A 57,671-nucleotide genomic window follows, 5' to 3' on the forward strand; every position below is an offset into this window, starting at 1 on the left:
CCGTGAAGTGGGAATTATTAACATAGGCGGACATGGGACTGTGTCAGCTGATGGTGTGAGATACGAGGTAGGAGCAAAAGAATGCTTATATATCGGCTTAGGTGTCAAAGAGGTTGTTTTCCACGCAGGAGCGGAAGAAACACCACAGTTTTATTTTGTATCTACACCGGCTCATCATGCTTATCCTACGGTAAAGGCCACACAAGAAGATGCAACGCCAAGTCATCTTGGGAGCATTGAATCCTCAAATGAAAGAACGATTTACAAATACATTCATGAAGGCGGTATCAAAAGCTGTCAGTTAGTACTTGGGATCACTGAACTAGCTCCAGGGAATATGTGGAACACGATGCCTGCACATACTCACAATCGTCGTTCTGAAGTTTACTTATACTTTAATCTGCCAGAGCAAGGGGCCGTTTTCCATATGATGGGCGAGCCAGATGAAACAAGACATCTCGTTGTTCGACAAGGTGAGGCGATCATTTCACCTAGTTGGTCCATCCATAGCGGTGTAGGAACAAGCAACTACACTTTCTGTTGGGCAATGGCCGGTGAGAACCAAACGTTCGATGATATGGACGGCGTTGCAATGACCGAGCTAAAATAGACGTAAGACAGAAATACAGATAGGAAGTTGAACCAATTATGAACTCAATGAAACGGCACGAAAAGATTATGGAAACGCTGCTTGCACAGAAAGAAGTTACGGTAAGTGAACTCAGCGAGAAACTGGATGTAACAGGGAAGACAATTCGTGAGGATCTGGATAAGCTGGAGTCAATGGGACTCTTGATGAGAGTACATGGCGGTGCGATGCTGGCTCAGAATGACCAGTACGGTATTCTCACTAGCAGAGGGGCGCTGGAGAAGCATAACCCGGAGAAAATAGAGATTGCGGAGCGGGCAATCACTTATATTAAACCGGGAGACATTATCGCTCTAGACGGCGGGAGTACTACGCTTGAGATTGCTAGACTGCTGCCTAACGAACCCCTTACCGTAGTTACGAACGATCTATTTATCATTGCCGAGCTCACCAAAAAAGACCAAATCCGCCTTGTTGTACCTGGAGGATCGCGGGTAAGAAATATGTTGGTTAGTGAAGATACAGAGCATTTTATTAGGAATCTGAACATCCACAAGGCCTTTATTTCTACAACGGCTCTTCATCCAGATTTCGGTTTTTCAATCTATACCGGTGATCTTGTTCCATTAAAAAGAGCACTCATTCAAACGGCACAGCATGTCTATGCTGTTGTTGATCATTATAAATTCGGGAATTTTGCCCTTCGTACATTTGCGCAGTTGTCGGAGGTTCATAAGGTAATCAGTGATCGTGCTCTCGATGAGAGCATACTGGCTCCTTATAAAGATGCAGGGATAACAATCGATTATTAACTTGCAGGAGGCGGAAAAGATGAGTATTTTTGACTTGAGCGGAAAAGTAGCATTGGTTACCGGAACAACCGGCGGCTTGGGACAAGGTATGGCACTGGGGCTTGCTGAGGCAGGAGCAGATATTGTTGCCGTTTCGAACACTTTGCCTACGGAGACTGTACAGGCCATTGAAGCCCTTGGGCGGAAGGCAATTTCTATTCAAGCAGATTTAAGCATCGAGGAAGAGCTGGCTGGTGTTTTCGAACAGGCTCTTGGGTTCCAAGGGAAAATTGATATCCTTGTTAACAACGCAGGAATAATTCGGCGTACACCGGCTGCGAATCACGCAGCCTCGGATTGGCACGATGTGATCGATTTGAATCTAAACACGGTTTTTTTCCTTAGTCAACTCGCTGGCCGGCATATGATTGAGCGGGGAAGCGGTAAGATTATCAGCATCGCTTCTATGCTTTCCTATCAAGGCGGAATCAACGTTCCTGGATATACGGCGAGTAAACATGCAGTAGCGGGACTGACAAAGGCTTTGGCAAATGAATGGGCCGGAAAAGGGATACAAGTCAACGCGATTGCTCCGGGCTATATGGTTACAAGCAATACGGAGCAGATCCGGGAAGATGAAAATCGGTATAAAGATATCACAGCACGGATTCCGGCTGGTCGCTGGGGAACCCCAGATGATCTAAAAGGACCTGTTGTATTTCTCGCATCGGATGCATCTGATTATTTGAATGGTCATGTACTGAATGTAGATGGTGGCTGGCTTGCTCGCTAGCATTTCTCGCCTAAAGGAGGATTACGAGAATGAAACTTGGAGTACTGGCGCATACGTTCGGTAAACAGAAAACAGCAGATCTAGCCCGCCGTATTGCGGGCAGCGGATTTACTTCTGTTCAGCTCGCACTTTCTAAAGCGCTTTCTGATATTGATTCATCGAATGGAAAGCTAAGCCCTGGGCTTGCTCATTGGGTGGGTGAACAGTTTGATAAAGAAGGAATTCGCATTGCCGTACTTGGGTGCTATATTGATCCGGTTAATCCTGATGCGGAAGCAAGAAAGCTTGAGCTCGTTAGGTTTAAGGAGCATTTGCGGTATGCCCGTGATTACGGTTGCAGCATTGTAGCAACGGAAACAGGAAGTCTCACGACTTACCAGAAATCGCATCCGGAATCTTATGAAGAGCAAGGTTACCTTGTACTGCGTGATTCAGTGATGGAGCTGGCAGAAGAAGCAGACAAATGGGGCGTAAATATAGCCATTGAACCTGTTTCCGTGCATACGATGCACGCAATAGAGCATATGCAGCGTCTTTTTGAGGAGATTCCAAACTCCAGCGTTGGCCTGCTATTCGATCCATGTAATCTAATGAAGTTAGAGCATGTGGTGAATCAAGCTGATTTCCTGAGGGAAGTCTTCGATAAGTTCTATGATCGGATGATTGCAATCCATGCCAAAGATGTAGCCTTTGATGTAGGCGGTAAAAAATATAATCCGCTACCTGGTGAAGGTATCCTTGATTATCCTTTATTTTTTGAACTGCTCAAAACCTATAAACCTCACATTGATATCTCCCTCGAGGGAGTAACGGCAGAGCAAGCGGATGATGCAGCCGCCTATCTGCGCCGGTTGTGGCATGCTGGGCAATAACATTTCGTAAAAATATAAAAACTCCTTTCATTCGTAACGTAATGAAAGGAGTTTTTTCTATAACTTATACATATCCTAACAATAAAATTTATAGGAAAACTCGGAATTAGTTCTTTTCAAAAGCTTCTAGTTGTGAGAGAATATGGAAAATGCGAGATTGCCATCTTGTTAAGGAGGAATAAGTAATATGTCAAATGACAAAAAGGACTTTGCTTTTGAAACGCTTGCTGTACACGCAGGTCAAGAAATTGATCCTACGACCTTATCTAGAGCAGTTCCTTTGTATCAGACGACTTCTTATGGATTCCGTGATAGTGAACATGCAGCTAATTTATTTTCCCTCCAAGAATTCGGAAATATTTATACAAGAATCACCAATCCTACAACGGATGTGTTCGAGAAGCGAATTGCCGCTCTTGAAGGCGGAGCAGGAGCACTTGCCACAGCTTCAGGTCAAGCTGCAATCACCTTTTCTATCCTGAATATTGCAGGCAGTGGGGATGAGATCGTATCTTCCTCCAGTCTATATGGCGGAACGTACAACTTATTTTCTAATACACTAAAGAAGCTTGGGATTACCGTTCATTTTGTAGATTCTACAGATCCTGAAAACTTCCGAGCCGTGATTACTGATAAAACAAAAGCCATCTATGCAGAGACCATTGGAAACCCGCAAGGGAATGTACTTGATATTGAAGCGGTCGCTGAGATTGCACATAACAGTGGAATACCTCTGATCGTAGATAATACGTTTCCAAGTCCATACCTGTTAAGACCTATTGAGCATGGAGCTGATATCGTGGTTCATTCGGCAACCAAATTTATAGGCGGGCACGGCACTTCCATTGGTGGAGTCATTGTCGATAGCGGGAAGTTTGACTGGAGTGCCAGCGATAAATTCCCTGGTCTGACAGAACCGGATCCAAGTTATCATGGCTTAAAATATACAGAGGCGGTAGGAGAGCTAGCCTACATTATAAAAGCCAGAGTTCAGCTGCTTCGTGATTTGGGGTCAAGTATTGCACCATTTAATTCATGGTTATTGCTTCAGGGCCTGGAGACCCTACATCTTCGTCTCGAACGTCACAGTTCCAATGCACTGCAAGTTGCCGAATATCTAGAAAGCCATCCAGATGTAGAGTGGGTAAGCTATGCAGGATTACCAAGCCATCCCTCCTATTCACTTGCACAGAAATATCTACCTAGAGGGCAGGGGGCCATTCTTACCTTTGGTATCAAAGGCGGAGCAGATGCAGGGGCAAAATTAATTGAAAATGTAAAATTGTTCTCCCACTTAGCGAATGTAGGAGATTCAAAATCACTTATTATTCATCCAGCAAGTACAACACATCAGCAGTTAAGTGAGGATGAGCAGAAGGCAGCCGGGGTACATCCAGAGTTGCTTCGGCTATCGGTTGGTACAGAAAATATCCAAGATATATTGCAAGATCTTGAACAGGCAATTGCCGCGAGTCAGCATTCAGCAGTATCTCGCATTTAATCAAGATTTATATGTTTATTGAATAGAGGAGTGAGCACCCTAATGGGGTGCTCAGACTGTAGACAAACTAGCTTAAAATAGTTTGCCTGCAGTCTTTTTTATTTTACAATAGTAGTAACTACTTTATTTGAGGTGACAATCATGCTAACGAAACAATCATCCACTCAGCGTGACCAACTTGAAATGGTTGCCCTGGATCAACTCGTGCCAGAAGATCATTTGGTTCGCAAAATCGAATCAGCGATCGACTTTTCTTTCATCTACGATTTGGTTCAGGATCATTATTCGGAAATTGGACGACCTAGCATCGATCCGGTCATCTTAATTAAACTACCTCTTATTCAATATACCTTTGGTATTCGTTCCATGCGAAAAACGATCGAAGAAGTACAGACCAATATGGCGTATCGTTGGTTTTTGGGCTATGGATTTTATGATAAAGTTCCGCATTTCTCTACTTTCGGAAAGAACTACGAACGTCGTTTTAAAGATACAGATCTATTCGAACAGATTTTCTACCGTATTTTGCGGACTGCGGCAGAGAGAAACATTTACTCAGTGCGGAGCATGTTTTCATCGATTCTACACACGTAAAAGCGAGCGCGAACAAACGAAAATTCGAAAAGAAGGTTGTACGCAAAGAAACAAGAGCGTACCAACGCAAACTGGAAGAGGAAATTAACCAAGACCGGGACGACCACGATAAAAAGCCGTTTCCGCCGGACTCTTTCAAAAAAGAAGAAGAAAAGGAAATCAAACAAAGCACAACGGACCCTGACAGCGGCTACTATGTCAAAGATGAACGGACCAAACAATTTGCTTATTCGTTTCACGCAAAGACAGTAGACCGAAACGGATTTGTACTCGGTAACATCGTCACTCCCGGAAATGAACATGACAGTCACTTGCTTGTGCCCCTCGTAGAATTGGTAAAAGAAAAGATTGGAAAACCTGTAGCAGTGGCGACCGATGCGCTACAAAACACCTTGGATTAGCAAGTATTTATTAGAGCAAGGGGTTACTCCTGCGGCGCCTTATACGCGTCCACGTTCTCAAAAAGAAGGTTTTCAAAAAAAGACTACATGTATGATGAATATTTTGACGTCTATTTATGTCCTGCTAACGTGGTATTACCTTACTCGACTACCAATAAAGAAGGGTACCGAGAATACAAATCTCCAAAAAATTTGTAAATCGTGTCGTTATTTGTCCATGTGTACAGAGAGCAAAAACCACCAAAAAGTAGTGACGCGACATGTATGGCAAAACCACTTAGAAGAAGTAGAGCATCTAAGACAGCACCAGCATGTAAAACAAATCTATGCGAAACGAAAAGAAACGGTGGAACGGGTATTTGCAGATGCAAAAGAAAAGCATGGCATGCGATGGACAACCCTACGAGGGCTGAAAAAATTGTCCATGCAGGCGATGCTTACGTTTGTCTTGCCATGAATCTGAAGAAGATCGCGAGATGGTCGTGGAACAGACCAATCCCGGCGTAAATCAGGTAGAAACCCGTCTGATTTATTCTTGAAAAGTAGAAATGACAAAAGGCATTCCGAATGTATAGCATTCCGAATGCCTTTTGTCTACAATCTGAGCACCCTAATGGGGTGCTTTTTTTGTGTTCGTAAATGAATTCTAATTTAACTTATTTACTTGTTAAAACTCTGTTTACAAGTGCAGAGATCTGGAATATAATAATAAAAAAAGTTGCATTAGATAAAAATAATTGTACTGATGCAATATTGATTATCATTCTCAGCAAAAGTAGAAGAAGAATTCAACTAAATAGTCGATAAATCCATGCTGCTTCGGGCCTCCCGAAGCAGCATGTGCCATTTTAAGGGCACTAACAATGGATCTCATTCTCAATTAGCCGACCTGAATGACAATAAAAAAGAGAGGGAAGTGATCATTATGGATGCAATAAATAAGAGATTAAATACGGTTACACAAGTGAAGGGAAATTCCGCTGCTCCCCAGCCAGGGCGCAAACGCGGTCCGAATTTTAAAATGATGTTTCAAAACAAAGAGATGCAGGCAGCACTTGGCAGCGGGGTGATGATGCTCGTTGCATGGGGAGTTTCCGGCAGTCATGAATTTTTGTCTATTCTGCTGTATATTGCAGCCTACACGATCGGTGGATGGTCCAAAGCAAAAGAAGGAGTAGCAACGCTGGTTAAGGAGCGGGATTTAGATGTAAACCTGCTCATGATTGCAGCGGCTGTTGGTGCAGCAACCATCGGTTACTGGAATGAGGGAGCGATGCTTATTTTCATTTTTGCGCTGAGTGGAGCTCTTGAGAGTTATACAACAGAACGCAGTCATAAAGATATTTCATCCCTTATTTCACTGAAGCCGGAAACAGCGCTACGAATCGATAAGGGAAGTATGGAGCTTGTTGCTGCGGAAGAACTTGTACCCGGAGATTTGATATTAGTAAAACCAGGAGAACTAATGCCTTCCGATGGTCGAATATACAAAGGATATTCTGCTGTAAATCAATCCTCTATTACTGGAGAGTCTACACCGGTAGAGAAAACAACCGGCGATGAAGTTTTTGCAGGAACAATGAATGGTGAAGGGGCGTTGTACATTGAGGTAACACAGCGGGCCGAAAATTCACTTTTTTCGAAGATCATCAAGTTAGTAGAAGAAGCACAAAGCGAAGTTCCCGCATCACAGCGATTTATTGAGAAATTTGAAGGAATATATGCCAAACTTATTGTAGCGATTACGCTTGTTATCATCGGGATACTTCCTCTCCTATTTGGTTGGACTTGGGGGGATTCTTTCTACAAAGCATGCGTATTCCTTGTTGTAGCTTCCCCATGTGCGCTAGTAGCTTCAATCATGCCAGTGATGCTCTCTTCCATCTCAAGCAGCGCTAGGCGGGGACTCCTCTTTAAAGGCGGAGCACATGTAGAAAATATGGCTAAAACGGCCGTTGTTGCTTTTGACAAGACAGGTACGCTTACGCGGGGAGTTCCCGAAGTAACCGACTTGTATGCAGCAGAAGGTTTTGATGAAATGCAGTTGCTCGCTGTCTCTGCTGCAATTGAGAGTCAGTCTATGCATCCTCTCGCAGAAGCGGTTGTAAATAAAGCACGCCTATCAGGAGCTGAAATTTTGGAGGCTGATGAAGTCCAGTCCATCACAGGATGGGGGCTTGAAGGAATCGTAAACGGTGTGAAATGGAGTATTGGTAAGACGGATCGGCTTGATCAGGAAGAGGTTGATTCGTTCTGGGTTCATACGAGAGCATCTCTAGAGCAAGAAGGAAAAACAGTATCCGTCATTATGCGAGGTGACGACATAGCCGGGATTATTGCGATGCGTGATACGGTACGTCCACAGGCAGCGGATGCAGTGAAACGATTGCAACAATTGGGAGTCAAAGTCGCTATGCTGACCGGGGACCGCCGAGGCACCGCAGACGTTATAGCAGAAGAGACGGGTGTGGATTTTGTCTATGCGGAACTCTTGCCACAGCAAAAAGTGGAGCAGGTACGTAAACTCCGCGAAACCTACGGTCATGTAGTTATGGTGGGGGATGGAGTGAATGATGCACCAGCTCTAGCTGCAGCTACAGTAGGGATGGGAATGGGCATGTCTGGAAGCGGAACGGCCATTGAAGTAGCTGATGTGGTTCTGATGAACGACAATATTGAAGAGATCGCTTGGAGTATTAAACAGTCTAGAAGAGCAGCAAGAGTAGTGAAGCAAAATATTATTTTTGCTATTTCCGTAATTACGCTGCTTATTGCAGGTAACTTCCTGACCGAGGTCGCTTTACCCTTTGGAGTTATTGGGCATGAAGGCAGTACAATTTTAGTTATTCTCAATGGTTTGCGATTGTTAAAATAATGCTGTAGATCAGTGAAAAGTAGATAGAAAAACAAAAAGCGTCGTGAGAACGACGCTTCAGACTGTAGACAAACTAGCTTAAACTAGTTTGCCTGCAGTCTTTTTTATTTTACAATAGTAGTAACTACTTTATTTGAGGTGACAATCATGCTAACGAAACAATCATCCACTCAGCGTGACCAACTTGAAATGGTTGCCCTGGATCAACTCGTGCCAGAAGATCATTTGGTTCGCAAAATCGAATCAGCGATCGACTTTTCTTTCATCTACGATTTGGTTCAGGATCATTATTCGGAAATTGGACGACCTAGCATCGATCCGGTCATCTTAATTAAACTACCTCTTATTCAATATACCTTTGGTATTCGTTCCATGCGAAAAACGATCGAAGAAGTACAGACCAATATGGCGTATCGTTGGTTTTTGGGCTATGGATTTTATGATAAAGTTCCGCATTTCTCTACTTTCGGAAAGAACTACGAACGTCGTTTTAAAGATACAGATCTATTCGAACAGATTTTCTACCGTATTTTGCGGACTGCGGCAGAGAAACATTTACTCAGTGCGGAGCATGTTTTCATCGATTCTACACACGTAAAAGCGAGCGCGAACAAACGAAAATTCGAAAAGAAGGTTGTACGCAAAGAAACAAGAGCGTACCAACGCAAACTGGAAGAGGAAATTAACCAAGACCGGGACGACCACGATAAAAAGCCATTTCCGCCGGACTCTTTCAAAAAAGAAGAAAAGGAAATCAAACAAAGCACAACGGACCCTGACAGCGGCTACTATGTCAAAGATGAACGGACCAAACAATTTGCTTATTCGTTTCACGCACAGTAGACCGAAACGGATTTGTACTCGGTAACATTGTCACTCCCGGAAATGAACATGACAGTCACTTGCTTGTGCCCCTCGTAGAATTGGTAAAAGAAAAGATTGGAAAACCTGTAGCAGTGGCGACCGATGCGGCCTACAAAACACCTTGGATTAGCAAGTATTTATTAGAGCAAGGGGTTACTCCTGCGCGCCTTATACGCGTCCACGTTCTCAAAAAGAAGGTTTTCAAAAAAATGACTACATGTATGATGAATATTTTGACGTCTATTTATGTCCTGCTAACGTGGTATACCTTACTCGACTACCAATAAAGAAGGGTACCGAGAATACAAATCTCCAAAAGAAATTTGTAAATCGTGTCGTTATTTGTCCATGTGTACAGAGAGCAAAAACCACCAAAAAGTAGTGACGCGACATGTATGGCAAAACCACTTAGAAGAAGTAGAGCATCTAAGACAGCACCAGCATGTAAAACAAATCTATGCGAAACGAAAAGAAACGGTGGAACGGGTATTTGCAGATGCAAAAGAAAAGCATGGCATGCGATGGACAACCCTACGAGGGCTGAAAAAATTGTCCATGCAGGCGATGCTTACGTTTTGCCATGAATCTGAAGAAGATCGCGAGATGGTCGTGGAACAGACCAATCCCGGCGTAAATCAGGTAGAAACCCGTCTGATTTATTCTTGAAAAGAAGTAGAAATGACAAAAGGCATTCCGAATGTATACATTCCGAATGCCTTTTGTCTACAATCTGAAGCGTCGTGAGAACGACGCTTTTGCTGTATAGAAGTTTTTTTTATTACACCAAATTAGAAAAGTTCAGTAAGGGTAATCATCGTGATGAGACCTAGAAGAAAGGAGATCGTAGCTACACGCTGGTTGCCGTCTCCATGACTTTCGGGAATCAGTTCTTTGTACACAATAAACATCATTGCTCCTGCGGCAAAGGCGAGACCGTAAGGAACAAGACCATCCACTACACTGCTGAGCGTGTAACCAATAAACGCTGTAATAATCTCGACTGCCCCCGTTAACGTAGCGATACCGAGCGCTTTAAATCGGCCAATGTTTTGATTCACTAGAAAAAGGGCAACGAGAAATCCTTCAGGCGCATTCTGTAGACCGATCGACAATGCGATCAGATTACCTAGACTTTCGTCTGAACTCGCGTAACTTACCCCAACAGAAAGCCCCTCTGGAAGATTGTGCATCGTGATTGCGGCAATGATAAGGAAAGCCTTCCCTTCAATATTAAATGGCCGTGATTCCGGATTCTCTAGATCAATGTGCGGGATGTACCTCTCTAAGATGAGCAAGACACAACTTCCTGCCATGATTCCAATGGAAAGGACAATAAGATTGGATTGGCTGAGAGCCTCTGGGATGAGACTGTACATAGATGCCGATGTCATGATGCCGGCAAGATAAGCGAGCAAAATATCACGCGCCGGTGAGTAACCTTGGTCATAAACAGAATCGGGATTGCCCCAAGTCCGGTAGACAAGGCAGAGATAATACTTCCAATCATTGCTTCTGTCATAAACTTTCGAATACCTCCTCTTGTTGTCTTTCTATTTAGATCAGGATTAAGGCGAGCAAAGAGCATTGACAGCGACTTTGAAAATGATCATAATTATATCTAGATTAGAATTATTATAAATTATTTATTCCTTTTCCGTAAAGTTTACTTATAACATGAACGGGTAAAGCAATTCATTATATTATTTCCCATTCGTATATGGATGACAAGAGTAGATAGGTTATGAAATTGTCTTCCAGGCGAATAAGGTAATAACCTATTGTATGCTTGTTCGCCCCTGGTTCATTCGAAGTTCATATACTCTAGTGTTTGCGGAAGAAATCAGGAGGTAAAGTGAATGTATAAATCAGTTATTATCGGAACAGGTCCAGCCGGCCTGACTGCAGCAATTTATTTGGCACGTGCCAATTTGAAACCACTCGTAATTGAAGGTCCAGAACCGGGAGGACAACTCACAACAACGACAGAAGTGGAAAATTTCCCTGGTTTCCCTGATGGTATTATGGGACCTGAACTTATGGATAATATGCGCAAACAGGCGGAGCGCTTTGGTGCAGAATTCCGTACTGGATGGGTTAATAGTATTGATATGGCAGAGCGTCCTTTTAAAATTCAAGTCGAAGGACAAGACGAAATTGTTTCCGAGACGGTTATTATTTCCACAGGAGCTTCTGCAAAATACCTCGGTATTCCTGGAGAACAAGAAAACGTAGGTTATGGTGTAAGTACTTGTGCAACATGTGATGGATTCTTTTTCCGCGGTAAAGAAATCATCGTAATCGGCGGCGGCGATTCTGCTTTGGAAGAAGCAACCTTCCTGACTCGTTTCGCATCTAAAGTTACACTGGTGCATCGTCGTGAAGAACTTCGTGCTTCAAAAATTATGCAGGATCGTGCTCGTGATAATGAAAAAATTGAATGGGCACTGAATCGCACACCTGTCGAGATCCTTGCAGGCGAAAATGGAAGCGGAGTAAAAGGCTTAAAAGTGCTTAACAATGCTACCGGCGAAGAAGAAATCATTGAAGCAAGTGGTGTTTTCGTTGCCATTGGTCATAATCCAAACACAGCTTTCTTGGGTGGTCAACTGACTACGGATGCAAACGGATATATTGTTGTTAACCCGGGTACAAGTGAAACGAATGTACCTGGCGTATTCGCTTGCGGAGATGTTCAGGATACTCGTTACAGACAAGCGATTACAGCTGCAGGCAGTGGATGTAAAGCAGCAATGGACACGGAAAGATTCATCGAAAGTCTGGAGCACAGTGCAGTAACGAATTAATACTTAGTTTATATATTCAGACTGCTGTAGATTAGTGAACAGAAATGTTTGGAATTTTATTCAATCGAGGTAATGCAATTGAAAGCCCTAAAGCCGCATCCTTTACGGATGCGGTTTTTTACCTATATAAAGGGAATCATACTAGTAGAATGTATTGCAGGAGAGATAAAACATGAGGAATAGTTATTATATATGGGTGCTACTACTGTTAGTCGTGGTAATCGGTTGTTCTAGGGAGGTAGCTATCCCTGAAAAATTAACGGATTCCCCCACGGAATTGGACAGTAACCATGGGGAAACGAATAAAGTAGAAGAAGATACGGAACAGGACCAGGGTAATACGGAGTCGCCTGAACCTGACCGTGTTCCTTCAGTAGATGAGACCGACAAATATAAGTCGGAGCTAATGTCGATGAACTTGGAACAGAAAATAGGTCAGCTGATAATCTCAGGTTTTTCGGGCACCGATCTTTCTCCAGAAGAGACACAGTTAATTGCTTCAGGCCGAATCGGCGGTGTCATACTATTTAAGCAAAATATGGAGAGCAAAAAACAACTGCTAGAACTTATTAATGATATAAAATCGAATAACCCGGCGGAAAATAGACCACTTTTCATCTCTTTAGATGAAGAAGGTGGGCGGGTGTCTCGTTTACCAGAGGGCAAGACGGAGTTTCCACCGAGCCTTAGGATCGGGGAGAAGGGAGATGCCGCTTTATCTGAAGAAGTAGGCAGGGTTATTGGAGAAGAGGCAGGTGCTTTCGGATTTAATGTAGACTATGCTCCTGTACTTGATATCTTTAGTAATCCGGCGAATAAGGTAATTGGGGATCGTGCTTACGGCACCACAGCTGCAGAAGTATCTGATCATGGAATTGCTGTAATGAAAGGACTGCAGAAAGCAGGTATGATCTCAGCCATAAAACACTTTCCCGGACACGGGGATACCTCGGTTGATTCACATGAAAGTCTGCCGGTTGTTAACAAGACGAAAGCTCAGCTAGAAAAAAGAGAACTGATTCCTTTTCGTGAAGTAATAGAAGAAGGAGCTGACATGATCATGGTAGCTCATATCAAGTATCCTAAGATCGATTCCTCAGGAAAACCGGCATCTCTGTCTTCCGTCATGGTTCAAGACATCTTGCGGGAGGATCTTGGGTACGATGGGGTTGTGATTACGGATGACCTGGAGATGGGAGCAATCGAGCAAAATTATGGCTCAGGGGAGGCCGCTGTTATGGCACTTGAGGCCGGAGTTGATATCCTTTTGTTCGGTCATACTCCAGACAAAGCAGCTGAAGCATACGAGGCCATACTAACCGCAGTAGAAACGGGAAGGTTAACCGAGGCCGAAATAGATGAACACGTGCTCCGAATATTAAAGTTGAAGGAAAAATATATACAATCTGATGAAAAGTTAACGGAAGACGCACTTACCAAATTCGGCTCTGATGAGCATCAGCAAGTAGCGAACCAGATTAAACAGAATTGATGAACACCGCACAGAGAAAAAGCGGGGCGGGTTCTTTGAGATAAAATAAAGAGAGAGAGACGAATTACGTCTCTCTCTCTTTTTGATAAAAATAGGCTGTGAAACGTTAGCTAAAAAACAAACCACATAAACCACTGGAATATAAAATAGACGGCTACACCCGATAGAACATACCATAATGCCTGTTTTTTCTTTCCCTGAAATAACTTAAGAATTCCTAGGCTTACCAAGGGAGCAATAACAATAAGGAAAAGCAGGACCGTGATGAACATCGCGGCTGAAATATCGGAAGTATCCACATAAGTCACGAGAGTTCTCTCCATTCCGTGCGTGAAATATAGCTGCAAAAGAGAGCTTTGCAGTAATAAATGACACATAATTAGACTTATTATACCTTGGATACTGAAGTTAACGGTCCAGAAAATAGGGCAAATTTTTGTCTATTTCAGTTAATTTTTTACATTTATGATCGAACTCGAATTTGCCCGAGAAACTGGGATATGGCTCCATAGGCAGAACCGATTAAGGTAGAGTTGGCTCCAAGTTCAGCGAATTCAATATGGAGACTACGCCGATGGTAGGGAAGCGTTCGTTCTGCGACAACTCTTTGCAGTGAGCTCTCTATAAATTTTTGCGCTTTAGATAAGGGCCCGCCTATAATGATACGTTCTGGATTAAAACTATTTACGATGTTTGTTATCCCGATACCCAGCCGGTGTCCCATGCTTTCGTAGAGTTCAAGAATGATGGGGTCTCCTTTGGCAGCAAGGATCGTAAGATCAGAAGTGGAACGCGAAGGAAGCAACAAGCTGGCTTCATCATACGCTTTTTCAGAAGCATAAAGCTCCCAGCACCCCCGATTTCCGCAGGAGCACTGTTTTCCTTCTGCATCAATGGACATGTGTCCCGTTTCTCCTGCATAACCCCATGCCCCTTTGTACAGTTCACCATCAATCACAATGCCAGATCCGATCCCAATACCCGCACTGATGTATATCAGATGACGTGTTCCTCTAGCTGCTCCAAAGTGAAGTTCACCGAGTGCTCCTGCATTAGCTTCATTATCAATCGTGACGGGAAGCTCCAGTTCTTTTTCTAACATACTTTGGAGAGGAACCATATTCCACGCAAGGTTCGGGGCAAATAGTACCGTTCCTTCTTCATCTACCATGCCTGGTACTCCAATCCCTACACCAATGACACCGTGTGGTGAAGGGGGCGCTTTTTGCTGCAACCCGGTTGTCATGCAGACAATAGAGCTACATACGTATGACACGTCATGACTTGTAAGAGGCTGGACATCTTCAGCAATAATGCTTCCGGCAAGATCGGTTAGAACACCTCGTAAACGTTTCACACTGACTTCAAGACCTACGGCATAACCAGCATGTTTATTGAATAAAAGCATAAGCGGTTTACGCCCTCCACTGGATTCACCTGGACCAAGTTCTGTGACCAAATGTCCATCCATAAGTTCCGCTACAAGATTAGATACCGTTGCTTTATTTAATCCGGACAGCGTCGACACATTCGCTCTAGATAAAGGTGCATGTTCCCGGATCGTATTTAAAATAATCGTTTTATTAATCTTTTTGACCAGAGCCTGATCTCCGGTTATTGCCATGGATCAGCACTTCCCTTCAGGATTTTACATTGATTTATTTACAAAACTTATTCTAATCAGAATAGAAGTAAAGTCTATTGTAACAGAAAAAAACAAGAACAAACAAACTTAGTTTAACCAATAGACAAAGTCACAGTGGGTGTGTTAGTATATCGGTGTAAACGATTTCGCGAATCGGACATTAGACCAATTAGAGGAGGGCTTTGTAATAATGGCTTACTTTGAATCCGTTACCAAAGTTGCATTTGAAGGTAAAGAATCGAAAAATCCTTTTGCATTTAAATTTTATAATCCGGAAGAAGTCGTAGCAGGTAAAACGATGGAAGAGCATTTCCGTTTTGGTATGGCTTACTGGCATACACTAACAGCTGGCGGTGCTGATCCTTTTGGTGCAGAAACAGCAGTTCGTTCTTATAATAAATATTCTGGTCTTGACCTTGCGAAAGTTCGCGTAGAAGCAGCATTTGAATTTATGGAAAAAATGAATCTACCTTTCTTCTGTTTCCATGATGTAGACATCGCCCCTGAAGGAAACAGCCTGCGTGAGTTCTACGGCAATATTGATACAATCGTCGATCTTATAGAAGATCACATGAAATCAACAGGTAAGAAACTGCTTTGGAATACAGCGAACATGTTCACGAATCCGCGCTTTATGCACGGTGCAGCATCTACATGTAATGCAGATGTTTATGCTCATGCAGCAGCTCAGGTCAAGAAAGGCCTTGAAGTGGGTAAACGTCTTGGTGCAGAAAACTATGTATTCTGGGGCGGACGTGAAGGTTATGATACGTTGCTGAATACTGATATGGCTCTGGAGCAAGACAACATTGCTCGTATGTTCCATATGGCTGTAGATTATGCAAAAGAAATCGGCTTTGACGCTCAATTCTTGATCGAGCCAAAACCAAAAGAGCCAACCAAACATCAGTATGATTTTGATGCTGCTACTTCCATTGCATTCTTGCAAAAATACGGCTTGGACAAAGACTTTAAACTAAACCTTGAAGCTAACCATGCTACGCTGGCAGGTCACACATTTGACCACGAGCTGCGTGTCGCTCGTATTAACGGTATGCTTGGATCACTGGATGCAAACCAAGGCGATCTTCTGATCGGATGGGATACAGATGAGTTCCCAGTAGATATCTACGATGCAACACTTACGATGTACGAAGTGCTTAAGAATGGCGGTCTTGGTAAAGGTGGCGTAAACTTTGATGCGAAAGTACGTCGTTCTTCCTTCGAACCAGAAGATCTGTTCCTTGCTCATATTGCAGGTATGGATACGTATGCGAAAGGTCTTAAAGTCGCTGCGAAACTAATCGAAGATCGTGTATTCGATAACTTTATTGAGGATCGTTATGCAAGCTTTAAAGAAGGTGTTGGTGCAGAAGTGGTTGAAGGTAAAGCAACGCTTAGCTCCCTTGCTGAATATGCACTCAATAACGAAACACCGCGTGCTAATAAATCAGGACGCCAAGAACTTCTGAAAGCGACACTTAACCAATATATCTTGGCTGACTAATCATTGATCAGTCTTGATCATGCCAACAGGACGCCACAGCAATAGTTAGTCTTTACGGATCGTCCCCGGCCTTTTTCGCCCGTATGCGAAAGGTGCGGGGACGTTTCTTTATTTGATGATCAAACTGAACAGAAAAATGAAGGAGGAAGGATCAATGAGTTATGTTATTGGTGTAGATTTAGGAACGAGCGCTGTGAAGACAGTGCTCGTCAACCACAGTGGGGACGTTTTATTTGAATCATCACAGTCATATCCGTTACATCAACCGAAAGCTGGCTACAGCGAACAGAATCCTGAGGATTGGGTCGAGCAAACGTTAGTGTCTCTCCGTAAGCTCATGGAGATGTCTAACATTTCAGCTGACGAAGTAGCGGGCCTCAGCTTCTCTGGCCAGATGCATGGGCTTGTGTTACTTAATAAGGATGGACAGGTGCTGCGTCCCGCTATCTTATGGAATGATACACGGACAACCGCAGAATGTCGCCTTATTGAGGAAACGCTGGGTGCGGATCTATTACAGATTGCAAAAAACCGGGCATTAGAAGGATTTACACTTCCTAAAATTTTGTGGGTTCAAAAACATGAACCTGAGATCATGGAGCAGGCAACCGTATTCTTGCTTCCTAAAGATTATGTTCGTTACCGGTTAACCGGCGACTATGCGATGGATTATTCCGATGCGGCGGGAACGCTACTATTAGATATAACAAGCAAAAACTGGAGTCAGACGATTGCAGAAGCCTTCTCGCTTCCACTTTCTCTCTGCCCAAGACTTGTGGAGTCCTTTGAAGAAGTGGGAACACTGCTTCCAGAGATTGCAGAAGCATCAAATCTTACCACAAACACGAAAGTATTTGCCGGGGGAGCAGACAATGCTTGCGGGGCGATTGGTGCCGGCATTCTGAATGAAGGACAGACGATGAGCAGTATCGGGACTTCAGGCGTTGTACTTGCTTATGAAGAACGTAAAGAGCTTGATTTTGAAGGGAAAGTTCATTTCTTCAACCATGGGGAGAAAGATGCTTTTTATATCATGGGTGTGACACTTGCTGCGGGCTATAGTTTGACTTGGTTTAAGGATACTTTTGCAAAAGATCTTTCCTTTGATGAATTGCTTAGCGGTATTGATGCCATACCGGCAGGCAGTAAAGGACTTTTATTCACTCCTTATCTCGTTGGAGAACGGACTCCGCATCCAAATGCCAATATTCGTGCCAGTTTCATTGGCGTAGACGCAGGTCACTCCATTTCCCACTTTGGGCGTGCCGTACTCGAAGGAATTACTTTCTCATTAAGAGAGTCAATTGATATCATCCGTGAATCTGGTAAAAACATTCAAGAAGTCGTTTCTATTGGCGGCGGAGCTAAAAATGAAACCTGGCTGCAAATGCAGGCTGATATTTTCAATAGCCGTATTGTGAAGCTAGAAAGCGAACAAGGTCCTGCCATGGGGGCTGCCATGCTTGCGGCTTACGGGTGTAGATGGTTTGATTCTCTACAGGCATGTGCTGCAGCCTTTATTCGTCCTGCAAAAACTTATGAACCGAACCCGGAGACGGCAGAAGTTTACAACGAACTATTTGCACTCTATCAGAATATATACGGACAAACCCGTGAATTAAATGAGAAACTCTCACAATACAGATAGGCAGCTATATAGCACAAAGAACCGCTCCGGGATTACCGGGCGGTTCTTTGTGCATCTATTTCCTCATGAGAAGAGAAGAAGAAATCAAGAGATAGGGTTTAATTATCAAGGCAGTTTATGTTAGAGTGGATGAGGTTTGCAACACGTTTTTCGGAAAAAAGTTGGGTGTTTATCTCGAAATTTTTAATTGGTAAATATGGAATGTGATAGTTTATAGTGTGATATACTGGAATAGATTGGAAATCAGGGGGAGGAATAAATTTTGGATATAAGGTCTTCGATTTCTGTAAAGAAAGTAGCAGCTACCATGGCGGCTATTATGCTAGGGGTACATACGCAAGGAGCAATTCAAAGTGTTTCTGCTGCTTCTGTAGTTGTTAGTGAGACGGCAAGTGAGACGGGAAGCGGTCAATCTTCGATTGTTCTTGATTCCAAATTACCAAAGGGTGCTAAAATTTCATCAGAAACTGCCTACAAGAATGTGATCGCGCTGTTTCCTGAGCTGGAAAAAGCAACATTAACATCATCGAATCTTGGTGGAGGGAATTCATACCCGCAGCCAAATTATAAAGTCTGGGATTTGCAATTCGAGATCAGAATGGGTTCGTCCTCACATGGATTCAGTGCTACTGTGCATGGTGAGACAGGAGAAGTCTTGTCTGTGTATTTGCCTGAATATTTATGGGAGAAAAAAGCAGATAGTGATGCTAAACGTATTTCTCTTGCAGAGTCAGAAGCAATTAGCAAAGCATTTTTGCATAAAGCCATCAAAGGATTATCTGAGGATGACTACATTAAGTTAGATGCTAATGGAGGAGATACGATATCTCCGCTTTTTGGTCATGCACAGTACTCTTTTGTTTATCAACTTCATGTGAATGGACTGCCTACAAGTGAAAATACAGTATACGTTACCGTACACGACAGCGGGGTTGTGACTAACTATTCAAGAAATGTAGCACAGTCCGACTATCCTTCTTCTAAACCAAAGTTATCTGAGCAAGAAGCAAGATCTATATTCGAAAAAAACTTGAATGTAGAACTATCCTATGTTCCTAATAAATATAGTTACAGCAAAAAACATAGTAATTATTATCTTGGGTATTTGCCTTCAACAGGAATGGAATCCATTGATGCGAATACAGGAGAGACTTTCAGCTCATATAATTCAACAGATACAAAAACAGAATATGTTAATGAATCTTTGCCGAGTGGGAATACTTTTGTTCCTTCAAAGAATGATCTGAGCGCTGATGAAGCTCTGGAATTAGTAGAAAAGTCCTTTCCCACACCTAAGGGGTATGAAGTCTCTGAAAGCCGCTATGAGAAAAAAAGTTACCGGTCTGGAGAGCCTAGTTGGAATATCCGTTGGTCTAAAGAAGATAAAGATAATTCGTATATGTACATGAATGGAATCTCCGCCGAAGTTAACGCGAAGACTGGAGAAATTAGTAGTTACGATGTATACAACCATAGTATGGATAATGACAGTGAAGTCGATAAAACAATAGATAACCAACAAAAAATCACAGCAACAGCTGCGAAAAAGCTAGCGATTGATAAAGTTCTGACATTGGTTCCAAATGCAACGAAGGAATTGAAACTGAGTACGGTGAGCAGCTCCGATACAAGTTATTTCTTTAATTTTACTCGTTATCTGAATGGGATTCCTGTTCATGGTGATAATGTGAGCCTCTCGATGGATAAATCAGGATCGGTGCAAAGCTTTTATTCTCAGTTCTCAGCGGATGCTGCAAATATGCCAGCTGTATCTGAACCAGCCGTGACGAAAGAGGAAGCAAAAAAGATTTTCCTGGATAGAGCCAAAACGACACTTCAATACGAAGGATTTGGTGGGCATTACGGAATTCAAGGGGATAGAGTAGAAAGATCCATTAAGCTGGTGTATCATCCACAATTGAGCGATATTGAGTATTACAGCAGTGAGGCTCTTGACGCTTCTAGTGGGAAATGGAAAGTTCTCTATGGAACAAAACAGGAAAGCCTTGTATCCGATATTGTGGATATTAAAGGACACAGTGCAGAATCTGTACTACAGAAGATGGTTACTCATGGGGTGTTAACACCGAACGATGAAGGGAAAATAGAACCGGAACGTACCATTACCAAAGGGGATTGGTATACGTATTTAGCAAGAGCACTTAATCCAGGTGTGGGGAATGATATATATTATTCGGGAAGTGAAGACGATAAGATATTTGCAGATGTGGATATAGAAAGTCCCTATGCATCAGTGCTGAATCTTCTTATTAACCTTTCCTGGATTGAAGCGGATCCGGAACAAAAATTATCCCCTGAAAAACAACTTACACGTGGGCAATTAGCTGAAATTATCATGAGTGTGCTGAAGTACGAGAAACTTTCTAAGTTCTATCAACAGGGCACAGATTTGGCAGCTGTAGCAGATGCTTCTCAGATTACCAATAAAGGCGCTGCTTCGCTAACAATCAAGTTAGATTTGCTGCCGCTCATCGATGGACGCTTCTTGCCTGAACGTTTTGTGACCGTTACAGAAGCGGCACAAGTACTCAATCGTCTGGCAGAATTACAAGGGAAACTTGATTTTTTCATGAATAGTCAGTCTTCTTATCGTTATTATTAAGGAATGAATGTACAGGTACTTATTTGACTGAAACTGAATAGATATAATTAGATACAGAAAATAGCTTCCTACTTAGGAAGCTATTTTTTTTCGATGAAGATCGACAAAACTAGAAAAAAGATGCTAAGAGCGTTTGTGTTACAATATTCCTGCAAAGACTAGAGCCCATTACCCGAAGAGAGGCGGAGACGACCTTGAGGAAAAACCGCTTTGGTTTGTTAATCGTTGTATTGCTCGCCCTTGCGATGATCATTGTGATCCCCCGGGTAGTAAACCTGGATACACTGTATGCAGCTTCTACAGAGAAAGTAATTACATCAGAGAGCATGCACACTGTACTGACGACAGCAATGCTGGGCAGGACAGAAAGTGTGAAGTTTACGTATAAAGGAAAAATTAAAACGCTCAAGGCTACTCTACAGAAAGCAATTGAAGAGGCAATGGCAAGCGACCCCTATATCCAATACAATATTAAAAGTTATGCCTATCATTACAAGGGAAACAATGTATCGGCGGAAGTGACTATTGATCTGAAATACCGCGAGACCAAAGCCCAAACCGCGTATGTTGAACGTAGAGTGAAAGAGATATTAGAAGAGATTATTACTCCAGGAATGAATTCACATGAGAAGGTAGAAGCCATCCATGACTGGATTGTACTCCATTTGGCTTATGATGTATCTCTACGGAAATATACCGCTTATGATGGTCTTGCTACAGGTAGTACCGTATGCCAAGGTTACTCGTTACTTGCTTATAAAATGTTAGAACAATCAGGTATTAAGAACCGAATTGTGGAAGGTCAAGCAGGGGGACAACTTCATGCTTGGAATCTGGTATTGCTTGATGGCAAGTGGTATCATCTGGACACAACTTGGGATGATCCGACTCCTAATCAACCAGGAAAGGTGAGTTATAACTATTACTTACTCACTGACGATGAGATGGGAAAAGATCATACGTGGCAGAAACAATATCCTAAAGCGTCTTCTCTTTACCGTGAAACATTGAATGTATTGCAGCAAACAGATAATAAAACAGCCGTATATGACCGCCTGTACAACAAGCTGGATTATGTGCTCTATAATGAAGACAAGATTATACACAGTTCTGCAGACCTGAAGGCACTCGTAAAGGGAAAAATAAAAGAAGAACAGAAGGCAGTACTTTTCCGCTTCAGCGGGGAGAAAGCAAGACTTTTAGAGGCACTCAAGGATTTATATAGTCTAGAGCTAAATTCCGTTTCTTATTATGTGTCTGATTTTGAGGATACAGGAGATATGAAAGTAAAGGTCAGCTGGGAATTGAAATAAGAAAAGCCTGTTCTACAATAAATGTAGAACAGGCTTTTCTTATTAAGATTGACCAGTTTCGAAATCGCAATCCTGAAGAGGTATAATTTTTGTTTTATACTTCCATTTGTATCCCAACCAGATGAGAAGGAAAAGTGGAATCGTAAAGTAGGTTGCGATGATATCAAGCCATCCTAAGTCAGCTAGATCCAAAGTGAATATTTGGCCAATAATGACAATCATACATAAAATAAGGGCGAAGATCGGTCCGAATGGGAACCATCTTGCACGGAAAGGCAAGTCTTTCAAGTCACGTCCTTGAGCGACATAAGCTTTTCTAAAACGATAATGACTGATGGAAATACCAAGCCATGTAATAAATCCGCACATCCCAGAAGCATTCAGCAGCCAAGTATATACTACGCCATCACCGAACATGGAAGAGAAGAAAGCCAGCATACCTACAGCTCCTGTCGCTAGTAGAGCATAGATGGGAACCCCTTGTCCATTCAGTTTTCCAAAGATACGAGGTGCTTTTCCTTCTTTAGCAAGAGCAAACAATACACGGCTGGAAGCGTAAATTCCTGAATTTCCTGCTGAAAGAACAGAGGAAAGGATAACTGCATTCATGACGGATGCAGCGAATGCAAATCCAGCTTTTTCAAAAACTAACGTAAATGGACTAACACTAATATTGTCAATTCCAGATTTCAATAAATTCGGGCTGGTATAGGGAATCACGAGACCAATGACCAGAATCGTCAAGATATAGAAGAGCAAGATACGCCAGAACACTTGACGGATCGCACGCGGAACATTCTCACGCGGATTTTCACTTTCACCAGCCGCAACGCCGATAAGTTCGGTTCCTTGGAACGAGAAACCAGCAGCCATAAATACACCGAGCAGTGCAAAAAATCCTCCATGCATCGGGGCATCTCCAATCGTAAAGTTAGTGAAGCCAATGGCTTCGCCGCCGATGATACCTACAATCATCATGACACCAACGATCAGGAATATAATTACGGTAATAATTTTAATAAAAGCAAACCAATATTCAGATTCTCCGTACCCTTTAACGGAAAGAACATTGAGTCCAACAATAAGTAACAGGAAGAGCAAGCTCCATAGTGCAGAGTTACTGTCTGGGAACCAGTATTTAATGATCAGCGTTGCCGCAGACAGTTCAGCTGCAATCGTAATCGCCCAGTTGTACCAAAAGTTCCAACCTAGCGCAAAACCGAGTGAAGGATCAACAAAACGGGTAGCATAGGTGCTAAATGAACCTGAGTCTGGCATAAATGTAGCTAGCTCTCCGAGACTCGACATGAGGAAATACACCATAATGCCGACAGCTGCATAAGCAATAAGGGCACCGCCAGGACCAGAGGTAGCGATCGCGCCACCACTCGCTAGAAATAGTCCCGTACCGATAGAACCACCGAGAGCAATCATTGTCATATGACGGGCTTTAAGCCCTTTTTTTAGAGTAGGTGCGGGTGTGTCTTGCTGCATGTTCTAAATACACTCCTTCGATTTGAGTCAAACAATACAAAAAGACCGCGGGCGGGCGCCGGCGGTCTATATCATGAATTCGGCACCATACGTTTATTTCGTTAGAATGTGAAGATAGCTCAACATAGCTGTTCCCTTTCAAAAAGAGAATCATGCTATGACAGTTCTGTCCCTTTCGGATAACAGCCCCAACCTGGAGTATATTTCAATAGAGCATTACTCGCAGATTTCGGCAAATACGCCTTTCAGCCCGGATGCTAGCGGCAGCTCATATGCCTCTCCTGGTCTACTCATCGTATTCGCGACCTCTACCTCACCTGATAACTTACGTATGATGAGGTGTATCTTAATTATTTGTTTGTTCAAAACTCTTATTAAAAACAGACTTTAGTATAAAGGAAGGATACCTCTAAATCAATGGTATGAAATCCCTTTAATGTGAGTTATTTGTGAAAATTAATTTTTAGTCCGGCCAGCCATTTGTTGCCATATCGTACCTGCAGCTTCTTCGCCGGATTCAATACGTTCAAGAGCCATTCTCGCTTGAAGGCTGACTTCAAATTCAGGATCCTGTACCGCTTCTTCGAGGGCATCTTTCGCATCCTCGGTTCCAACTTCATAAAGAAAGCGTGCAGCCCGCCAGCGAACCAGTTTGCTTGTGTCTTTAAGTGCGGGAATCATGACAGATGTAGCAGCTGCATCCCCAATATCAGACAGTGTATCTCCAGCAGTCCGGCGCACAGCAGGTGATTTATCCTGCATTGCTTCATATAATAGTTCCTGCGCTTCCGGTGTCTTTAGATCACCTAGATATATGATTGCAAGGCGGCGAATTTGCATTTTTTCGTCCTGCAGAGCCGTGTGAATCATCTCGATTCGTTCGGGAGAGGGCTCCATTTGATCTAATGCGGCATAGCGAACATGCCAGTCTTCATTCTGAAGAGCAGCCTTGATTTCATCATCTGTCAGGTCACGGCGCTGTTCTATAAATTCATCTTGATTGGCACCGTGAGCAATCGCTTGATCAATGACTTTACGGAGTCGTTCCTGCGGAAATGCAGCTTCAAGTTCTTGTTCCACTTCCCGAGCAATATCAGGGAGTTCGCCATATCGTACACCATAATCGGTTAATTTGCGTTCTTTAATGAGTGTACTGGAAGCGACTTCCGTTACAGCTTTGACAAAACGATCGGACAGAGAGATTCGTTCTTCCTGAGATCCGGATTTTACCCTTATTTGCATAGGAATCCCACGGAAAAATTGAACAAATACTTGTGCCTCGCCAAAATGTTCACCTAGAGCGTCTTCGGACGGAGTCCAGTTCATTTCTGCGCCTTCTTGACCAAATTTGTTTTGAACTTCTCCAAGGATTTCAGACCAATCTGCATTTCCTTTACGATCAAGTGCTACAAAACCTGCGGTGTGGAACACACTTTTAACTCCGCTGATGTGAAGCATTTGACGTATAAAAGCAGGGGCAGAGCGTTCGTTATCCAAGGTATATGTTTTACGAATTCCTGCCTCAAGTTGTTCATCCAAGTGGAGCATCATCGTATTTGGACTGGGCGTAGGTTCAATAGATATAATTTTCATAAGTTTAATAATACCTCCGTTCATATATAAAAAATGATATTGTGCTGTTAAGAATCTCACTCAATTGTACATGAGGATTGAAATAAATCCAAAATGTATGTATTCCTATGGTAAATTGAGAAACTTCATCATATTTATGCTATAATATGTTGCCATACGGGTAAATGCGGCTTATTGGCTGATGTATGCACATTAGGCATGCATAGAACCTTACGAACCAATTAAGAAATAAATTTAATTTAATATAAAGGATGGGATTTCTAACATGATTAGTACAAGCGGTATAACACTCCGCTACGGAAAACGTGCACTATTTGAGGATGTAAACATTAAGTTTACGCCAGGTAACTGTTATGGTCTTATTGGTGCAAATGGAGCAGGTAAATCTACGTTTCTGAAAATTTTGTCCGGTGAGATTGAACCAAACCAAGGCGAAGTACACATGACTCCGGGTGAGCGCATGGCCGTACTGAAACAGAACCATTACGAATATGACCAATATCCAGTGCTGGAGACCGTAATTATGGGTCACACGAAACTTTACGGGATTATGAAAGAAAAAGAAGCACTGTATGCTAAATCTGACTTCACAGAAGAAGATGGACTTCGTGCAGGAGAGCTTGAAGGCGAATTCGCTGAGCTGAACGGCTGGGATGCTGAGCCGGATGCTGCTGCGCTTCTGATCGGTCTAGGTATTCCTCGTGAAATGCACGATAGCAAAATGGCAGAACTGAGCGGTAATGAAAAAGTACGTGTTCTCCTAGCACAAGCTTTGTTCGGAAATCCGAATAACCTTTTGCTCGATGAGCCTACCAACTATTTGGATCTGGAATCCATTCAGTGGCTCGAGAACTTCCTCATGGATTACGAAGGTACCGTTATTGTCGTATCCCATGACCGTCACTTCTTGAACAAAGTATGTACGCATATCGCTGACATTGACTTTGGTAAAATCCAGCTGTACGTAGGTAACTATGACTTCTGGTATGAATCAAGTCAGCTCGCACTTGCTTTGCAACGTGATGCAAACAAGAAAAAAGAAGATAAAATGAAAGAACTTCAAGCGTTTATTCAACGTTTCTCTGCGAACGCTTCGAAATCAAAACAAGCAACTTCTCGTAAGAAACAACTCGAGAAGATCCAATTAGATGATATTCGTCCGTCTAACCGGAAATATCCGTTTATTAACTTTAAACCTGAACGCGAAGCTGGTAAGCAGTTGCTTACTGTGGATCGTCTAGTGAAAACGGTAGAAGGCGAGAAAGTAATTAATGATCTAAGCTTTGTTGTGAACAAAGGAGATAAAATTGCTTTTGTTGGGCCTAACACTTTGCCAAAAACAACATTGTTTGAAGTACTGATGAACGAAACTGAGGCAGATTCAGGTGAATACGCATGGGGTGTTACGACAACTCAAGCTTACTTCCCGAAAGACAACTCCAAATATTTTGAAGGTGTCGATATGAATTTGGTAGAATGGCTGCGTCAATTCTCTAAAGATCAAGAAGAAACATTCTTGCGTGGATTCTTGGGACGTATGTTGTTCTCAGGTGAAGAAGCACTTAAGAAAGCGAGTGTGCTTTCTGGGGGAGAAAAAGTTCGTTGTATGCTTTCCAAAATGATGCTGATTGGTGCTAATGTACTGATTTTGGATGAGCCAACGAATCACCTTGATCTTGAATCGATCACAGCATTAAATAATGGGTTAATTGATTTTGATGGTACGATTCTATTTACTTCTCATGACCATCAGTTCATTCAAACCATTGCTAATCGGATCATTGAAATTACACCAAACGGCGTAATTGATCGCACAATGAGTTATGATGAGTATCTTGATAGTGAAGAAGTAAAACAGCTTCGTGCTCAAATGTACCCAGCTGAAGTTTAAGTTTTAGCTTGGATGTATTCATACAAAAAGTCCGTATCTCTACATAGAGATACGGACTTTTTTAGGCTGCTAACAGAGAACCTTTTATGAACCGCCAGTACGACGGCGTTGATTATTCGGTTTTTTGTTATTTTGACTGACCATTTTTTTGGTCCCTGCGCCTTGGAATCCACCACGGCCTCCGGCTGAAGCTTGTTCTTTCTTCTGAGCCAGTTTTTGTTTAATTGCATCCGCCAGGCTTACTTTGCGCTGTTCTTGATCTTCGCTCATACGATACATCCTCCTAAGAGATGTTAGATTACTTTCTGGTATCCATCTCATTTTATACGTTTTTAAATACAGGAACAAGGGAAAGAATAGTTAAAGTGGGTGCAGAGGATAGGGAAGGGTATTTGCACTAATGCAAAAAAGTTTATCTGATCATACAGCCCTGCTATAAAGCAACAATTTTTCACAGTGACTACAGCGCTGTGGGACGGCAACACTGTTTCTATAGACCCACTCGCTTACCGTTTGGTACCATAGGTAGACCATGTTTACCGACTTATCGTTTTTATGGATAAAGTTAATTTGAGGGAGTGTCTTTTTCGTTGAACGCATATGATGATATAAAAAGAGGAGAGCGCGGTGCCTGGATCAGTATCGGAGCTTATCTTGTCTTGTCTGCTTTTAAATTATTCTGCGGAGTTATTTTTAATTCTAGTGCACTAAAAGCCGATGGTTTAAATAATATGACGGACATTGTAGCATCCATTGCTGTGCTGATTGGCCTTAAAATCTCTAGAAAACCACCTGATTCGGATCACGCTTATGGACATTTTCGTGCAGAGACGGTAGCGGCAATGGTGGCATCTTTTATTATGGCAATGGTTGGTATTCAAGTATTGATTGAGGCAGGCAAAGGATTATTCGAAGGAAGCCGAGAAATTCCAAACGCTTGGTCGGCTGCAGTAGCAGCAATTTCAGCCATAGTCATGATTTTTGTCTATCTCTATAATCGCAAGCTTGCCACGGAAATCAAAAGTCAGGCGCTTATGGCAGCTGCCAAAGATAACTTATCGGATGCCTTGGTCAGTGTAGGTGCAGGGATCGGCATATTGGGGGCACAACTTGGTCTGCCATGGCTTGATACGGTAGCTGCTTTTGTTGTCGGTCTTTTGATTTGTAAAACAGCCTGGGATATATTTAGAGAGTCAACGCATAGTTTAACGGATGGTTTTAACGAAGAAGCACTGCTTGATTTACGAAGCACGATTGCCAAAACTTCAGGGGTCCAAGGAATTAAGGATGTAAAAGCTAGACTTTATGGAAGTCATGTTATGGTCGATGTCGTCGTAGAAGTAGACCCGAATTTGAGTCTGGTAGAAGGACATAAAATTAGTGACACCATCGAAGAAAATATGAGGCGGCACCATAACATTATGCATGTTCATGTACATGTAGAACCTAAAATGGCTGTACACTGAAATTTTATTGATCCAATATGATTTTACGAAAAAAGGGTGTCCGCAGTAAGTTTAAACTTACCGCGGACACCCTTATGTATTATAAGAAGGACAATTTAAATAGGGGTCAGGTTATTTACCTGTGTTCACCCAAGCAACACCTTTCCAAGTGTAAATCTCTACCCATGTATCACCAGTGATTCGGTTCGTAATTTCGTCACCTGTAACGGAAACGAATTGTGAGCTCAATGCACCCAGCGCTTTTCCATTTGGCGTGTCATAGAAATATGTTGTTTTTGTGATTTCCAAAGGAAGCAGCGGAAGGTCAATACCATCACCCGGTTTAACAAGGACCGTATCTTCGTAGACGTCTGTAGAAACGGTAGTATTTGTAGTCGTACTGGTTGCCTCCGTGGAAACGGATACAGAATTTGCAGTTGGCGTAGTTGTTGTTTCTGTTGTCTCGGTGGCAGCACTAGCAGCCCCTGCGAAAGATGCGGTAAGGGCGAGAGCCGCTGTAATAGTAATCAATTTTTTCATTTGTTTTTTCCTCCTAAGGATATATGTAATGGTTTGTTCTGAGATAACAATAACCATCCTAGGCAGGTATTGAATCACAAAAATAACAATCAATTCAATATTTATCCAAAATTCACATTTGCCTTGTTTAAAAACAAAAAAAGCTGTTAGCAAAGGCCAACAGCTTTTTTGTGTTTTGAGTTATGTTTTACAACCCGTCAGGCTCGTGTTTTCCCCATAATGAGAGAAATGACGAAGAGTACCAGGAAGATAAAGAAGAGTACTTTAGCAATAGAAGCAGCTGCCTCTACGATACCAAAGAATCCGAAAATACCAGCAACAACGGCAATAATTAAAAAGATAAGAGTCCATTTTAGCATGAGAATCAATCCTTTCTAGATTTTATTACGATAAGAAATTACGAACGGCCCTAGGAACTATCCTGATGATCGTATGTATAAGTAGGAGAATTCCAATGAACATCAGCAATTTCTTCTCGTTTCGTAGTTCTCATTAACCGAGTGAACTTCGGGTGAAACAAAATAGAAAGGACACCCAAGTAAGAGTCAGTGCTGTTTGAAATTCCCCTTCAACTAATAGATATATGCTTTATAAATAATTTCATGATTTTTATATTTCGTGAGCTTACTCTCTTGTTTCGAGACTGTGCACGGCGGGTAATTCTCGAATAACAAACACTATTGATGATGAAATGAAAGCGAGGTTGTGTATATGTTGTGGCAAATTAGCGTAGCTATTATTGCGGTAGCTTTTGCAGTACTGGTTGTCTTTCTGATTAAGACATTAAAGACAGCTCAAGAATCCCTGGATAACGTATCCAAAACACTGAAAGAAGTTCAAGGTACAATCGATGAACTAGGTTATGAGGTAAAACAAACGGTTCGTCATGCAAATGAAATTACAGTAGATGTGGAAAATAAAATGAAACAAATTGATCCGGTTATGGTATCCGTGAAAAATTTGGGTGAAGTTCTGGCAGAAGTAACAGGTGCTGCTAAACAAGTATCAAGTACCGTAATGAGTAAATTTCAACACAAGAAAGAATTCGGTAATGTGGTAAGAAGCAGCCGAGTAGCAGAAAAACAGGCTTCGGAAGTAAAAGCTTTGCCTGCTGCTGGAGGAACTTCTGCGGGAATCGTAACTCCGAGTCTAGCACATCATGAGAATTCAACAAGCAAAAAATGGTTGAATTATGTTGATATCGCTGCAGACACGTGGAACAAAATCAGACGTTAATTTGAAAAAGGTGTATGTAGGAAGTCTTGCCATAGCGATGTAACAAGGTCCCTAATAGGATAACGTACGTGCGGCAGGATGGTACAGCATATGGAGAAGAAGAAAGGGTGAGAGATGATGTTACAAACTATGCTTTTCATGTTGGCGCTCACATCTCCCTTTTCCGTTCAACCTACGGCTGAACCTGCCGCAATGTGGCAAGGCAATCAATCAGTAGAGTTGGCGGTAAAGAAGTCGGAACCAACTCAAATACGGCCTATAGAACAGCAAACTGAATTCAAAACAGTAAATGATATTTCTTTACAAGATACCAAGGCAGATGTACTAAGCAAGAAAGGGTATCCCGAGCAGACGAAAAAAGACGTGATTCTTGGTAGCAGAGAGTATATTTATGAGGATGTAACCGTCGGTATTATAGATGGAACCGTTTCCTATATTCAGGTGAAGAAAGAGGCAACGTACTTAAAGGTGAATGATGTATTCATGGAACTAACTCCGCGCAGCATCAAACATACGCTTGGCAAACCTGACTTCATTGCTGAAGATGGAGATGTGTACATTAAAGGTCACCAGGCAGTAAAAGTTTATTTGGATGAACATCAGCACTTGAAACATGTGGAGTTTTTTGATGAAGGCTCTTTTTAGAGGAAAAAGATCTTTGTTTCAAGAGGAATAGAATTGTTTATATTACGTAAATATTTGAAAAAATAGAGGTTTCTAAGGAGCGTGGATATCATGAAAACAACGAATTCGAAAGCGTATGCTAAACTCGTTGAGAACGGAATTCAGGCAGTGGAAACGGTAAAAGAACTTCGTGACGCAGATTATTTGGCGAAAGATATTTTCGTATTGGCACATAGTGAAGACCGAACAGATCGCATTGCGAATAAAGCAAACGCTAAAGAGATTGGTTTAAAAGAAGAAGGCGTTTTTGACTCCATTGCCAATCTGTTCCGTTCCCGTGGAGATGAACTTCGTGCTAAAATTGTATCCATTGGATTTACAGAAACGGAAGCAGAATATTACGAGAAAGAGCTTGATAAAGGGAAAGTTCTTGTTATAGCTCAGCGAAGTGTATAGTAATTATCTATATCAAAATGAAGTGAATATAAAAATAGGATGGCAAGGAATGGGAGGATTTTACTCCCATTCCTTTCTGTGCGTTTTGAGAAAAGGTGCTACTATGTATAGAACGTTTATCTTAAATATCTTATCTCTTTAAAATTTGCTATAGTTAAGAAAGTATATTATTTCTGTTACAGAAAATAAGTCCCCTAGTATAATTATTGCTAGTAGAAGGAGAGGGTTATGAGAATACTTATTGTAGACGACAATCCGACCAATGTTATTATTATTCGTGAAATTTTAAAGAAAGAAAACTATAAGAATATCGTTACTGCGAAATCCGCTTTTGAGATGTTTGATGTATTAGGGGTTCAAATTCGAGGTGAGAATGTGGATCTCCCATCGGATGAAGCGGAGGAACCTGATGTAGATCTCATTTTGCTAGATATGATGATGCCAGAAATGGATGGAATAGAAGCTTGTCGTATTGTACAAACCTATCCTCACCTGAAAGACATTCCAATCATTATGGTGACGGCTGTTGGCGATTCGAAGAAACTAGCTGAGGCCCTTGATGTAGGAGCTATGGATTACGTTACGAAACCGATTAACAAAGTGGAACTGATGGCCCGAATTCGTCTTGCCTTACGTCTAAAGCAGGAAAAAGATTGGCGTAAAGACCGAGACCAACGTATTCAAGATGAACTTAAATTAGCTAGTCTTGTTCAGAATGCAGTGCTCAGCCCCGCTATAGAAGATCCAAAGTTTACGGTAAATGCTTTGTATCAGCCATCTGCCGTACTGGCAGGGGATTTATATGCATGGTACCCGCTAGGAAAAGGAAGATACGGAGTTATATTGCTAGATATGATGGGGCATGGAATTTCCTCGTCACTCTTTTGTATGTTTATTGCTTCTGTCTTAAAAGACACCGTGACCACCTATATTGAACCTGACCGGGTCATGAAGGAATTAAACCGAAGGTTTAATCAACTTTATCTTGATGATCAGCTGGTTATGTATTATTTCACAGCTATATATCTTGTTATTGATACGAATGAAATGCGGATTGATTACGTCAATGCCGGACATCCTCCTGCACTGCTATTTGAAGGAAATGGCGAAGTAATTTCACTAGACCGTGTCACTCATCCCGTTGGACTATTTGATACGATGGAGGCAGAAACTCACACCGTCTATTATAAAGGTGATAGTCACATTACCATGTATACGGATGGGCTGCTCGAAGCGGTGGATGGAGAAACCGAAGAACAGCTTTCATTTTTAAAAGAACGCTTAAGTCACAATCACAATTTCGACGAGCAGGAGATGCGTCAGACGTTCTTTGATGAGGAAGTAACGAAAGAACATGAAGATGATATTTGCTTAGTATGGATTTCACTAAAAGGAGAATAGAGAATGAAAATACGCACTCGATTGCTTGTTGGCTTCAGTGCAATGATGGCGATCTTACTCGTGCTTACTATGATCAGTTTTAACGCTACCAACAACATGAAAAGCGAAATTGATAATATGTATAACGATAGGTACATGAAAACTAGATTCACTTCCGGTGTACGTGCGGATGTAAACGACGTTGCATTCTATATTACGACAGCGATGATGAATCCTGATGCGAACACGTTACAATCGGCAACTGCAAAGATCAATGAAAAGCAGGCAAGCCTAAAAGATAACTTAGAAAAAATTGAGGAACGTGCAAATACAGCAGAAGAAATTAGTTTGCTTACGGATGTAAAAGATCAGATCCAAGAGTTTGAGAATTATACGGCTCGTGCAATGCAGTTACTTGAAGAGCAGAAAATAGCTGAGTCTAATTCCTATCGCAATAACGCAGGGGTTACAGTGCAGCAAGATGCACTGACGAGTCTAACCAAGCTGAATGAATATCAGGATTTATTGATTGATCAGGAAATTCTGGCAGCTAAGGATAAAATGAATAAGACGGTTCAATGGCTTGGCGGATTTTTGGTAGCGGGTTTACTTATTGCTCTTGCGATTATTCTTTGGGTTATTCCTAGTATTACAAAAGGGTTAAGCACCGTTTCGATGATGATTCAGAGTTTTGGTAAAGGGAGATTCCGTACCATCCGAAGAATCAAAGTCAAGACGAAAGACGAAATTGGTCAAATTGCCCGTGTATTTAAAGATATGGCTGAAGATCTGGAACAGAAGCAGCTATTGGAACAAGAATATACGCGAGCGCAAGAGGATCAAAACTGGCTTAATGGCAATATGGCTCGGATTACCGATTTATTGCGGGGTATAGGTTCAACTGAACAAGTGTCCCAGTTGTTTATAAGTGAATTTGCACCTGTTATTGGTGTGAATTATGGTGCAGTGTATCTCCATGATGAGGATAAGCATCCAGACGAGTTAAAATGTTACGGAGCTTATGCTTTTGATGGGGGAGAAACAAACAGTAAATCTACTTTCAAAATTGGTGAAGGGCTTGTAGGGCAAAGCGCACTTGATAAAAAAGTGATCGAACTTAATGAAGCACCCGATGGTTATTTAAGAATTGGTTCAGGTCTTGGTTATTCCGCACCTGCGAGCATTCTCATTCGACCTATTTTATTTGAAGAGGAAATGCTTGGTGTAGTGGAGGTAGCTTCGTTTGAACCGCTAACTTTCATGCAAAAGCAGCTATTTGAACAGCTTGTCAATAATATCGGCGTTATTATTAACAATATTAATCGTCGTATGCGTGTGGAAGAACTCTTGCGTGAATCGCAGGCTCTGACAGAAGAACTTCAAATGCAATCCGAGGAACTTCAAACCCAACAAGAGGAACTGCGCCGTTCGAACGAAAGTTTGGGAGAACAAGCAGAAGAACTCAAACGTTCAGAAGAACTACTGCAACGTCAGCAAGAAGAACTGGAGCATTTTAATACCGAACTTCTTGGTAAGACAAGAGCGCTTGAAGAGCAAGTGCAACAGGTAGAAGAGAAGAACGAACAGATAGAAATCACGAAACGTCAGCTGGAACAGCAAGCGATGCAGTTGTCTATTACGTCGAAATACAAATCGGAATTCCTTGCTAATATGTCCCATGAGCTTAGAACGCCGCTTAATAGTTTGCTTATTCTATCTCAACTTCTAACAGAGAATAAAGATGGGAATTTGACACCAAAACAAAAAGAGTATGCACAAACCATTTATATGTCAGGTGCTGACCTCTTGAAAATGATTGATGAAATTCTAGATTTATCTAAAGTGGAATCTGGAAAAATGGAAGTGAACCATGAGAAGGTTAATATCTCGGATCTACAGGGCTTCGTAGAACAAAACTTTGCACCTGTAGCGATGAGCAAAAATCTGAAACTTCATTTTGAAACGGATGAGAATCTGCCGTCGTCCTTTGTATCCGATGGGCATCGTGTGAAGCAGATTTTACGTAATCTTTTATCAAATGCTTTCAAATTCACGACATCTGGTTCCATTACGGTCAATATGAAACTAGCTGAGAAATCAGAATTGCCGGATTACTTTGATATTGATATTCCTTATATTTCGATGTCGGTAAAAGATACGGGGATTGGAATTGCCCAAGACAAGATTGATTTGGTCTTTGAAGCCTTCCAGCAAGTTGATGGAACGACAAGCAGGAAATATGGAGGTACGGGACTGGGATTATCCATCAGCAGAGAGTTATCTAAACTGCTTGGCGGGGAAATTAAGCTCAGCTCGGAAGAAGGAGAAGGAAGCACATTCACTCTCTTCTTGCCTCTTCTTGAGGAAGATGCTGTGAAACTTAATGGAGCGGCGAATGAGTATAAAGAATCAGCTGCAACCCATGAAAGTTTTGTTAAGCAAGATCGAGTTATTTACGATAAATCTATGACCATTCCTTCTAGTTCACCTAAAGTACTATCTTCCTCGTCTGTAGCGGTTGTTAACAACATTAAAGATGACCGAGAAGATATTCAAAATGGGGACCGTGTGATGTTGATTATCGAAGATGACCCGAAATTCGCTAATATTTTGCTTGATATGACAAGGCAGCGCGATTTTAAAGCACTCGTTGCTTTGCAAGGAGACATTGGTCTTGAGATGGCGAAGCGCTATTTGCCAGACGCGATTATTCTTGACATTCAGCTTCCTGTGATGGATGGCTGGGGAGTCTTGAATGAATTGAAGGCAAACCTGTCTACACGTCATATTCCGGTGCATGTGATTTCTGTAATGGATGAGATTAAACAGGGACTTATGATGGGTGCTATTGCTTATCTGAAAAAACCATCTAATCGCGAATCATTGGATCAGGCTTTTGCTCATATTGAATCTTATATAGATAAATCATTGAAACGTCTTCTCATTGTAGAGGATGACGAGATACAGCGTAATGCAATTATTGAACTCATTGGCCATGATGATGTAGCCATAACGGCCGTTTCCACAGGGAAAGAAGCAATTGAGGAACTCCGTAAAGTGAGATATGACTGTATGGTACTTGATCTCATGTTGACGGATATAACCGGATTTGAACTATTGGATCAGATTCGTGATGACGCACAGCTGAATGATCTGCCTATCATTATTTACACAGGCAAGGAGCTGGATAGTAAAGAAGAGATGAAACTGCGTAAGTACGCTGAATCCATTATTATTAAGGATGTTAAATCTCCAGAACGTTTGCTTGATGAGACTACATTGTTCTTGCATCGGGTAGAGGCAAACTTGCCGGAAGACAAGAGAAAGATTTTGCAAAATCTATATAACAAGGAAACTTTATTTGAAGGCAAACGGATCTTGCTAGTAGATGATGATATTCGTAATGTATTTGCTTTATCAAGTGTACTGGAAAGCTACCGTATGGATGTGACTTTTGCCGAGAATGGAAGAGAAGCGATAGAGCTTCTTGAAAAGAATCGAAATTATGATCTCGTCTTGATGGATATGATGATGCCGGAGATGGATGGATATGAGGCGATGACCCGTATCCGGCAAATGCCTGAGTTCGAAAAATTGCCAATTATTGCTTTGACAGCGAAAGCAATGAAGGATGATCGAGACAAATGTATAGTGGCAGGAGCCTCAGATTATGTGAAAAAACCGATCCAAACGGATCAACTTTTATCTCTAATGCGAGTATGGTTGTATTCGTAAGCTTGAAAAGTGGGTATAAGAGTTAGAACCCTTATTTATGAGAATAGAACTCGAAACTATATAGTTCGGAAGTATAAAGTAAGGAAGTGGACGAAATTATGTCAACTGGGGAAACAACAATTTCAGAAGGACCTTTCGATGAGAAACCTGTACAGGAAGAGAGGGAGCAAATCGAGATCGATTTGCTTCTGGAAGGGATTCATCGATTTTATGGATATGATTTTCGAAACTATGCTATGCCTTCGCTGAGAAGGAGGATTCTACATCATGTAGATACAGAACATCTGAATTCAATTTCTGAGCTTCAACATAAGGTACTGCATGAACGTGCTGCATTCAAGAAATTGGTGCAAAGTCTGTCCATTCCAGTTACGGAAATGTTTCGTGACCCCAGCTTGTTCAAGATGTTCCGTGAGAAGGTAGTTCCGTTGCTTAGAACATATCCTTATATTCGGATTTGGCATGCCGGCTGTTCTACGGGAGAAGAAGTTTATTCGATGGCGATTCTATTGCACGAAGAGGGGCTTTATGAGAAGTCCCGAATTTATGCCACAGACATGAATGAACGCTCCCTTCAGCAGGCCAAAGAAGGCGTATATGGAATTGAAAAGATGAAGTTGTATACCAAAAATTATATGGAAGCAGGGGGCACCCGTGCTTTCTCTGAATATTATACGGCGCGTTATAACTCGGTCATGCTTCATCCATATTTACGAAAGAATATTATTTTTGCTGAACATAACCTGGCAACGGATCGTTCTTTTAACGAATTTAATGTTATATTCTGTAGAAATGTGATGATTTATTTTAATGACGAATTACGGCGTCATGTACACGGTTTGTTTCATGAAAGTTTAAGTCGTCTTGGCGTACTGGTACTCGGATCTAAAGAATCGATCCACTTCTCGGGTTATAGTGAAGATTATGAACCGATGGATCGGGTTGAAAAAATATATCGTAAGTTGAAGTAGTAAGGGGGGACCATGGCTATGGGGATGAAAGAGCCGATTCATATTTTACTTGTCGATGACCGTCCAGAGAACCTGCTAGCTCTTGAGGCAGTCCTCGAAAGTGAGCAATATGTTCTCGTTAAAGCGACTTCAGGTGAAGAAGCGCTTAGATGTCTGCTGAAGTATGACTTTGCAGTCATTGTTCTGGATGTGCAGATGCCTGGTCTAGATGGAATAGAGACAGCCAAATTAATCAAGGCTAGAGATAAAACGAAAGATATACCTATCATTTTTATTTCTGCAAACAGTAAAGAAGCAGAGCATCTTTTTGCTGGTTATTCTGCAGGTGCGATTGATTACATGGTAAAACCTTTTATTCCTCAAATCTTGAAATCTAAAATTGAGGGGTTTGTGGATATGTACTTATCCAACAAACGTCTCAAAATTCAGTCCATGCTCTTACAGCAAAAAACAATGGAGCTGGAACGGATTAATCAAGAGCTAGTTCAGGCTAAAGAAGCAGCAGAAATTGCAGTGCAAGCTAAAACAGAGTTTTTGGCGATGATGAGTCATGAAATCAGAACACCGATGAATGGTGTTATCGGAATGATTGATTTATTGATGGAAACAGAGTTACAAGAGGAACAAAAAGAATATACCGAAATCATTCGTAACAGTGCAGATGCCTTGGTCATCATCATTAATGATATTTTGGATTTCACCAAAATGGAATCTGGAAAGATGGAACTTGAACAACAACCATTTGAATTATCTTCTTGTATTAAAGAAATTTATAATTTATTTCAGGTGGAAGCTTCCAAGAAGAAATTGGAACTTGTTTATTTCATTGATGAGGCTATCCCGAGCGTTCTCTACGGAGACATGTCCCGACTTCGACAAATTCTTACGAACTTGATTGCCAATTCTATTAAGTTTACAGAGCATGGCGGGGTCTATTTGATGGCTTCCCTTAAGGAGTTTGACCAGTGCCGCTATGTACTCGAATTCACGATCAAGGATACAGGGATCGGCATAGCGCCGGAGAAAGCCGATCATTTATTCAAACCTTTTTCCCAGCTCGATTCATCCATGACACGGAAATATGGAGGTACAGGCTTGGGTCTTGCCATCTGTAAGAATCTAGTAGATATGATGGGGGGTACCATTCGAGTTGATACGGAGGAAGAGCGAGGAGCTACCTTTGTATTTACAGTGAATATGCTTCCATATAATCAAATGTTGGAAGATGAAGAGCTTCCTATTTTGGAAGAACATCCTGATGATGAGGGAGATTCTCAAGCAACCATTCTTGTTGTGGATGATCATCCGATCAATCAGAAATTAATGAGCAGTATGCTAAAGAAACTTGGCTTGTCTTCGGATATTGCTGAAGATGGGAGTCGTGCGCTGGAGATGGCATTAACCAATTCATATGATCTCATTTTCATGGATTTGCAGATGCCGATTATGGATGGACTTGAATGTACTCGCCGGATTAGATCCGAGCTTGGACATAGACCTCAACCCGCTATTATAGCAACTGCGAATGTAATGGATGGGATAAAAGATCGTTGTATTGTGGAAGGAATGAACGGTTACATTAGTAAACCTGTCAAAATGGCAAATGTAAAACAAAAAATAAGTGAGTTTCGTCAGACGTATAATACTTCCAGAGCGACCCCCATACTTTAAGGAAAAAGGTGGAAAATAAAAAGTGTTTCATATCGTATGCCTGAGGTTAATTCAATATAGATAACATTTTTATCGGGAGAGAGATGTCTAATGAATACAAACAAAAATGAGAAGTTTAATGTAAGTACGGAAACGGTTGACAATGCTAATAAGGTTTATCTGAGCGGAGAACTTGATCTCTCAGTTGCACCTGATTTCCGCAATACAATGGAGCCACTCGTGGGGGACACTGAAAAGAACTTAATCGTAAATCTGAAAGATCTGAAATACATTGATAGTACAGGGATTGGTATCTTGCTATCTATTCTAAAAGTAAGACATGGTCAGAATGCGAATTTTATAGTAGAAGAAGTGCCTGCAAATATCCAAAAATTATTTGATATGACCGGTATCTCGAAATTTTTTATCTCACAGGAGAATACCCAATAGGAAAGGAACGAAGGTAAAATGAAAGCAGAATCACAAAGTGTAAAACTGAATTTGCCGGCGACAGCCGACTTTGTTGATATTGTTAGGCTTAATTTGTACGGAATTGCATCAAAAATGGGTTTTTCCTATGAAGAGATCGAGGACATGAAAGTCGCAGTCTCAGAAGCATGTAATAATTCCGTGCTTTATGCCTACGGTGAGGAAAACGGAGTTGTAGAAGTTATTTTTAATTTTAATGATTCTGAACTTGCCATTACGGTCAAAGATGAAGGGGAGAGCTTTGAACGTGTTGAGCAAAGAGAAGGAGTTGCTACACTGCATGACAAAGATTTGAATGAAGTTCAAATCGGTGGCCTAGGCTTTTATCTCATGCAGGCTCTTATGGATGACGTGAATGTAACAAGTGAATCTGGTAAAGGAACTGAGGTTGTACTGACCAAACGCCTCACTAAAAGCGAGGAAACGGTATGACTGAACGGTCGACTCCCCAAGAGTCTATGGATGAAGCAGTAGGGTTAATTTGGGAATATCAGCAAACCAAAGATAACGAAATTGCCACCGTACTGATTAAAAAATACGAGCCTATGGTCAAAATGGCTGCTGGGAAAATTTCCAGAAATAGGCCGGATTTATATGAAGATTTGTATCAAACTGGTCAAATGGCGCTCGTTAGGTTACTCAGTCAATATGATATATCCTTGGGAATCCCTTTCGAGCCTTATGCTATGAAAAGCATGATTGGACATATGAAAAATTACCTTCGTGATAAATCATGGTACATACAAGTTCCTCGTCGGATCAAAGAAAAAGGTGCGCTGGTACAGCATGCCATTGATGATTTGACGATGAAACTTGAACGTTCGCCAGATGTGAAAGAAATTGCGAGTTATCTGGACCTCACCGTTGAAGAAACTGTAGAGGTGCTAGCAGGTCGCGAATCTTATCATTATGTCTCACTGGATTCACCGTTATCACAAGATGAGAGTACAGCTACTCTTGGTGAACTGATTAGTTCGGATGTGAATGACTATGATTCGGTAGAGAAGCGAATGGATCTTCAGCAAGCGATGAACCAATTGAAAGAACAAGAACAGAAAGTACTGCTGCTCGCGTTCCAAGATGGGCAGTCGCAAAGGGCTATTGCTCAGAAATTAGGGGTTTCCCAAATGAGCGTATCTCGTATTCAGAAGAGAGCTACGGAAAAATTAAAACAGATTATGTCGCAATCATCTTCTTTTTAACATATAAAAGTGCTTACGTAAGCTTGGAAGCATGCCCGCATTTCCATCGGAATGCGGGCATGCTTCTTTTATTGCGATGTCATAAAGGAAGGGAGGGTCTTCTTTGGAAGAACACGAATTAAAGGAAATGGGTCATGATTTGAAGACCTTTGATCATTTTCAGTGGAGAAATTATAATGTGACCGATCTTGGATGCGATGAACTAAAGGAACTTGGAGATATCTTGCCTGGAGCTACAGAGTGGCTTAGTAAATTACCTAATTTAGAAACTAACTATATTTCAGCCCGCACGGTAGCAGGAGGGAAACAGGTACTATTCGGTTCTATCCTCTATACCATTAAAAAAAATATCGGGGGAGAAGGCATAGAGAGCCAATTTTATTTCTATGTTGAACCTGGGGCGCTGGTTACCTTGAATATAGATGAAGGCACTAGACAGATGCTCTATTCAAGAGAAAGATTATTGGTTTTATCAAAAGCAGACGATGCGGTATCTGGATTATTCATCATGGCGCGTACGCTGCTGCATTATTTTCATATCGGTATGGATGAATTTGAACTTAATCTTCGTAAGTTGGAGAAAAGTATGGAAGAACAGAATGCACGGACATTAATGGATAAAATCTTGAATGCACGTTTTGAATTATTGTTTTGGAGTAATCAATTTATTTCTTTTCAAGAATTAATGCATGCAGCTAATGAAGCTTTCTATGAGCTAGATTTGGAAAAGAGATTGACCTATAAGAAGCTATACTACCGAATGAAACGTATGGATAGTTTGTTTAAACACTACGAGAAGGAGATTGATACACTCATCTCTATTGATGATGCCTCATCTTCGATTCGAGGAAATGATATTATGAAGACGCTGACTATTGTTACCTCCGTGTTTACTCCTGCCACTGCGGTAGGTGCAATTTGGGGGATGAACTTTGAGAACTTGCCATGGATTACGACGTCATGGGGATTTACCGTGACCATTACTGTTACTTTACTCAGTATGGTAAGCATGTACCTGTGGATGTACTTTAAGGGATGGACAGGTGATATTCTAAAGATTAAATCCGGAAAAGCACAAAAAAAGAAGAAGCGTGAATAAAATTAAAAAGCCTTATAATTATCCTCTGGCAGGTAATTAATAAGGCTTCTTTCTGTTATATGGATTATTTATGATTACTTGGCCTGATTTATATAGCCCTGCAGTTCAGCGATATATCTCCCGATGCCCGGGAGGTTCATATCCACAATTAGACTGAGTAACCAGCCTAATAAAGCGAGTACAACAACGGTACCCAGAGACATACCTAATCCTCGAGCGATCCCTGCAGTGAAATTAGACAACAGGCGTCTTTTGGTGCTGCTATAATTCTCTATCAAATCTTTGAACTCTACACTTTCCATCGCTTTATAGATTCCATCGAGACGTGAATTTAAATTTTTCACTTCATGTCTTAGTTCAAAGGGATGTTCGTTAACGATCTCTTTTTGTTCATTTTTTTTCTTATCTGGGTTTATGTTCATCGTACTCATCGATTCTCCTCCTTTGTGCTGTATCGTTTAAATGATGAAAAATAGCCAGCTGTATACAGCTGGCTATACACTACTCAGATGAATGATAGAGATTAATGGTTAGTGGATGAATGGTTAGAACTGCGATTCAGTTCACGATTCGCTTCATTGGTAGCTTTTTCAGTAGTTGCAGCAACCTGAGAAGTTGCGCTTTTTGCTTCATTCGAAATGTTGTTTGAAGATTTTTGTGCTTCGTTGCTAACATTTTCAGAAGCTTTTTTTGCTTCATCCGCTACATTAGCAGATGCTTTTCTAGCTTCATCCGATACGTCCGCAGTTGCTTGTTTTACACTTGTCATAACAGTAGAAGTATTATCACTAACTGTTTTAGCCAAATCTGTAGTTTTAGAAGAAACTGTTTTTGCAATTTCGGAAGCTTTATCGCCAACTACGGTAGCTACTTCCTTTGTTTTATCGGATACTTCACCCATTCGGTAAGATAAGTCACCGCGAAGTTCGCGGCCCGGTTTCGGTGCAAAAAGTAGCGCTGCTGCAGCACCGATCAATCCTCCAATAAATAAACCTTTTGTAAAGTTGCTGCTATTACCCGTATCTTCGTTTCTGTAGTCTGCAATAGATCTATTGTATTCCATGTCGTTTTGATTCATCATAATCGCTCCTCTAATTTTAAAATTTTAGTTCATTACTTCTTGTTCTTTTCTTACCCCGTTAAGTCGCTTTTCTAAACAACTTTCCAATAAGTCCGAGAAGAAAAACAAAGATTGCTGTTCCGATGATGGCTGGGACGACGGCAAAATCAGCGATGACGGGACCAAAGTCACCGAATAGCATCGAACCGATCCAAGCACCAACTAATCCAGCAATCATCGATCCTAAAATACCACCTGGCATGTCATGGCCAACGAGAGCATCGCCAATAATTCCGATGAGAATCGCCATTACGATACTTAAGATGATGGCCCACATAACAATCGCCTCCTTTGCTTGCTCTTGTGCCTTGCTATTCGATATATAAACGTTCCTTGCCAGTATTGAAACAAGGATGGTAACATCTAGTGCTTCGTAGAGGAAGATAATGCAAATTCAGTTCGAAAGATCTTGTTTATGCAAAACACCCATACGCCGCCTGCAATGAATCCTGTTAACACATCGGAAGGGTAATGTACACCAAGATAAATACGACTAAATCCAAGTAAGAAAATACCCGTGATGCCAATCATGGTAAGTAAAGTGGGATCTCCTTTTTTCTGTTTCTGCGAGTAGATTGCAATTAATAGTAGGGAACCGTAAAATCCAGCGGCAACCATGGCGTGCCCACTTGGAAAACTATAGCCGCTAACGCTGATAAGAAAGTCAAGATCCGGGCGCTCTCGGCGCACAATATATTTACTAAGGGCATTAATTCCCCACATTCCGAGAAAACTTAGCAGTACGATGTTCCCCTCCAAATAACGACTTCGGTAGATAATGTAATAACAAGCAAACGTGAGTGCCACTACCAAAGAATAATAAAAGGAGCCAAAGGAAGTGACCACTCGCATAAGAGGGAGGAGACCGTAATACGAGCTGTCTTCAGAAGGAAATAGCAACTCTTGAATACGGATATCAAGTTCTTGTATGCGGTCTGCCCCCAGTATGTAGAATAGAAGAGCAATAAGAAAAATAACAATGAAACTTGAAGCAAGAGCGATACTTGTCCATAATAACGAATGGTCTTTGTACTTTAGCATGTTTTAATAAGCTCCTTTATCCTTAAATTCATCACAAATTATAAACCTTTCATAATAGTTTACCTATTTTCTCTGTCAAAATATCATCTTTGTACTATACTGTATTATGGTGAATGCTAGGGATCCTATAACAATGGAAAAATGGTCCCTTTATTTAGAAGGAGAGAACCAGCATGACAGACACAACGTTGATACAAGAATTTCGTTCGGGCGTACTCGAAAGTGCTCACCGAGGACATATATGTATAGTGAATGATAAGAAGCAGGTTGTTTATTCGGCAGGCAATCCTCACTTTAGGACATTTACCCGTTCTGCGGCAAAACCGCTTCAGGCAATACCCGGAATCCGGGCCGGAATTGTGGATGCATACGATTTTAGTCAAGAAGAAATTGCACTTATGGTATCTTCCCATCGATCTGAACCTTTTCATAGGAGTACATTAGAGCAGATGAAAGAAAAGATAAACCTGGATGAAGGTGGACTCGTATGTGCCCCAAGTTTTCCGCTGCATGAGGAGAGCCGTACAGATTATATCCGGCAGCAAGGAGATAAGAGAAGGCTCCTTCATAACTGTTCAGGTAAACATATGGGAGTGCTCGCGTACAGTAAGGTAAAAGGTTATGATCTTTCATCCTATGCCGATCCGAATCACCCAGTTCAACAAGAAATCAAACAAATTATTTCCCGTATGGGGGAAATTGACCCAAGTGATATGGCAGCAGGGGTAGACGGTTGTGGATTCCCTGTATTCGCACTGCCCATCTCAACAATGGCAACGGCATTTCTTAAACTGGCCTGCCCAGATCTCATTGAAGATGAGGGAACCCGCAAAGCGGTAGAGGTTATTACTACAGCAATGAATAAAGCCCCCGAGATGGTCGGAGGGACAGGCCGTGTTGACTCTGTCCTGCTTCAAGATGATAATATTGTAGCCAAAGGCGGGTTTCAGGGTGTATTTTGTATGGCTTTACGGAAGGAACGGTTAGGTATCAGTTTTAAAGTGCTTGATGGTTCAGATGAAGAGTGGGGACTCATTGTAAGATCCATTCTTACTCAAATCGGTTACGATAATCCGGAGACGATCCAGCGCCTTACGGAGCAATTCCCTGGAGAGATTCGGAATGATGCATGTACTGTGGTAGGCAAGGCAGAACCTGCTTTTATACTGAAATCTCATTTATAGGATATTTCTTTCTTCACTATGAAAAACAGCCCTGTAAACTTAACGTGGATAATATCGATTTTCTCCTAATCAGGAAATGATCGATATGTCACCGTAAGCACAGGGCTGTTTATTCTATTCTTATACAGTTGTTACACGCGGCGTAGGCGACCAAGCTCAGACACTAACGCTTCCACTTCAGATATACTAAGATTTGTTTTTGAATTGACAACATCATATAGGTCATAGATATCATCATATTGTTCCACGGAAAAAGCAGAAGATTGCAGGGCAGAAGCACTCGCCATTTTTAATTTTCCTTTAATAGTCTCAATCATGTAATCAATATTTTCCGGGCTTTTTTGAGATAAATCCATATTCCGTCCATTCCTTTCGGTACAGTAAAGTTTGTTCGTATTGTATCATGTAAGGAGCAGGATAGAAAGAAAAAGAAGATACGAAAAGGAGATGACGGGTATTGTCTAAATTCACTTCCCTTACTTCTCGAAGCGGAATGTCAGTGAGGAACGCGATGACAGCGGATCAGCTTGTCTCTTTTTTTAAACAAATATATACCGAGCATAGGGAAGAAAAGATCACTTTCGTATGTATTGGAACAGATCGATCTACTGGCGATGCACTTGGCCCGCTGACCGGAACCTATCTGTGTGATCATGGTTTTACTAGAGTGATAGGTACGCTTTCAAATCCTTGTGATGCGGCCAATCTGGAATCGTATCTTGCAGAAATCCCTTCTGATCAGATTATTATTGCCATAGATGCCTGTCTTGGAGACGCTGCTAATATAGGTAGATTTATAGGTAAGACAACTGCTTTGTTCCCGGGACGATCTGTAAAAGGGCAACTGCCTCCTGTAGGAAATTATAGTATTGCCGGCATTGTAAATGCGAACGGCCCCAGACCGTATTCCATATTGCAAATGACCTCACTGTATCAAGTAATGAATATGGCTTCACAGATTGCAGATGCTGCTAGAATAGGTGCAGACCAGACGAGAATGAGCCAAGTTAATGAATTACCTCTTGAGGTCTAGGAAATATTTATAGATAAGCAGAACGTTTCAGTAGGACATCATTAGAGTTATAGAATAGATAAGATTAATCTAGTGTTATAATACGGCTAACAGAAAGAAGGCGTAACTGATGGAGAGAATTGAACTTGGAAACCAGAACATTGCTTATAAGGATCAAGGAGCAGGAGAAGCCATCTTACTATTGCATGGTTTCTGCGACAGTTCGGCTTATTTTGATGAAATATTGCCTGAATTGACAGCGAATTATCGTTGCATCGTTCCTGATCTGAGAGGACATGGTCGGTCAGATGCTCCAAATAGCAGTTACAGCATAGATCAGATGGCAGACGACATAATGGGCGTATTGAATGTACTTGAAGTAGCTAAAGTAAGTGTATTTGGTCATTCACTTGGCGGATACATCACTCTTTCTATTGCAGAACGTTATCCTGAACGCGTCAAAGCATTTGGACTCGTTCATTCCACTGCCTATCCAGACAGCGAAGAGGCAAGAGAGAAGAGATTAACAGCCGTATCAACCATTCAAACACAAGGAATCCAGAATTTTGTAGACTCTCTCGTACCTGGTTTATTTGCAGAGGAAAATCGTGAACGAATGTCCTCCGCAATCGATAACATCCAGGAGATTGGATACCGCACCTCTCCGCTAGGAGCATCGAGCACAGCAATCGCGATGAGAGAACGGCCTGATCGCCGTCATGTATTAGAGGAGTCGGACGTCCCCATACTGCTTATCGCTGGTGAATCTGATGGAGTCGTACCGCCGGATAGAACCTTTACTGCAGATGGTGAGGGAGTGACGCAGGCTTTAATTCGTGGTGCTGGACATATGAGTATGGTAGAGGCACCGGAAGAACTGGCCCGAATTATCTTAGAGTTTATGAATAAGAATGTAATATAAAAGTATGGATTAGCAAGCGGACAGGTGAATGAAAGAACCTGTCCGCTTTTTTGTGGTTTGGCTTTTTCAAAGGAATGCAGGTAAAATCAATACGATACAGTACGGATACGCTGACTAAGGAGTGGAGGTCCCATATGTTCAGAAGAGATTATCTCCTTCGTATGGTGGAGGAAATGACCAATATGATCGGCAAAGTGTTTGAACTCAAACAGAAGAAAGAACATATAGAAGCGTTATGGGAGCTGGATGAGTGGCTGAAACGTCAATTTCGTTTAAATTCTCAGCTCTTGAACTCGTTACCTACCGAGGATATTATTGATCTTTTCCGCCAAGGTGGCGGGGTAGAAGTAGATCAAGTTCAGCAGGTTGCCCGTATTCTGGATGAAGAAGGCGCGATTTATCAGGATCAAGGACACACGGACGTAAGCTTGATTCGATACATGAAGGCTTTGCATTTATATCTATACTGTATGCTGAATGGAGCTAATCCGGATATTTTGCAAGCACCGGAACGAATTCAGCAACTGTATGTGAAGGTCAAAGGATATGAACTTCCTGACAAAACCGAGAGATTATCGGCACTATACCATGAGGAAATGGGACAATATGCGGAAGCTGAGAATAGTTGGTATCGTTTGGTGGGCCGTGAAGAACAGTACAAAGAAGAAGCTCGCATATTCTATCACCGCCTTTTAAAACTAGAGGATAAGAGGCTCGAACAAGGAGGACTGCCTCTTCAAGAGGTAGAAGAAGGGCTTTACCATTTGCAAAGTAGGTAGTATAACTCAGTCACTCGATGATAAAAATAAACTTACTGAACATAAGTGTCTAATATGTTATCGTTACTAAGATAAAGTTATATAGAAAGTGAGATGTACCATTTTGGATTCTTTACGAAAATTAATTACAGATATATTTGAAGAGCAGGCATTGGTCAATGCTACACTTAGCCAATTACGTAAACGAGAAGGCCAGCTTTATTCTAAAGTACAGATTAAGCCGTTATTGCTAAAGAATAAATTGCACTATCAGTTTGCATATCATCAGAACAATAAGGTGATTCATGAAAACTTAGAACCAGAGCAGGCAGTTAAGGCTGTGACCGCTTTGTTCGAGGAAACATTTAGACAAGGTATGCTGTGTACACCAGAAGCAGACTATCAAGTTTTGATCAGTAAAAAATACAAGGTCTCCATTCTAACACGGTCCCCGTCCAAAAAGGAGATTGACCTTTCACATAACCGTAAAAAAAGATATGTACTTGAAGATGGTAAACCGATTCCTTTTCTCATTGAACTCGGTATCATGAGTGAGGAAGGAAAAGTACATGCTCGTAGATATGATAAATTCAAACAGATCAATCGTTTTTTAGAGATGGTTGAGGATATCCTGCCTAGTCTGCCAGAGGAGAGACCGATCACAATTGTTGATTTTGGATGTGGTAAATCGTATCTAACGTTTGCTCTTTATCATTATTTGGCGGTGAAGCAAAGACGGAAAATTAACGTTGTTGGACTTGATCTAAAAGCAGATGTCATTGAACATTGCAGTCAGATCGCCAAAAATCTGGGATATCAGAATCTGAAGTTTTTAGTAGGAGATATTGCGGAGTATAATGAGCTTGAACAAGTAGATATGGTAGTTACGCTTCATGCTTGTGATACGGCTACCGATGCCGCACTGGATAAAGCAGTTCGCTGGGGGGCTTCGGTTATTTTGTCTGTACCTTGTTGTCAACATGAATTGTTTGCACAGATGGAAGCTTCGGTTATGAATCCATTATTGTCTCATGGCATTCTGAAAGAGCGTTTCGCTGCGCTTGCTACCGATTCCATTCGTGCTAAATTGCTTGATATGATGGGTTATCGAACGCAGCTGTTAGAGTTTATTGATATGGAGCATACACCAAAAAACATCCTAATCCGAGCGGTACGCGGACAAGCAGGCGACCGGGATACTCTGTGGAAAGAATACAAGGCTTACCGGGACTTCTTGCATGTCGATCCTTACCTGGAACGAGCTTGCCGTGATTTGCTTCCTAGCTCGTAAGAAGTATAGAAAAATGGAGCAACAGTGTTAGATAAGAGGCCAATCCTTATATAGGGTTGGCCTCTTTTTTTTAGGGAATAGTAGGTAGGAAGAAAGAAAGGAAAAGAGGAATCGTTCATATCATGATGCATCAAAATATAGGAGAACAATCTGCGCAAAAAGAACGATGGTTATATTCTATATTAGGTGCTCTTACTGGCTTTATGCTCGTGATGGGGCTCTTGGAACGAGGCCTCTTTTATATTCAAGATGTATATAAATTTGGAGGTGCGTTTTTTTGTGCGCTGTGTGCTCTGTATTTATATGTTTGGTTTCACATAAGAGAAAAAAGTAGACTTTGGTATGATCATTTATACGACCAAGGATCATTTTTATATATGATGCCTTTATTTCTATCTGTTATTTATGCACTCCAATTGGTATGGGGGAATCCGATTAGTCTAGAAGGTACTTTTCAAGATACGATTCGGTTTGGATTTATTAGTGTCTTTGCGGCAGTCTGTCTTGTGCTTGGCAGGAAGCCACTCGGAAAAAGGTGGCTTGCCGCAAGTATTCAGGTAGCAGGCTGGCTTCTTGTAATTAGCGGTTTAACTGCTGTATGCGGTTTGTTTGTATTACCTTATACTATCCTGCGCACGGATGATCCACTGATTAGCTTTGCGGGAGCAAGATTATCCGGGGTGCTTGAATACCCAAATGCCTATGCAGCGCTTATTGGGATGTTTTTACTGGAGCGACTCGCAGCAGCAGCATTCGATTTCAGCTGCAGTGAAAAAGGTGCAAGGGAGCGAGTGATTCTTTCGTCTCTTGCTCTATTTCCAGCTGCAACCGCGCTTCTCCTCAGCGAGTCGCGCGGTGCTTGGCTCGCGGCATGCATATGCGCTGCCGCCATGCTCCTATTGCAGCAACGCAGTCAGCGCTTGCTGCTGCTTTGTGCGGGTGCTGCGCCGCTCCTTGCGGCGGCTGTCACGCACCGAGCACTTGCCGGCGCGAGTCTTGCGCCGGCAACCATCCCCGGCCTGCTGTGGCTGGCCGGGGGAGAGACAGCAGCGCTCACAGGTGCGCTGCTGCTCCATGCACTGCTTGCACGCGGCCGGAAGGTGGCCGCTGCCGCAGCAAGCACAGCGAGCATAGCCAGCTGCGCGTGGCTCGTGATCCACACTGCATCCGCAAGAATGACCTCCGGAGAGACTTGGGTCTCCCGGGAGGTCATGTGGCAAGATGCAGCCAGATTTGCTCTGCACTCCCCTTGGCTGGGGCATGGCGGGGAGGCCTGGAAACATGCCGTACATACGGTGCAATCAGCCCCGTATGCGGGAAATGAAATCCATAGTGCCTATCTCGATATGTGGGTCGATACAGGTTTGATAGGGCTGCTGCTTATGATAAGTCTCTTCCTCTATATAGGAAGACTTCTGTGGCGGCACGCGCCGGAACTTTTACCTGCCGGGCTGCTACTTATGCTGCATGGCGGGATTGATTTTGATTTTAGTTATGCGGTGTTCTGGATGATTCTCATTATACTGGGTGCTTTGGCTTTACCTATTCGGATGGGCAATAGTGATGAATTGAGAGACAACCTACCTTTATCATAAAAAAGCAGGAGTTATCCTCCGTAGGAATCTCGAAATGCAGCGGAGAGCTTGGCTTCTGGGATATCCCAAAGTACGGCAAGCTCAGGGAGTACATCTTTATCCCACCAATCACACTGAGCTTTTCGGTTATTATGATTTTCATTCACCCAGATTAGGTTGCCGATTACTTTTCGGTAATATAAATTTTCGCCTTGTGTTACAAGGTCTGGTGCAATATAAACTTTGAGTCGCTTTATAGTCCGGTACAACTCTTTGTTGCAAGCTCTGCGGATTTTTCGAGCTGAAGGCAGTTTTGTCTTGGGTCCTTTAGCGTAGGGAGCGGTCTGTCCGGGACGGGCAGAGTGATTCATGCCATCGACCTCCTTTTGTGTACCATATGCGGACTGAGCTGCAGTGGGTACCTGTCTTGGTGGAAGAAAATAAGAACTTCATGATATGATAGAAAAAGGAGAAGCCTTTGATCTTTACAGGTGTCTTCCGTTCTTTACATAAGTAGGGATGATCATATCTTCCTTTTCTGTTTGTATTTTATCGATTTGGTTTATATGTAATCATCATATCAATTGATCCCATTCTGAAACGGAAAGGAAGTGCTTCTCATGACTCCAAATTTATCGCATAAATTCGGTAAAGGATTACCACCAGAAGAATTTGTTTCGAACATGACTCAGAACCAAGAGGCTTTTCAAGATTGGTATCAACGGTTTGAGTGGACAAATGCCGAAGATCAAGCTTTTTTTGAGAGCTTAACCCATCGTGATGATTTGCGCGTTCTTATTTTGGCGGCAGATTGGTGCGGAGATGTTGTTCGTAATATTCCTGTTGTATTCCAAGCATTGGAGATTACAGGGATTCCGACAGAAGTACTGATTATGGAGAATCACCTTGAAATTATGGATCAATTCTTAACTTTGGGAGGACGTTCGATTCCGGTAGTGATCTTTACAGACTCCGGTGGTCACGTGCTTGGTACTTGGGGACCTCGTCCTGCTCATGTGCAGGAAGCAATGGTTCAATTTAAGGCACAGAATCCAGACCGTGAGGCGGCAGATTATCAGGATAATCTCGCAGAAACACGCAAGGAAATTATACAACGTTACGGGGAGGGTACGGAGTATCAGGCAGCGATTATACGTGAGCTGCGTGAACTGATTTCCGGTTTTTAGATGCTGAATATACGAACTTTTAACCTTGGACCGTTGCAAACAAATGCATATTTGGTACAAGGAGAAGATACCAATAAAGCTTTTATTATTGACCCGGGTATGAACCCGAAGTCGCTTGTCCGGGCGATTGAGAATCTTGAGATTGAAGCCATCGTGCTTACTCATGCTCATTTCGATCATATGGGCGGTGTAGAAGAAATTCGGAAGTGGAAAGGGTGCCCTGTCTATCTGCATGCAGCGGAAGCAGACTGGCTGGAATCTCCCAAATGGAATGGATCGCTTCGCTGGCCTGACGTGACAGAACCGCTGATGACAGGCCCGGCAGAATATGACCTCGCTGCGGGTCAGACTCTGAATTTAGTAGGACATACCTTCAAAGTATTCCACACTCCAGGACATTCACCAGGAAGTGTGAGTCTGCTTAGTGGTAAAGATCTTTTTGCTGGGGATGTATTATTCCGTTCCGGTGTAGGACGTACCGATCTTCCTGGAGGCAGTGAGCGTGAGCTGATTGACTCCATACAGAATACGCTCTATACATTTGATGAGGATGTTGTGGTATATCCCGGTCATGGCCCGAAAACGACCATCGGATTTGAGAAGCAAAATAATCCATACGTTCGTGCTTCTCGCTAAAAATAGTAGAGAATCCGACATTTTTCGTCTAAAGGTATGGACAAATCTCTTGTTAATGAGTAGAATGAACTTTATTAGAAACACCCAACTATGACAAGCACGCAGACTGAGGATTCGTCCCGGTTTGCGTTCTTTTTTTATTCAGCTATCTTTATCCTTATCTATCTTTTTATCTCGCATGGGGCGATTCTTTCCATAGACATCGTTACTTTTTTTTAGTAGACTATACAGACAATAATGAATCAGGAGGTAGACGATGCTGAATTTAGGGGAAAAGATTATCATCGTCGCGGACGCCTTTGAGCAGAATCTTCCTGTAGGAGATTACGGTTATATTATTGCGTATGATCGGAATCCAGATAATGCTTTTGACTATGTGATTCGTGTTCCTCAGGTTAATCGCAACTTTTTTGTTCCATCAGGTGATATAGAACCCGAAGAACAAATCTTGAGACAGGAAGCAGAGCGTATAGAGAGGGATGCCCTTATTGATTACGCACTGGCTACACATAATGAGAAGTTGTTTCGTCAGTTATTGAATGGCGATGAACTGGAATTAGTGGAAGAGGAAGAAGAGGCCGCGAACGAACCAATGTCACAAGCGGATTTTATAAAGCAAGTTAATCTACGTGCATGGATTTAATTGTAAGGAGCCGGATATCTTTCCGGCTCCTTTTGTTTCTTTACAACGATTTCATTTGATTCACTGCATGGACGTGTTAAAATGGACACAATATGACTAGATAGGGTTAATTTGAAGGAGGAACGAACCTAGTATGAGTATTACTAATCAGGATGTACAGCATGTGGCAAAGCTGGCACGTCTTAACCTAAGCGAAGAGGAAGAAACGCAGCTAACGGAACAGCTTAACGCGATCTTGCAGTATGCTGAGAAGCTGAACGAGTTAGATACCGATGGGATTGAGCCGACTACACATGTACTGCATGTATCAAATGTAATGCGTGAAGATGAAGTGCGTGAAAGTCTGCCAATAGAGAAAGTGATGCTGAATGCGCCGGATGAAGAAGATGGCCAGATTAAAGTTCCGGCAATACTTGAATAGATACAATAGGGAGGTAAATACCGTTGAGTTTGCTTAATCTTACATTACCTGAAATACATAATAAGCTGCATGCCAAGGAGTTTTCTGTTTCCGAATTAGTGGCTGCATCTTATGCAAGAATCGGCAAAGTAGAAGAACAGGTTCGTGCTTATCTAACTTTAGATGAAGAAGGAGCACAAGCAACTGCAAGACGTCTTGATGACAAGCTTGCGGCTGGCGAAGAGCGTGGCTTGCTGTTTGGACTACCTGCAGGAATCAAAGATAATATCGTTACTGAAGGACTTCGCACTACGTGTGCCAGTCAGTTTTTGAAAAATTTTGATCCTGTCTATGATGCAACAGTTGTTAAAAAGCTGAAAGCAGCCGATACGATTACACTCGGTAAATTAAATATGGATGAGTTTGCAATGGGGGGTTCCAACGAGAATTCCAGCTTCTATCCAGCACGTAACCCTTGGAATCTGGATCATGTACCTGGCGGCTCTAGTGGTGGATCAGCTGCAGCTGTAGCAGCGGGTGAAGCTTATTTCACACTTGGTTCCGATACAGGAGGATCGATCCGTCAGCCTGCATCTTACTGCGGTGTGGTTGGACTCAAACCTACCTATGGGCGTGTTTCTCGTTTTGGTCTCGTTGCTTTTGCATCCTCTCTTGATCAGATTGGACCGCTTACTAAAAACGTGGAAGATTCAGCTTATGTACTTCAAGCCATTTCCGGTTACGATGCAATGGACTCTACTTCCGCTAATGTAGAAGTACCTGATTTCCTTAGTGCTTTGACCGGTGATGTGAAAGGTCTGCGAATTGCGGTACCAAAGGAATATATAGGAGAAGGTGTCGATGCATCGGTTAAAGAAACGGTCATGGCAGGACTTAAAGTGCTTGAAAGCCTGGGCGCTACATGGGAAGAAGTTTCTCTTCCGCATACCGAATATGCAGTAGCAAGTTACTACTTGCTTGCTTCTTCCGAAGCTTCCTCTAACCTGGCAAGGTTTGATGGAGTACGTTATGGCGTTCGTGCTGAGAATCCGGACAATCTGCTGGATATGTATCACCGTTCCCGCAGTGAAGGTTTCGGGTCCGAGGTGAAGCGCCGTATTATGCTGGGAACCTATGCACTTAGCTCGGGTTACTATGATGCCTATTATTTGAAAGCTCAAAAAGTACGTACTTTGATCAAAAATGATTTTGATGAAGTCTTTAAAAACTATGATGTAATTATTGGGCCTACTGCTCCGACAACCGCATTTAAACTTGGATCTCAAGTAGACAACCCGCTAACGATGTATCTGAATGATATTCTTACCATTCCTGTAAGTCTTGCCGGTGTTCCAGCGATCAGCGTCCCTTGTGGTTTTGCAGATGGATTGCCTGTTGGTATGCAGATTATCGGAAAGGCTTTTGATGAGTCGACCGTTCTGCGTGTTGCCCATGCTTTTGAGCAGCACACCGAGTACCATAAACAGCGTCCACAGCTGTAATTCACAAAGGAAAGAGAGGAAATAGAATATGTCATCTAAGAAATATGAGACTGTTATCGGGCTGGAAGTTCACGTTGAACTCCATACGAAATCGAAAATTTTCTGCGGCTGCTCTACGGAATTCGGAGCACCGCCTAATACACATACATGTCCGATTTGTTTAGGACACCCCGGAGTACTACCGGTACTTAACCGTCAAGCAGTAGAATATGCCATGAAAGCAGCGATGGCTCTTAACTGTACCATTGCGGATGTAAGTAAATTTGACCGCAAAAACTATTTCTATCCTGATTCGCCAAAAGCATATCAGATTTCACAGTATGATCAGCCAATCGGAGAAAATGGTTGGATTGACATTGAAGTAGGCGGAAAAACGAAACGTATTGGTATCACTCGTTTGCATTTGGAAGAAGATGCAGGTAAGCTGACGCACGTTGACGGCGGATATGCATCGCTTGCTGACTTCAACCGTGTTGGAACACCGCTTGTTGAGATTGTATCTGAACCTGAAATTTCGTCCCCTGAAGAAGCGCGAGCCTATCTTGAAAAGATTCGTGCAGTTATGCAGTACTGCGATGTATCTGATGTGAAGATGGAAGAAGGATCTCTACGTTGTGACGCTAACATCAGTCTTCGTCCTTTTGGCGAGACCAAACTCGGAACGAAAGCAGAATTGAAAAACATGAACTCTTTCCGCGGAGTACAGCGTGGTTTAGAATATGAAGAGATTCGTCAAGCCGAGCTGCTTGATGATGGAGAAGAGATTGTTCAAGAAACACGCCGCTGGGATGAAGCTGCTGGCAAAACGTTATCCATGCGGAGTAAAGAACAAGCTCATGATTATCGTTATTTCCCAGATCCGGATCTAGTTACCCTTCATATCAGTCAGGATTGGAAAGACCGCGTTCGCGCTTCGATTCCAGAACTTCCAGATGAACGGAAAGCGAGATATACTTCGGAATATGGCCTTCCAACCTATGATGCGGAAGTAATTACTTCATCTATTCATATAGCTAATCTTTTTGAAGACAGTATGAAATACACTTCAGATGCAAAAGCCGTATCCAACTGGATTATGGGGGACTTGCTTGGCTACCTTAACAGTGAAGGGGTAGAGATCACTGCACTCCCACTGACGGGACAAGGACTCGGAGAAATGATCGGTCTCATTGAGAAAGGAACGATCAGCAATAAGATCGCGAAGACGGTATTTAAGGAAATGCTGGAAAGTGGCAAACTTCCTGAGCAGATTGTAGAAGAGAAAGGGCTCGTACAGATCAGTGATGAAGGAGCCATTTTGACAATTGTTGAACAGGTTGTTGCAGCGAATCCGCAATCTGTAGAGGATTACAAAGCAGGGAAGCAGAAAGCTATTGGTTTCTTGGTTGGACAAGTAATGAAGGAAAGTAAAGGGAAAGCAAACCCTGGACTTGCCAATAAACTGCTTGTTGAAGTCTTAAGCCGCTAGAATTGTGCTTAAATATAATGGGGGAAGCTCGTCTTTAGTGACGGGCTTCTTTTATGGTAGGAGGAACTTGCCTAGATGGAAGGAAAAATCATGCCAATCTCTTTACAGGACACAGATTTGGTCCTTGAGATTTGGAGACTTCAGCACATGGCATATCGCCTGGAAGCGGAGTGGATTGGTTTTAATGAAATTCCGCCGCTTTTAGATACCGTTGAGACAATTCAGGGATGTGGTGAATCGTTTTACGGGTATATAACGGATGATATGGAACTACTCGGGGCTGTAGCTGTAGAGACAGAAGAGGAAGGGACCAGGACTATTTCTCGGATGATGGTTCATCCGCTTCATTTTCGCAAAGGAATAGCAGGACAGCTCATTGAATATGTGCTGGATCTAAACCGGGATGTACCCAGAATCATCGTTTCAACGGGACTTAAAAATATACCCGCTTCGAACTTGTATCAAAAATACGGGTTTAAGCCGGTAGAAACGCAGGAGGTTGCACCTGGAGTGGAATTAACGACTTTTCATTTGAATAGGATAAACGATCGTTCCTAATACGGGAGTATTTTAACAGGAAGGGGTAAGATAACATGGGCGATCCGTGGTACATTGGACATTGGGATATCCTTTTAAGATTATTGACTGCAATGACACTTGGTGGATTAATTGGAATTGAGAGAGAGCGGTCCAACCATGCAGCTGGCTTTCGAACACATATTTTAGTTTGCTTAGGTTCTGCACTTATTATGTTATTGTCCGCATATGGTTTTGCTGATTTCGTGAATGAAGCGAATGTTCGGATGGACCCTGCTC

At 42.1% G+C, this 57,671-nt stretch carries 51 protein-coding genes, 4 pseudogenes and 1 riboswitch (2 of these 56 only partly in view); of the genes and pseudogenes, 41 read left to right on the top strand and 14 right to left on the bottom strand.

The window, feature by feature from the left end:
• The 8 genes and pseudogenes from kduI to ACWPWY_RS22120 all read left to right on the top strand — a co-directional run.
• A protein-coding gene (gene kduI / locus ACWPWY_RS22085) for a 5-dehydro-4-deoxy-D-glucuronate isomerase (RefSeq protein WP_454193670.1) crosses the window boundary here: on the top strand, positions 1–610 show its 3' portion. The gene continues 221 nt to the left of window position 1, outside the view; only the last 610 of its 831 coding nucleotides appear in the window; its start codon lies beyond the left edge, outside the window; the stop codon is at positions 608–610.
• A 38-nt stretch (positions 611–648) separates the two neighbouring features.
• Positions 649–1,401, top strand: coding sequence for a DeoR/GlpR family DNA-binding transcription regulator (locus tag ACWPWY_RS22090; protein WP_454193671.1), 753 nt, complete (start codon positions 649–651; stop codon positions 1,399–1,401).
• 19 nt (positions 1,402–1,420) lie between these two features.
• A complete protein-coding gene (kduD, locus tag ACWPWY_RS22095) occupies positions 1,421–2,173 on the top strand; it encodes a 2-dehydro-3-deoxy-D-gluconate 5-dehydrogenase KduD (protein WP_454193672.1) in 753 nt (250 codons plus the stop codon).
• Positions 2,174–2,202: 29 nt separating this feature from the next.
• Positions 2,203–3,045, top strand: coding sequence for a sugar phosphate isomerase/epimerase family protein (locus ACWPWY_RS22100; RefSeq protein ID WP_454193673.1), 843 nt, complete (start codon positions 2,203–2,205; stop codon positions 3,043–3,045).
• Positions 3,046–3,232: 187 nt separating this feature from the next.
• Positions 3,233–4,546 carry a homocysteine synthase gene (locus tag ACWPWY_RS22105; RefSeq protein WP_454193674.1) on the top strand — a complete coding sequence of 438 codons (1,314 nt, stop codon included), beginning with the start codon at positions 3,233–3,235 and terminating at the stop codon, positions 4,544–4,546.
• Positions 4,547–4,687: 141 nt separating this feature from the next.
• Positions 4,688–6,048: pseudogene (locus tag ACWPWY_RS22110) on the top strand (IS1182 family transposase).
• A gap of 418 nt (positions 6,049–6,466) precedes the next feature.
• The gene (locus ACWPWY_RS22115; RefSeq protein WP_454193675.1) at positions 6,467–8,416 is read left to right on the top strand and encodes a heavy metal translocating P-type ATPase; all 1,950 of its coding nucleotides are present in this window, start codon (positions 6,467–6,469) and stop codon (positions 8,414–8,416) included.
• A gap of 147 nt (positions 8,417–8,563) precedes the next feature.
• Positions 8,564–9,914, top strand: a pseudogene (locus ACWPWY_RS22120) (IS1182 family transposase).
• A 154-nt stretch (positions 9,915–10,068) separates the two neighbouring features.
• Here ACWPWY_RS22120 and ACWPWY_RS22125 read toward each other — a convergent pair.
• A pseudogene (locus tag ACWPWY_RS22125) lies at positions 10,069–10,799 on the bottom strand (ZIP family metal transporter).
• A 337-nt stretch (positions 10,800–11,136) separates the two neighbouring features.
• Here ACWPWY_RS22125 and trxB point away from each other — a divergent pair.
• Positions 11,137–12,084, top strand: a complete 948-nt coding sequence (gene trxB / locus ACWPWY_RS22130) for a thioredoxin-disulfide reductase (protein ID WP_191803985.1) — start codon at positions 11,137–11,139, stop codon at positions 12,082–12,084.
• Positions 12,085–12,256: 172 nt separating this feature from the next.
• Positions 12,257–13,576, top strand: a complete 1,320-nt coding sequence (gene nagZ / locus ACWPWY_RS22135; RefSeq protein ID WP_454193676.1) for a beta-N-acetylhexosaminidase — start codon at positions 12,257–12,259, stop codon at positions 13,574–13,576.
• Positions 13,577–13,686: 110 nt separating this feature from the next.
• Here nagZ and ACWPWY_RS22140 read toward each other — a convergent pair whose 3' ends face one another.
• Positions 13,687–13,884: a hypothetical protein gene (locus ACWPWY_RS22140; protein ID WP_191804079.1), complete on the bottom strand. Its 198-nt coding sequence runs from the start codon at positions 13,882–13,884 to the stop codon at positions 13,687–13,689.
• Between the two features lie 155 nt (positions 13,885–14,039).
• Positions 14,040–15,200: an ROK family protein gene (locus ACWPWY_RS22145; RefSeq protein WP_454193677.1), complete on the bottom strand. Its 1,161-nt coding sequence runs from the start codon at positions 15,198–15,200 to the stop codon at positions 14,040–14,042.
• Positions 15,201–15,411: 211 nt separating this feature from the next.
• Here ACWPWY_RS22145 and xylA point away from each other — a divergent pair, with 211 nt between their 5' ends.
• The 4 genes from xylA to ACWPWY_RS22165 all read left to right on the top strand — a co-directional run bounded on the left by xylA (position 15,412) and on the right by ACWPWY_RS22165 (position 22,312).
• Positions 15,412–16,728 (top strand): xylose isomerase, encoded by a 1,317-nt coding sequence (xylA, locus tag ACWPWY_RS22150; RefSeq protein ID WP_454193678.1) that lies wholly within the window; start codon positions 15,412–15,414, stop codon positions 16,726–16,728.
• A gap of 154 nt (positions 16,729–16,882) precedes the next feature.
• Complete coding sequence (xylB, locus tag ACWPWY_RS22155) at positions 16,883–18,376, top strand: xylulokinase (protein WP_454193679.1); 1,494 nt, start codon at positions 16,883–16,885, stop codon at positions 18,374–18,376.
• Between the two features lie 262 nt (positions 18,377–18,638).
• Positions 18,639–20,999, top strand: a complete 2,361-nt coding sequence (locus ACWPWY_RS22160; protein WP_454193680.1) for a YcdB/YcdC domain-containing protein — start codon at positions 18,639–18,641, stop codon at positions 20,997–20,999.
• A gap of 245 nt (positions 21,000–21,244) precedes the next feature.
• The gene (locus ACWPWY_RS22165) at positions 21,245–22,312 is read left to right on the top strand and encodes a transglutaminase domain-containing protein (protein WP_454193919.1); all 1,068 of its coding nucleotides are present in this window, start codon (positions 21,245–21,247) and stop codon (positions 22,310–22,312) included.
• 42 nt (positions 22,313–22,354) lie between these two features.
• Here ACWPWY_RS22165 and ACWPWY_RS22170 read toward each other — a convergent pair whose 3' ends face one another.
• Both ACWPWY_RS22170 and ACWPWY_RS22175 read right to left on the bottom strand, forming a co-directional pair.
• Complete coding sequence (locus ACWPWY_RS22170) at positions 22,355–23,806, bottom strand: amino acid permease (RefSeq protein ID WP_454193681.1); 1,452 nt, start codon at positions 23,804–23,806, stop codon at positions 22,355–22,357.
• Between the two features lie 107 nt (positions 23,807–23,913).
• A riboswitch (Lysine riboswitch) is annotated at positions 23,914–24,125 on the bottom strand.
• A gap of 137 nt (positions 24,126–24,262) precedes the next feature.
• Complete coding sequence (locus tag ACWPWY_RS22175) at positions 24,263–25,399, bottom strand: virulence factor (protein WP_454193682.1); 1,137 nt, start codon at positions 25,397–25,399, stop codon at positions 24,263–24,265.
• A 265-nt stretch (positions 25,400–25,664) separates the two neighbouring features.
• On the opposite strand from ACWPWY_RS22175, the gene ACWPWY_RS22180 reads away from it, so the two are divergent.
• Positions 25,665–27,290, top strand: coding sequence for an ABC-F family ATP-binding cassette domain-containing protein (locus ACWPWY_RS22180; RefSeq protein ID WP_454193683.1), 1,626 nt, complete (start codon positions 25,665–25,667; stop codon positions 27,288–27,290).
• A gap of 84 nt (positions 27,291–27,374) precedes the next feature.
• Here the strand turns inward: ACWPWY_RS22180 and ACWPWY_RS22185 are convergent, their stop codons facing one another.
• Positions 27,375–27,560, bottom strand: coding sequence for a hypothetical protein (locus tag ACWPWY_RS22185; RefSeq protein WP_191804004.1), 186 nt, complete (start codon positions 27,558–27,560; stop codon positions 27,375–27,377).
• Positions 27,561–27,880: 320 nt separating this feature from the next.
• On the opposite strand from ACWPWY_RS22185, the gene ACWPWY_RS22190 reads away from it, so the two are divergent.
• On the top strand, positions 27,881–28,756 hold the full coding sequence (locus ACWPWY_RS22190) for a cation diffusion facilitator family transporter (RefSeq protein ID WP_454193684.1): 876 nt from the start codon (positions 27,881–27,883) through the stop codon (positions 28,754–28,756).
• A gap of 111 nt (positions 28,757–28,867) precedes the next feature.
• On the opposite strand, the gene ACWPWY_RS22195 is transcribed toward ACWPWY_RS22190, so the two are convergent.
• Positions 28,868–29,275, bottom strand: coding sequence for a hypothetical protein (locus ACWPWY_RS22195; protein ID WP_454193685.1), 408 nt, complete (start codon positions 29,273–29,275; stop codon positions 28,868–28,870).
• A gap of 197 nt (positions 29,276–29,472) precedes the next feature.
• A complete protein-coding gene (locus ACWPWY_RS22200; RefSeq protein WP_160035785.1) occupies positions 29,473–29,634 on the bottom strand; it encodes a DUF1328 domain-containing protein in 162 nt (53 codons plus the stop codon).
• Between the two features lie 352 nt (positions 29,635–29,986).
• Between ACWPWY_RS22200 and ACWPWY_RS22205 the strand changes: the two genes are divergently transcribed.
• From ACWPWY_RS22205 to ACWPWY_RS22255, 11 genes are all read left to right on the top strand, one after another.
• Positions 29,987–30,511, top strand: coding sequence for a DUF948 domain-containing protein (locus ACWPWY_RS22205; protein ID WP_454193686.1), 525 nt, complete (start codon positions 29,987–29,989; stop codon positions 30,509–30,511).
• Positions 30,512–30,625: 114 nt separating this feature from the next.
• Positions 30,626–31,156, top strand: coding sequence for a hypothetical protein (locus ACWPWY_RS22210; protein ID WP_454193687.1), 531 nt, complete (start codon positions 30,626–30,628; stop codon positions 31,154–31,156).
• 90 nt (positions 31,157–31,246) lie between these two features.
• Positions 31,247–31,591, top strand: coding sequence for a general stress protein (locus tag ACWPWY_RS22215; protein WP_454193688.1), 345 nt, complete (start codon positions 31,247–31,249; stop codon positions 31,589–31,591).
• A gap of 228 nt (positions 31,592–31,819) precedes the next feature.
• Positions 31,820–32,992: a SpoIIE family protein phosphatase gene (locus ACWPWY_RS22220; RefSeq protein ID WP_454193689.1), complete on the top strand. Its 1,173-nt coding sequence runs from the start codon at positions 31,820–31,822 to the stop codon at positions 32,990–32,992.
• Positions 32,993–32,995: 3 nt separating this feature from the next.
• Positions 32,996–36,706: a response regulator gene (locus ACWPWY_RS22225; protein ID WP_454193690.1), complete on the top strand. Its 3,711-nt coding sequence runs from the start codon at positions 32,996–32,998 to the stop codon at positions 36,704–36,706.
• 98 nt (positions 36,707–36,804) lie between these two features.
• Positions 36,805–37,677, top strand: a complete 873-nt coding sequence (locus ACWPWY_RS22230) for a CheR family methyltransferase (protein WP_454193691.1) — start codon at positions 36,805–36,807, stop codon at positions 37,675–37,677.
• Between the two features lie 18 nt (positions 37,678–37,695).
• Complete coding sequence (locus tag ACWPWY_RS22235; protein WP_454193692.1) at positions 37,696–39,348, top strand: response regulator; 1,653 nt, start codon at positions 37,696–37,698, stop codon at positions 39,346–39,348.
• A gap of 90 nt (positions 39,349–39,438) precedes the next feature.
• Positions 39,439–39,777, top strand: coding sequence for an STAS domain-containing protein (locus tag ACWPWY_RS22240; RefSeq protein WP_454193693.1), 339 nt, complete (start codon positions 39,439–39,441; stop codon positions 39,775–39,777).
• An 18-nt stretch (positions 39,778–39,795) separates the two neighbouring features.
• A complete protein-coding gene (gene rsbW, locus ACWPWY_RS22245; RefSeq protein ID WP_454193694.1) occupies positions 39,796–40,248 on the top strand; it encodes an anti-sigma B factor RsbW in 453 nt (150 codons plus the stop codon).
• Positions 40,245–41,018 carry a sigma-70 family RNA polymerase sigma factor gene (locus tag ACWPWY_RS22250; protein ID WP_191804028.1) on the top strand — a complete coding sequence of 258 codons (774 nt, stop codon included), beginning with the start codon at positions 40,245–40,247 and terminating at the stop codon, positions 41,016–41,018. Before rsbW ends, ACWPWY_RS22250 begins: the two co-directional genes overlap by 4 nt.
• 103 nt (positions 41,019–41,121) lie before the next feature.
• Complete coding sequence (locus tag ACWPWY_RS22255) at positions 41,122–42,117, top strand: magnesium transporter CorA family protein (RefSeq protein ID WP_454193695.1); 996 nt, start codon at positions 41,122–41,124, stop codon at positions 42,115–42,117.
• A gap of 74 nt (positions 42,118–42,191) precedes the next feature.
• Here ACWPWY_RS22255 and ACWPWY_RS22260 read toward each other — a convergent pair whose 3' ends face one another.
• From ACWPWY_RS22260 to ACWPWY_RS22275, 4 genes and pseudogenes are all read right to left on the bottom strand, one after another.
• A complete protein-coding gene (locus ACWPWY_RS22260; RefSeq protein ID WP_454193696.1) occupies positions 42,192–42,548 on the bottom strand; it encodes a DUF5665 domain-containing protein in 357 nt (118 codons plus the stop codon).
• Positions 42,549–42,763: 215 nt separating this feature from the next.
• Positions 42,764–43,180 (bottom strand): annotated as a pseudogene (locus tag ACWPWY_RS22265) (YtxH domain-containing protein); the annotation flags it as partial.
• 76 nt (positions 43,181–43,256) lie between these two features.
• On the bottom strand, positions 43,257–43,514 hold the full coding sequence (locus ACWPWY_RS22270; protein WP_454193697.1) for a GlsB/YeaQ/YmgE family stress response membrane protein: 258 nt from the start codon (positions 43,512–43,514) through the stop codon (positions 43,257–43,259).
• An 86-nt stretch (positions 43,515–43,600) separates the two neighbouring features.
• Complete coding sequence (locus ACWPWY_RS22275; RefSeq protein WP_454193698.1) at positions 43,601–44,278, bottom strand: phosphatase PAP2 family protein; 678 nt, start codon at positions 44,276–44,278, stop codon at positions 43,601–43,603.
• A gap of 173 nt (positions 44,279–44,451) precedes the next feature.
• Here ACWPWY_RS22275 and ACWPWY_RS22280 point away from each other — a divergent pair, with 173 nt between their 5' ends.
• Positions 44,452–45,462, top strand: coding sequence for an asparaginase (locus ACWPWY_RS22280; protein ID WP_454193699.1), 1,011 nt, complete (start codon positions 44,452–44,454; stop codon positions 45,460–45,462).
• Positions 45,463–45,593: 131 nt separating this feature from the next.
• On the opposite strand, the gene ACWPWY_RS22285 is transcribed toward ACWPWY_RS22280, so the two are convergent.
• Positions 45,594–45,818: a DUF1128 family protein gene (locus ACWPWY_RS22285; RefSeq protein WP_454193700.1), complete on the bottom strand. Its 225-nt coding sequence runs from the start codon at positions 45,816–45,818 to the stop codon at positions 45,594–45,596.
• Between the two features lie 101 nt (positions 45,819–45,919).
• Here ACWPWY_RS22285 and yyaC point away from each other — a divergent pair, with 101 nt between their 5' ends.
• From yyaC to ACWPWY_RS22310, 5 genes are all read left to right on the top strand, one after another.
• Entirely contained in the window at positions 45,920–46,495 is a 576-nt protein-coding gene (gene yyaC / locus ACWPWY_RS22290) for a spore protease YyaC (protein WP_454193701.1), read from the top strand.
• A 109-nt stretch (positions 46,496–46,604) separates the two neighbouring features.
• Positions 46,605–47,396: an alpha/beta fold hydrolase gene (locus ACWPWY_RS22295; RefSeq protein WP_454193702.1), complete on the top strand. Its 792-nt coding sequence runs from the start codon at positions 46,605–46,607 to the stop codon at positions 47,394–47,396.
• A gap of 134 nt (positions 47,397–47,530) precedes the next feature.
• Entirely contained in the window at positions 47,531–48,175 is a 645-nt protein-coding gene (locus ACWPWY_RS22300) for a DUF6483 family protein (RefSeq protein WP_454193703.1), read from the top strand.
• 103 nt (positions 48,176–48,278) lie between these two features.
• Positions 48,279–49,445: a class I SAM-dependent methyltransferase gene (locus ACWPWY_RS22305; RefSeq protein WP_454193704.1), complete on the top strand. Its 1,167-nt coding sequence runs from the start codon at positions 48,279–48,281 to the stop codon at positions 49,443–49,445.
• 122 nt (positions 49,446–49,567) lie between these two features.
• A complete protein-coding gene (locus ACWPWY_RS22310; protein ID WP_454193705.1) occupies positions 49,568–51,040 on the top strand; it encodes an O-antigen ligase family protein in 1,473 nt (490 codons plus the stop codon).
• 11 nt (positions 51,041–51,051) lie between these two features.
• Here ACWPWY_RS22310 and ACWPWY_RS22315 read toward each other — a convergent pair whose 3' ends face one another.
• Positions 51,052–51,390, bottom strand: coding sequence for a hypothetical protein (locus ACWPWY_RS22315; protein ID WP_191804047.1), 339 nt, complete (start codon positions 51,388–51,390; stop codon positions 51,052–51,054).
• A 249-nt stretch (positions 51,391–51,639) separates the two neighbouring features.
• Here ACWPWY_RS22315 and ACWPWY_RS22320 point away from each other — a divergent pair, with 249 nt between their 5' ends.
• The 8 genes from ACWPWY_RS22320 to ACWPWY_RS22355 form a co-directional block, all read left to right on the top strand.
• Entirely contained in the window at positions 51,640–52,206 is a 567-nt protein-coding gene (locus ACWPWY_RS22320; RefSeq protein WP_454193706.1) for a thioredoxin family protein, read from the top strand.
• On the top strand, positions 52,207–52,842 hold the full coding sequence (locus tag ACWPWY_RS22325; RefSeq protein ID WP_454193707.1) for an MBL fold metallo-hydrolase: 636 nt from the start codon (positions 52,207–52,209) through the stop codon (positions 52,840–52,842).
• Positions 52,843–53,098: 256 nt separating this feature from the next.
• Entirely contained in the window at positions 53,099–53,485 is a 387-nt protein-coding gene (locus ACWPWY_RS22330) for an ATPase (RefSeq protein ID WP_160035831.1), read from the top strand.
• Positions 53,486–53,618: 133 nt separating this feature from the next.
• Positions 53,619–53,906 (top strand): Asp-tRNA(Asn)/Glu-tRNA(Gln) amidotransferase subunit GatC, encoded by a 288-nt coding sequence (gatC, locus tag ACWPWY_RS22335; RefSeq protein WP_191804052.1) that lies wholly within the window; start codon positions 53,619–53,621, stop codon positions 53,904–53,906.
• 23 nt (positions 53,907–53,929) lie between these two features.
• A complete protein-coding gene (gene gatA, locus ACWPWY_RS22340; RefSeq protein WP_454193708.1) occupies positions 53,930–55,387 on the top strand; it encodes an Asp-tRNA(Asn)/Glu-tRNA(Gln) amidotransferase subunit GatA in 1,458 nt (485 codons plus the stop codon).
• A 28-nt stretch (positions 55,388–55,415) separates the two neighbouring features.
• The gene (gene gatB / locus ACWPWY_RS22345) at positions 55,416–56,855 is read left to right on the top strand and encodes an Asp-tRNA(Asn)/Glu-tRNA(Gln) amidotransferase subunit GatB (RefSeq protein ID WP_454193709.1); all 1,440 of its coding nucleotides are present in this window, start codon (positions 55,416–55,418) and stop codon (positions 56,853–56,855) included.
• Positions 56,856–56,930: 75 nt separating this feature from the next.
• Positions 56,931–57,413, top strand: a complete 483-nt coding sequence (locus ACWPWY_RS22350) for a GNAT family N-acetyltransferase (protein ID WP_454193710.1) — start codon at positions 56,931–56,933, stop codon at positions 57,411–57,413.
• A 35-nt stretch (positions 57,414–57,448) separates the two neighbouring features.
• Positions 57,449–57,671, top strand: partial view of an MgtC/SapB family protein gene (locus tag ACWPWY_RS22355; RefSeq protein ID WP_454193711.1) — the 5' portion only. 491 nt of this gene lie beyond the right edge of the window; 223 of the gene's 714 nt are visible here — the first part of the coding sequence; it begins with the start codon at positions 57,449–57,451; the stop codon falls past the right edge of the window.

This window comes from Paenibacillus sp. Marseille-Q7038 (genome assembly GCF_965111595.1).

What these genes read in the sequence shown, in the direction of transcription:
- ACWPWY_RS22090 (WP_454193671.1), top strand. Translation starts at nt 649, where the DNA reads ATGAACTCAATGAAACGGCACGAAAAGATTATGGAAACGCTGCTTGCA.
- kduD (WP_454193672.1), top strand. Translation starts at nt 1,421, where the DNA reads ATGAGTATTTTTGACTTGAGCGGAAAAGTAGCATTGGTTACCGGAACA.
- ACWPWY_RS22100 (WP_454193673.1), top strand. Translation starts at nt 2,203, where the DNA reads ATGAAACTTGGAGTACTGGCGCATACGTTCGGTAAACAGAAAACAGCA.
- ACWPWY_RS22105 (WP_454193674.1), top strand. Translation starts at nt 3,233, where the DNA reads ATGTCAAATGACAAAAAGGACTTTGCTTTTGAAACGCTTGCTGTACAC.
- ACWPWY_RS22115 (WP_454193675.1), top strand. Translation starts at nt 6,467, where the DNA reads ATGGATGCAATAAATAAGAGATTAAATACGGTTACACAAGTGAAGGGA.
- trxB (WP_191803985.1), top strand. Translation starts at nt 11,137, where the DNA reads ATGTATAAATCAGTTATTATCGGAACAGGTCCAGCCGGCCTGACTGCA.
- nagZ (WP_454193676.1), top strand. Translation starts at nt 12,257, where the DNA reads ATGAGGAATAGTTATTATATATGGGTGCTACTACTGTTAGTCGTGGTA.
- ACWPWY_RS22145 (WP_454193677.1), bottom strand. Translation starts at nt 15,200, where the DNA reads ATGGCAATAACCGGAGATCAGGCTCTGGTCAAAAAGATTAATAAAACG.
- xylA (WP_454193678.1), top strand. Translation starts at nt 15,412, where the DNA reads ATGGCTTACTTTGAATCCGTTACCAAAGTTGCATTTGAAGGTAAAGAA.
- xylB (WP_454193679.1), top strand. Translation starts at nt 16,883, where the DNA reads ATGAGTTATGTTATTGGTGTAGATTTAGGAACGAGCGCTGTGAAGACA.
- ACWPWY_RS22165 (WP_454193919.1), top strand. Translation starts at nt 21,245, where the DNA reads ATGATCATTGTGATCCCCCGGGTAGTAAACCTGGATACACTGTATGCA.
- ACWPWY_RS22170 (WP_454193681.1), bottom strand. Translation starts at nt 23,806, where the DNA reads ATGCAGCAAGACACACCCGCACCTACTCTAAAAAAAGGGCTTAAAGCC.
- ACWPWY_RS22175 (WP_454193682.1), bottom strand. Translation starts at nt 25,399, where the DNA reads ATGAAAATTATATCTATTGAACCTACGCCCAGTCCAAATACGATGATG.
- ACWPWY_RS22180 (WP_454193683.1), top strand. Translation starts at nt 25,665, where the DNA reads ATGATTAGTACAAGCGGTATAACACTCCGCTACGGAAAACGTGCACTA.
- ACWPWY_RS22185 (WP_191804004.1), bottom strand. Translation starts at nt 27,560, where the DNA reads ATGAGCGAAGATCAAGAACAGCGCAAAGTAAGCCTGGCGGATGCAATT.
- ACWPWY_RS22195 (WP_454193685.1), bottom strand. Translation starts at nt 29,275, where the DNA reads ATGAAAAAATTGATTACTATTACAGCGGCTCTCGCCCTTACCGCATCT.
- ACWPWY_RS22200 (WP_160035785.1), bottom strand. Translation starts at nt 29,634, where the DNA reads ATGCTAAAATGGACTCTTATCTTTTTAATTATTGCCGTTGTTGCTGGT.
- ACWPWY_RS22205 (WP_454193686.1), top strand. Translation starts at nt 29,987, where the DNA reads ATGTTGTGGCAAATTAGCGTAGCTATTATTGCGGTAGCTTTTGCAGTA.
- ACWPWY_RS22210 (WP_454193687.1), top strand. Translation starts at nt 30,626, where the DNA reads ATGATGTTACAAACTATGCTTTTCATGTTGGCGCTCACATCTCCCTTT.
- ACWPWY_RS22215 (WP_454193688.1), top strand. Translation starts at nt 31,247, where the DNA reads ATGAAAACAACGAATTCGAAAGCGTATGCTAAACTCGTTGAGAACGGA.
- ACWPWY_RS22220 (WP_454193689.1), top strand. Translation starts at nt 31,820, where the DNA reads ATGAGAATACTTATTGTAGACGACAATCCGACCAATGTTATTATTATT.
- ACWPWY_RS22225 (WP_454193690.1), top strand. Translation starts at nt 32,996, where the DNA reads ATGAAAATACGCACTCGATTGCTTGTTGGCTTCAGTGCAATGATGGCG.
- ACWPWY_RS22230 (WP_454193691.1), top strand. Translation starts at nt 36,805, where the DNA reads ATGTCAACTGGGGAAACAACAATTTCAGAAGGACCTTTCGATGAGAAA.
- ACWPWY_RS22235 (WP_454193692.1), top strand. Translation starts at nt 37,696, where the DNA reads ATGGGGATGAAAGAGCCGATTCATATTTTACTTGTCGATGACCGTCCA.
- ACWPWY_RS22240 (WP_454193693.1), top strand. Translation starts at nt 39,439, where the DNA reads ATGAATACAAACAAAAATGAGAAGTTTAATGTAAGTACGGAAACGGTT.
- rsbW (WP_454193694.1), top strand. Translation starts at nt 39,796, where the DNA reads ATGAAAGCAGAATCACAAAGTGTAAAACTGAATTTGCCGGCGACAGCC.
- ACWPWY_RS22250 (WP_191804028.1), top strand. Translation starts at nt 40,245, where the DNA reads ATGACTGAACGGTCGACTCCCCAAGAGTCTATGGATGAAGCAGTAGGG.
- ACWPWY_RS22260 (WP_454193696.1), bottom strand. Translation starts at nt 42,548, where the DNA reads ATGAGTACGATGAACATAAACCCAGATAAGAAAAAAAATGAACAAAAA.
- ACWPWY_RS22270 (WP_454193697.1), bottom strand. Translation starts at nt 43,514, where the DNA reads ATGTGGGCCATCATCTTAAGTATCGTAATGGCGATTCTCATCGGAATT.
- ACWPWY_RS22275 (WP_454193698.1), bottom strand. Translation starts at nt 44,278, where the DNA reads ATGCTAAAGTACAAAGACCATTCGTTATTATGGACAAGTATCGCTCTT.
- ACWPWY_RS22280 (WP_454193699.1), top strand. Translation starts at nt 44,452, where the DNA reads ATGACAGACACAACGTTGATACAAGAATTTCGTTCGGGCGTACTCGAA.
- ACWPWY_RS22285 (WP_454193700.1), bottom strand. Translation starts at nt 45,818, where the DNA reads ATGGATTTATCTCAAAAAAGCCCGGAAAATATTGATTACATGATTGAG.
- ACWPWY_RS22295 (WP_454193702.1), top strand. Translation starts at nt 46,605, where the DNA reads ATGGAGAGAATTGAACTTGGAAACCAGAACATTGCTTATAAGGATCAA.
- ACWPWY_RS22300 (WP_454193703.1), top strand. Translation starts at nt 47,531, where the DNA reads ATGTTCAGAAGAGATTATCTCCTTCGTATGGTGGAGGAAATGACCAAT.
- ACWPWY_RS22310 (WP_454193705.1), top strand. Translation starts at nt 49,568, where the DNA reads ATGATGCATCAAAATATAGGAGAACAATCTGCGCAAAAAGAACGATGG.
- ACWPWY_RS22315 (WP_191804047.1), bottom strand. Translation starts at nt 51,390, where the DNA reads ATGAATCACTCTGCCCGTCCCGGACAGACCGCTCCCTACGCTAAAGGA.
- ACWPWY_RS22320 (WP_454193706.1), top strand. Translation starts at nt 51,640, where the DNA reads ATGACTCCAAATTTATCGCATAAATTCGGTAAAGGATTACCACCAGAA.
- ACWPWY_RS22325 (WP_454193707.1), top strand. Translation starts at nt 52,207, where the DNA reads ATGCTGAATATACGAACTTTTAACCTTGGACCGTTGCAAACAAATGCA.
- ACWPWY_RS22330 (WP_160035831.1), top strand. Translation starts at nt 53,099, where the DNA reads ATGCTGAATTTAGGGGAAAAGATTATCATCGTCGCGGACGCCTTTGAG.
- gatC (WP_191804052.1), top strand. Translation starts at nt 53,619, where the DNA reads ATGAGTATTACTAATCAGGATGTACAGCATGTGGCAAAGCTGGCACGT.
- gatB (WP_454193709.1), top strand. Translation starts at nt 55,416, where the DNA reads ATGTCATCTAAGAAATATGAGACTGTTATCGGGCTGGAAGTTCACGTT.
- ACWPWY_RS22350 (WP_454193710.1), top strand. Translation starts at nt 56,931, where the DNA reads ATGGAAGGAAAAATCATGCCAATCTCTTTACAGGACACAGATTTGGTC.